The 52,675-nt window shown below is 66.2% G+C and carries 38 protein-coding genes and 1 pseudogene; 17 read left to right on the top strand and 22 right to left on the bottom strand.

The features are described from left to right. Positions 1 to 475 precede the first annotated feature (475 nt). The 15 genes from Mspo_RS14305 to Mspo_RS14235 form a co-directional block, all read right to left on the bottom strand. Positions 476 to 1,873: a M48 family metalloprotease gene (locus Mspo_RS14305; RefSeq protein WP_159730852.1), complete on the bottom strand. Its 1,398-nt coding sequence runs from the start codon at positions 1,871 to 1,873 to the stop codon at positions 476 to 478. A 196-nt stretch (positions 1,874 to 2,069) separates the two neighbouring features. Next, positions 2,070 to 9,650 (bottom strand): hypothetical protein, encoded by a 7,581-nt coding sequence (locus Mspo_RS14300; protein WP_159730850.1) that lies wholly within the window; start codon positions 9,648 to 9,650, stop codon positions 2,070 to 2,072. Between the two features lie 269 nt (positions 9,651 to 9,919). Further along, positions 9,920 to 10,516 (bottom strand): invasion associated locus B family protein, encoded by a 597-nt coding sequence (locus Mspo_RS14295; RefSeq protein ID WP_159730848.1) that lies wholly within the window; start codon positions 10,514 to 10,516, stop codon positions 9,920 to 9,922. A 99-nt stretch (positions 10,517 to 10,615) separates the two neighbouring features. Continuing rightward, positions 10,616 to 11,359 carry a cytochrome b/b6 domain-containing protein gene (locus Mspo_RS14290; protein WP_159730858.1) on the bottom strand — a complete coding sequence of 248 codons (744 nt, stop codon included), beginning with the start codon at positions 11,357 to 11,359 and terminating at the stop codon, positions 10,616 to 10,618. 33 nt (positions 11,360 to 11,392) lie between these two features. Next, complete coding sequence (locus Mspo_RS14285; protein ID WP_159730846.1) at positions 11,393 to 11,884, bottom strand: cytochrome c; 492 nt, start codon at positions 11,882 to 11,884, stop codon at positions 11,393 to 11,395. Between the two features lie 30 nt (positions 11,885 to 11,914). After that, positions 11,915 to 12,469 (bottom strand): peroxiredoxin, encoded by a 555-nt coding sequence (locus Mspo_RS14280; RefSeq protein WP_159730844.1) that lies wholly within the window; start codon positions 12,467 to 12,469, stop codon positions 11,915 to 11,917. Positions 12,470 to 12,476: 7 nt separating this feature from the next. Continuing rightward, positions 12,477 to 13,034, bottom strand: a complete 558-nt coding sequence (locus tag Mspo_RS14275) for a rhodanese-like domain-containing protein (RefSeq protein ID WP_159730842.1) — start codon at positions 13,032 to 13,034, stop codon at positions 12,477 to 12,479. Positions 13,035 to 13,053: 19 nt separating this feature from the next. Beyond that, positions 13,054 to 13,944, bottom strand: a complete 891-nt coding sequence (locus tag Mspo_RS14270; protein ID WP_159730840.1) for a dienelactone hydrolase family protein — start codon at positions 13,942 to 13,944, stop codon at positions 13,054 to 13,056. A 23-nt stretch (positions 13,945 to 13,967) separates the two neighbouring features. Further along, entirely contained in the window at positions 13,968 to 14,381 is a 414-nt protein-coding gene (locus tag Mspo_RS14265) for a hypothetical protein (protein ID WP_159730839.1), read from the bottom strand. Between the two features lie 138 nt (positions 14,382 to 14,519). Further along, entirely contained in the window at positions 14,520 to 15,974 is a 1,455-nt protein-coding gene (locus tag Mspo_RS14260) for a DUF1501 domain-containing protein (protein ID WP_159730837.1), read from the bottom strand. A gap of 40 nt (positions 15,975 to 16,014) precedes the next feature. Then, positions 16,015 to 18,345 (bottom strand): DUF1549 and DUF1553 domain-containing protein, encoded by a 2,331-nt coding sequence (locus Mspo_RS14255; RefSeq protein WP_159730835.1) that lies wholly within the window; start codon positions 18,343 to 18,345, stop codon positions 16,015 to 16,017. 263 nt (positions 18,346 to 18,608) lie between these two features. After that, complete coding sequence (locus Mspo_RS14250) at positions 18,609 to 19,052, bottom strand: Rrf2 family transcriptional regulator (protein WP_159730833.1); 444 nt, start codon at positions 19,050 to 19,052, stop codon at positions 18,609 to 18,611. A 145-nt stretch (positions 19,053 to 19,197) separates the two neighbouring features. Further along, complete coding sequence (locus tag Mspo_RS14245; protein WP_159730831.1) at positions 19,198 to 21,420, bottom strand: family 2A encapsulin nanocompartment cargo protein cysteine desulfurase; 2,223 nt, start codon at positions 21,418 to 21,420, stop codon at positions 19,198 to 19,200. A gap of 81 nt (positions 21,421 to 21,501) precedes the next feature. After that, positions 21,502 to 22,449: a family 2A encapsulin nanocompartment shell protein gene (locus Mspo_RS14240; protein ID WP_159730829.1), complete on the bottom strand. Its 948-nt coding sequence runs from the start codon at positions 22,447 to 22,449 to the stop codon at positions 21,502 to 21,504. Between the two features lie 276 nt (positions 22,450 to 22,725). Continuing rightward, complete coding sequence (locus Mspo_RS14235; protein ID WP_159730827.1) at positions 22,726 to 23,364, bottom strand: helix-turn-helix domain-containing protein; 639 nt, start codon at positions 23,362 to 23,364, stop codon at positions 22,726 to 22,728. A gap of 300 nt (positions 23,365 to 23,664) precedes the next feature. On the opposite strand from Mspo_RS14235, the gene Mspo_RS14230 reads away from it, so the two are divergent. Next, a complete protein-coding gene (locus tag Mspo_RS14230) occupies positions 23,665 to 24,159 on the top strand; it encodes a heme-binding protein (protein WP_159730825.1) in 495 nt (164 codons plus the stop codon). 33 nt (positions 24,160 to 24,192) lie between these two features. Here the strand turns inward: Mspo_RS14230 and Mspo_RS14225 are convergent, their stop codons facing one another. Then, positions 24,193 to 25,161, bottom strand: a complete 969-nt coding sequence (locus Mspo_RS14225) for an LLM class flavin-dependent oxidoreductase (RefSeq protein ID WP_159730823.1) — start codon at positions 25,159 to 25,161, stop codon at positions 24,193 to 24,195. Between the two features lie 334 nt (positions 25,162 to 25,495). On the opposite strand from Mspo_RS14225, the gene Mspo_RS14220 reads away from it, so the two are divergent. From Mspo_RS14220 to Mspo_RS14185, 8 genes are all read left to right on the top strand, one after another. Then, positions 25,496 to 26,971 (top strand): amino acid permease, encoded by a 1,476-nt coding sequence (locus Mspo_RS14220; RefSeq protein WP_159730821.1) that lies wholly within the window; start codon positions 25,496 to 25,498, stop codon positions 26,969 to 26,971. A 4-nt stretch (positions 26,972 to 26,975) separates the two neighbouring features. Next, the gene (locus Mspo_RS14215; protein ID WP_159730819.1) at positions 26,976 to 28,412 is read left to right on the top strand and encodes a deoxyribodipyrimidine photo-lyase; all 1,437 of its coding nucleotides are present in this window, start codon (positions 26,976 to 26,978) and stop codon (positions 28,410 to 28,412) included. 215 nt (positions 28,413 to 28,627) lie between these two features. Continuing rightward, entirely contained in the window at positions 28,628 to 29,734 is a 1,107-nt protein-coding gene (ccmI, locus tag Mspo_RS14210) for a c-type cytochrome biogenesis protein CcmI (protein ID WP_159730817.1), read from the top strand. A 1-nt stretch (position 29,735) separates the two neighbouring features. After that, positions 29,736 to 30,176, top strand: a complete 441-nt coding sequence (gene ccmE, locus Mspo_RS14205) for a cytochrome c maturation protein CcmE (RefSeq protein ID WP_159730815.1) — start codon at positions 29,736 to 29,738, stop codon at positions 30,174 to 30,176. A gap of 100 nt (positions 30,177 to 30,276) precedes the next feature. Further along, positions 30,277 to 32,235, top strand: a complete 1,959-nt coding sequence (locus Mspo_RS14200) for a heme lyase CcmF/NrfE family subunit (protein WP_159730813.1) — start codon at positions 30,277 to 30,279, stop codon at positions 32,233 to 32,235. Positions 32,236 to 32,399: 164 nt separating this feature from the next. Beyond that, positions 32,400 to 32,900 carry a cytochrome c-type biogenesis protein gene (locus tag Mspo_RS14195; RefSeq protein ID WP_159730856.1) on the top strand — a complete coding sequence of 167 codons (501 nt, stop codon included), beginning with the start codon at positions 32,400 to 32,402 and terminating at the stop codon, positions 32,898 to 32,900. Between the two features lie 89 nt (positions 32,901 to 32,989). Beyond that, positions 32,990 to 34,141 (top strand): DNA cytosine methyltransferase, encoded by a 1,152-nt coding sequence (locus tag Mspo_RS14190; protein WP_159730811.1) that lies wholly within the window; start codon positions 32,990 to 32,992, stop codon positions 34,139 to 34,141. A gap of 5 nt (positions 34,142 to 34,146) precedes the next feature. Further along, complete coding sequence (locus Mspo_RS14185; RefSeq protein ID WP_159730809.1) at positions 34,147 to 34,551, top strand: very short patch repair endonuclease; 405 nt, start codon at positions 34,147 to 34,149, stop codon at positions 34,549 to 34,551. Between the two features lie 39 nt (positions 34,552 to 34,590). On the opposite strand, the gene efp is transcribed toward Mspo_RS14185, so the two are convergent. After that, positions 34,591 to 35,163 carry an elongation factor P gene (gene efp / locus Mspo_RS14180; protein ID WP_201281709.1) on the bottom strand — a complete coding sequence of 191 codons (573 nt, stop codon included), beginning with the start codon at positions 35,161 to 35,163 and terminating at the stop codon, positions 34,591 to 34,593. A gap of 117 nt (positions 35,164 to 35,280) precedes the next feature. Here efp and epmA point away from each other — a divergent pair, with 117 nt between their 5' ends. Beyond that, positions 35,281 to 36,318: an EF-P lysine aminoacylase EpmA gene (epmA, locus tag Mspo_RS14175; RefSeq protein ID WP_159730805.1), complete on the top strand. Its 1,038-nt coding sequence runs from the start codon at positions 35,281 to 35,283 to the stop codon at positions 36,316 to 36,318. A gap of 89 nt (positions 36,319 to 36,407) precedes the next feature. Here epmA and Mspo_RS19945 read toward each other — a convergent pair. Continuing rightward, positions 36,408 to 37,319 (bottom strand): annotated as a pseudogene (locus tag Mspo_RS19945) (acyltransferase family protein); the annotation flags it as partial. A gap of 72 nt (positions 37,320 to 37,391) precedes the next feature. On the opposite strand from Mspo_RS19945, the gene Mspo_RS14165 reads away from it, so the two are divergent. The 3 genes from Mspo_RS14165 to Mspo_RS14155 all read left to right on the top strand — a co-directional run bounded on the left by Mspo_RS14165 (position 37,392) and on the right by Mspo_RS14155 (position 41,874). Further along, positions 37,392 to 38,540, top strand: coding sequence for a lysine-2,3-aminomutase-like protein (locus Mspo_RS14165; protein ID WP_159730801.1), 1,149 nt, complete (start codon positions 37,392 to 37,394; stop codon positions 38,538 to 38,540). Between the two features lie 146 nt (positions 38,541 to 38,686). After that, positions 38,687 to 41,308 carry a DUF3772 domain-containing protein gene (locus tag Mspo_RS14160; protein WP_244613453.1) on the top strand — a complete coding sequence of 874 codons (2,622 nt, stop codon included), beginning with the start codon at positions 38,687 to 38,689 and terminating at the stop codon, positions 41,306 to 41,308. Positions 41,309 to 41,361: 53 nt separating this feature from the next. Further along, entirely contained in the window at positions 41,362 to 41,874 is a 513-nt protein-coding gene (locus tag Mspo_RS14155; protein ID WP_159730797.1) for a CAP domain-containing protein, read from the top strand. Between the two features lie 146 nt (positions 41,875 to 42,020). Here the strand turns inward: Mspo_RS14155 and Mspo_RS14150 are convergent, their stop codons facing one another. Further along, complete coding sequence (locus tag Mspo_RS14150; protein ID WP_159730795.1) at positions 42,021 to 42,212, bottom strand: hypothetical protein; 192 nt, start codon at positions 42,210 to 42,212, stop codon at positions 42,021 to 42,023. Positions 42,213 to 42,350: 138 nt separating this feature from the next. Between Mspo_RS14150 and Mspo_RS14145 the strand changes: the two genes are divergently transcribed. The 4 genes from Mspo_RS14145 to Mspo_RS14130 all read left to right on the top strand — a co-directional run bounded on the left by Mspo_RS14145 (position 42,351) and on the right by Mspo_RS14130 (position 47,146). Continuing rightward, positions 42,351 to 43,406, top strand: a complete 1,056-nt coding sequence (locus Mspo_RS14145; protein ID WP_159730793.1) for a DUF2336 domain-containing protein — start codon at positions 42,351 to 42,353, stop codon at positions 43,404 to 43,406. A gap of 259 nt (positions 43,407 to 43,665) precedes the next feature. After that, positions 43,666 to 44,073: a bacteriohemerythrin gene (locus Mspo_RS14140; protein WP_159730791.1), complete on the top strand. Its 408-nt coding sequence runs from the start codon at positions 43,666 to 43,668 to the stop codon at positions 44,071 to 44,073. 257 nt (positions 44,074 to 44,330) lie between these two features. Then, positions 44,331 to 45,953, top strand: a complete 1,623-nt coding sequence (locus Mspo_RS14135; protein ID WP_159730789.1) for an ABC-F family ATP-binding cassette domain-containing protein — start codon at positions 44,331 to 44,333, stop codon at positions 45,951 to 45,953. A 104-nt stretch (positions 45,954 to 46,057) separates the two neighbouring features. Then, positions 46,058 to 47,146, top strand: coding sequence for a hypothetical protein (locus Mspo_RS14130; protein ID WP_159730787.1), 1,089 nt, complete (start codon positions 46,058 to 46,060; stop codon positions 47,144 to 47,146). Between the two features lie 9 nt (positions 47,147 to 47,155). Here the strand turns inward: Mspo_RS14130 and Mspo_RS14125 are convergent, their stop codons facing one another. From Mspo_RS14125 to Mspo_RS14115, 3 genes are all read right to left on the bottom strand, one after another. After that, complete coding sequence (locus Mspo_RS14125; protein ID WP_244613452.1) at positions 47,156 to 48,388, bottom strand: dicarboxylate/amino acid:cation symporter; 1,233 nt, start codon at positions 48,386 to 48,388, stop codon at positions 47,156 to 47,158. An 83-nt stretch (positions 48,389 to 48,471) separates the two neighbouring features. Continuing rightward, positions 48,472 to 51,993 carry a transcription-repair coupling factor gene (gene mfd, locus Mspo_RS14120; protein WP_159730854.1) on the bottom strand — a complete coding sequence of 1,174 codons (3,522 nt, stop codon included), beginning with the start codon at positions 51,991 to 51,993 and terminating at the stop codon, positions 48,472 to 48,474. 121 nt (positions 51,994 to 52,114) lie between these two features. After that, a complete protein-coding gene (locus Mspo_RS14115; RefSeq protein WP_159730783.1) occupies positions 52,115 to 52,405 on the bottom strand; it encodes a succinate dehydrogenase assembly factor 2 in 291 nt (96 codons plus the stop codon). Positions 52,406 to 52,675 lie beyond the last annotated feature (270 nt).

The raw sequence follows: 52,675 nt of genomic DNA, 5'->3' as shown, positions 1-52,675 counted from the left end.
TTCCTCTTCGCCCGCCGACCCATCGCGCTCCTCGACGAGCCGCCGCCCAAATACCTCGTCCCGAGCCGATGGAAATCCCCAGACCAGCTGGAACTCCACTATGCCTGATTTTCCCCGGACAGCCGTGCGCTGCGCGGGAAAGGCGGCGTCGACGTTTCGCGTATTCTCGATGAAGCGCCGAATCTGCTCCCTCTCCCGCGCAGCGGGAGAGGGCTGGGGAGGGGGCTAGAGCATCTTCACTTTCATTGACGCAAGCCACTAGCGCGCTTGCGTCGCCTGAGCGAAAAGGGCGTCGTCATTCCTGGCAGGCCGAAGGCCCTGACCGGGAATCCAGAACAACGACACGAAAACTCCGCCTGTTGCTCTGGATTCCCGATCGCTCGGCTCGCGCGAACGTCGGGAATGACAGTTGCCGTCGCGTCGTCGTTTCATTGGCGACGACGGGCGGGTCTCGTCCCGCGCTCCGCGCGGAGCCTCACTCGCTCCCCGGCGGCCGATAGGTCAGAATATCATCGGCCTTCAGCCAGCCTTGCGTGCCTTCCTTGAACTGCGCCTGGGCGCGCGTCGCTTGTGTGCGCGCCTCCACATATTTGCCGGCGACGAGCAGCCCTTCCGCCGCCGCGAGCTGCGCCTTGGCGTTCTCGCCCTTGCGAAAATAGGCCATCGACAGGAACTCCCAGGCGTCCGGACTGTCCTCGTCGCGCTGCGTGGCGTTGGCGAGCACGCTCACCGCCTCATCGAGCAGCTTGGGATCGTCGGCGGAGACGAGCGCATGGCCGAGCAGCACGCGGATCGGCGTGGCCCCCGGCCCGGCGATGGCGGCCGCCTTGCGCAGCGGCGCGATCGCCTGATTGGCGCGGCCGGCCTCCAGCAGAATTTGGCCCTTCAGCTCCCAAAAATAAGGATTCTTCGGATCGGCGGCCACGAGCGCGTCGGCGCCGCGCAGCGCCTCGTCCAGCCGGCCGAAACGATTGTCGGCGATGACGCGCGCATAGCGCGCCGGCAGAGAGAGATCGGAAACGGAATAGCGCCGCGCCACTTCGCTCGAGCTCCCCATGAAGCCGACGAGCTTGGCGCGCATCAGATCGTGGCGCGCCTGCAAGGCGGGCGAATCCGCAACGTCGAAATAGGGCGATTGCTTGGCCGCCTGATCGAGATTGGAGATGCGCTCATTGGGCAGCGGATGCGATTGCAGATAGGGGTCGATCGCCGTCGTCTTGAACAGCGACTCGCTGGCGAAGCGGTTGAACACCTCGAGCATTCCCTTGGCGGATTGGCGCGTCGTCGTGAGGAAGCGCACCGCCATGCGGTCGGCGGCCTGCTCCTCGCCGCGCTGATAGGCGAGCAGCGAGCGCTTCACCGCCTCCTGCGGCCCGAGCAATATGCCCGCCGCGCCGGCCGAATCCATGCCGACCTGCCCGTCGCGGCGGTTGAAGGCGCCGCGCGCGGCCACCATGGCGCCGGCGCTCGCCAGCATTCCGGCGACGGAGAGGATCGTCGCCTTGGCGAGCTCCTGCCGCCCGCGCGCGAGATGACCGCCGGCGATATGGCCGGTCTCATGCGCCAGAACGCCGATGATCTCATTGGGCGTCTTCGCCTCCATCAGCGCGCCCGTATTGACGAAGATCTTCTGCCCGTCGGCGACGAAAGCGTTGAAGGAACGATCATTGACCAGAATGATCTTGGCGGCGCCGGTGTGGAGTCCTGCCGCCTTGAAGACAGGCGCGGTGTAGTCGCGCAGCAATTGCTCGATCTCCGCGTCCCGGATGATCGATACGCGCGGCCCGTCATCCTCCCCGCGCGCCGGCGCGCAGAGAGCGAAGGTCAAGAGGGCGGCGAGAAGCGGCCGCCGCTTGTCGCATTTGCGATCCATGGCGTGGGAGAGTGGCGGAACCGGGAGCGGAAAGCAAACTTTCGCCGCAAGGGGTTCGACGCCCCGGCTCGGTCGGCGGCGCGCCGAAGGGTTTTCTCGGCTTTTGTTTCGACGCGCTTCCGACGCCGAACCGGCGTCCACCTCGGCTGCAAAGGCGGAAGCGCTCGCTTCCGCCTCCAAAAAACGGCGAGGCCGCTCAGAAGCGGTAGGACACGCCGCCGTTGAGCGCCGCGCCGCTCAGCTTCTCGCCGGTGCGATAATCGCCGCGCAGGAAGCCGACCCAGCCCGTATCGATGATCTGCGCCGAAACGCCGAGGCCGAATTGCGCGAAAGCGCCGGAGCGCGACACGGTGATCGGCACATAGGTGACGTTCTGCTGGAAGCTCTCCTTCAGATTGGTCTCGAATTCGTTCCAGCCGCTGACCGAGGCGAAGGGTTGGAAGGCGAATTTATTCTCGACGACGAAGGACGTGCCCGCCCGCAGGCCGATGCGGCCGAGCGTCGACCGCACCGTTTCGAGGACGAGATAGGCCGGGGTCGTCCCGGCCGCGACCTGCAGCCGGTCGAAATCGACGCTGGTGACATTGATCGCGGCGGAAGGCTCGATGAACCAGTCATTGGGCAGATCCCAATGATAGCCGAGCGAGGCGGAGCCCGCCCAGCCGCGGCCCTGGAGCGGGCTTTCGTTGAGGCCCGCGCGATAATTGGTGATGTCGGCGTTCCAGAAATCATGACGGAACTGGACGTCGGCGAAGAAGCCGAAGCCGGTCGCGACCGCATAGACGCCGACGAAGGGCACGTCGAATCGGGTCTTCGTGCCGGAGCCGAGCAGCTCGAAGGAGTTGGAGAGATATTGGCCCGCCATGACGCCGCCATGGACGTTGATCTGCGTGTTCTCGATGTTGGAGAGCGAGGCGTCGAGGCCGGCTTGGTAGCCGCTGTAGAGCGTGCGGGTCTTCTCATTGCTGACCGACGGGGCGCCCGACGGCGACGGCGCGCTGGAGGAGCTCGCGAGATCGGAGCGGCCGACGGCGGCGCGCGACCAAAGACCGAAGTCGACGGCGTTCGGCTTGCTGTCCGGCCGCGACTGCACGAAGGCCGAGGCGCTCTGGAAGAAGCCGGTGGTGGCGGAGGCGATCGCCGAAGCGATGCTGCCGCCGACCGCGGACAATGATCCGGTGTCGAGATTGGGCACCAGATACCATTGGCCGGCGTTGAGCTCCTGCAGGCTGAAGCTGACAAGGCCGGTGTTGAGCGCCTGCGCGGAGCCGACCGACGTGTTGGCGTTGCCGAGCACGAAGGTCGATGTCGAACCCGGATCGGTCCTGGCGATGAGGATCGGGCTGCCGAAGAAGCCGGTCGCATTCTGGAACGGATTGACGATCACCGTCGTCGCATTGCCGCCGCCGGCGCCGTTCACCAGCAGCTCGCCCGCCCGCTGTCCGCCGAGATCGGCGAAGCGCGCCGCCACATTCAGCACGCCGCCGCCCGTGTAACTGCCGTTGACGGTGAGCGAATTGGCGAGAGCGGCCGCGGTCGCGCCATTCGCCACGACCTGATTGGCCGCGGCGAGATCGAGCGTTCCATTATTGGTGAGATTGCCGGCGATGGTCGCATTGACCGTCGAGCTCGTCGTCCGATCGCCGAGCGCGATCGTCGCATTATTCACGACGCTCGTCGCGCCGAGCGTGCGGCCATGAGCGAGCGAGACGCCTATGCCCTGGAACTGCGCGCCGGCGGTGGGATCGCCCAGCGAGCTGTTCGTCAGCACGCCGATATTGGCGTAATTGCCGGCGTCGACGAGGAGGGCGCCATTGCCGTTATTGGCGAAATTGCCGCCGCCATTGTCGAGCGCGCCGGTCACCGTGAATGTCCCGGTGTTCGTCACCCCGCCGCCTATGGCGCCGGCGCCGTTCACCCTTCCCTGATTCACCAGGCCATTCGTCGTCTGCAGCGCGCCGCCGGAAATGGTGAGCGTCGAGCCGGCATTGTTCGTCGCGCTCGTCGCCGAGAGCGTCCGTCCGGAGGCGATCGACACGCCGACCGCCGCGGTCGAGCTATTGGTCAGAGCGCCGATAGTCGCATAATCGCCGCCGGAGACGATCAGCGTTCCCGCGCCATTATTGGCGAAATCGGCGCCGCCATTGGTCAGCGCGCCGGTCACGGTGAATGCGCCGGTGTTGGCCACGCCGCCGGCGATGGAGCCCGCCGCATTGGCCACGCCGCTGTTATTGAGACCGCCGGTGAGCGCGCCCGTCGTGATCAGCGTTCCGGCGTTCTGAACGGCGCCGCCGGTCGAGGCGAGCGTCCCGCTGTTGACGATGATCGCGCCGGCGTTGTTGGTCACGCCCGCCGCGCTGAGCGTCCGGCCCGCGGAGATGGCGACGCCGGTCGCCGCCGTGGAGCTGTTGGTCAGCGCGCCGATATTGGCGTAGTCGCCGCCGGCGACGACAAGCGTTCCCGCGCCATTATTGGCGAAATTGCCGCCATTGTTGACCAGCGCTCCGGTGACGGTGAAGGAGCCGGTGTTGGTCACGCCGCCGGCGAGCGAGCCTCTCACATTGGCCGTTCCGCTATTCGCCAAGCCCCCGGTCAGCGAGCCGCCGGTGAGCTGAGTGAAGGCGCCGAGATTATTGAGGCTGCCCGCGACCGCGCCGGAATTGTTGAAAGTTCCAAGGTTCTGAATGGCGTTGGCCGAGACCAAGGCGCCGAAATTGGCGATGGTCGCGCCGGCGACGTTCGTCACATTGGTCGCCGAGAGCGTGCGTCCCGCGGAGACGGACACGCCGGTCGCCGCCGTCGAGCTGTTCGTCAGAGTCCCGACGTTCGTGTAGTCGCCGCCCTGAACGACGAGCGTGCCGACGCCGTTATTGGCGAAATTGCCGCCGCCATTGGCGAGCGCGCCGGTCACGGTGAAGGAGCCGGCGTTGGTCACGCCGCCGGCGATCGAGCCGGCGGCTGTCACCACGCCCGCCGCGGCGTTGGTCAGCCCGCCGTTGACGGCGCCGGTCGTCGCGAAGGAGCCGCTATTGAGCACCCCTCCATTGATGGTCCCGCCATTGGTCGCCGTCGCGCTATTGATCAGGCCGTTATTGAGGATCGCGCCGGCGTTATTGTTGAAGGTCCCCTTATTATCGAGGCCGCCGTTCAGCGTTCCGCCATTGTTGTTGTTGACGAGGCCGACGTTCTGGATCGTCGTGGCCGATGTGATCGTCGCATTATTGCCGACCGTGCCGCCGGCGCCGATGGCGAGCGCATTCGTCGTCACCAGACCGCCGGCGTTGTTCGTCAGAACGCCGCCATTGACCGCGAAGGACGTCGCGTTGACGACCCCGCTGTTGGTGATGAGGCCGCCGGTCTCGTTGATCGCATTGGCCGTGATCGTGCCGCCGATGTTCTGGATCGAGCCGGCGGCCTGAGTGAGCGTTCCATTCACGGCGAGCGCGCCGCCGGCGATGGCGATCGCGCCATTATTGTTGAGCGCGCCTATATTGGTGAAATTGAACGCGTTGACGGCGAGCGTCGCGCCGGCGTTGTTGTTGACCGTCGACCCGTTGTTCGTGAGCGCGCCGTTCAGCGTGAATTGGCCGCTATTGTCGATCTGTCCATTGATCGCGCCCGAGGCGAAGACCGTTCCGGCGACTCCATTGACCAAGCCGCCATTGACGGTTCCGGTCGTCGTCAGCGTTCCGGCGTTGACGGTCGCGCCATTGTTGATCGTTCCGCTCGAATTCAGCGTTCCGCCGAGCACGAGCGCGCCGCCGTTCAGCGTGCCGGCGTTGGTCGCCGTTCCCGACGTCATCAGCAGGCCGGAGAGCGTGGAGGCGGCGGTCGAGTTCGCGAATGTTCCGCCGGCGCCATTGTTCACCGCGCCGGTCCAGCTCGCCTGATTGTCGATCCTCCCGCTCGCATTGGAGGCGTCGCCGACCCAGGAGCCCTGATTGACGACCTGCGCGCCGGTCGTGTTCGACAGCACATTGCCGGTCCACACGCCCGTCGATTTGTTGGTCACGACCGCCGCGGCGCCGGAATTGATGAGATCGCCATTATAGACGCCGAAATTGTTCACCACGCCCGTATTGGTGAGCGCGTCATTGACCGTGCCGCCCAGCTCGACGGTGATCGCGCCAGAATTGGTCACGCCGCCGAGCGCGGTGAGCGTCGCGCCATTGCGCACGAAGAGATTGCCGGCGTTGGTGACGGACAATACGCCGGCGGCGCCGGTCGTCGTGCCCGCGGTGACATCGACGGTCGCGCCCGCGGAGTTCTGCACCGCATCCGTCCTCAGATTGCCGGTGACGGTGAAAGAGCCGGCGAGATTCTGCACGACGCCGTTGATCGTGCCCTGCGCATTGGTCGTTCCGGAATTGACGAGCCCGCCATTGACCACGCCGAGAGTGGTGAACGCGCCGCCGCTGACGATATTGACGCCGCCGCTGATCGTCGCGCCTTGGGCGTTGGTCGCCGTTCCGGAGGTTTTCAGCCCGCCGGTGACATTGCCGCCGGCGTTATTGTTGAAAATCGCCGAATTGTCGACCGCGCCGGAGATCGTCGCATTATTGTCGAGCCGGCCGCCGGTGACGGCGACGGCTCCGACGATCTGATTATTATTGGTCAGCAGACCGCCAGTGACCGTCGCGCCGCCGATGAGGCTGCCGGCGTTGGTCGTCGTTCCGGCCGCCTGGGTGACGAGACCCGAGACGACGCCGCCCGCGAGATTGCCGAACGTCCCGGAATTGGTCACCGTTCCGGTGATCGTTCCGCTGTTGCCGAGCAAGCCGAGATTATTGCCGATATTGCCGGTCCAGACGCCGCGATTGTCGATCGTTCCCGTATTCGCGCCGGCGTTGACATTGCCGATCCAATTGGCGCCCGCCTCATTGACGATCGTGCCGCTGTTCACGACGACATTGCCCTGCCAGATGCCGGTCGGGCCCTGATTGGTGACGACGCCCGGCGCATTGTTCTGGAGATTGGCTGTCACGAAGCCGGCGTTATTGACCACGCCATTATTGATGAGATCGTCGGTGAGACGGCCGCCCGCCTCTATGGTGAGGACGCCCTGATTGGTGAGATTATTGGCGCCCGTATCGACGGAGCCGCCGTTCTCGATGGTCAGCGCTCCATCGACATTGATCGCGCCCGCGGGATTGACGGCGTTGCCGATCGCGCCGCCCGCCGCGACGGTGAGGCCGGAATTGGCGTCGATCTGCGTCGTGCCGGAATAGATGTTCTGCCCCGTGACCGTCAGCGTATTTCCGCCGGAGACCTCGACGGACAATTGGTTGGCGGGGAGTGAGCCATCGCGCATCACGCCGGCGAAGGTCGAGTCCGTCAGCAGGCTGAAGGTCAGCGTCGATGCGCCGCCATTGGTGGTGACGGTTCCCGTCCCGCCTATGCCGGCGACAACGGCATTGCGGCCATTGAGATCGAAAGTTCCCCCGGCGTTGACCGTCAGCGCGCTCAGGCCGCTGAGGCCGGTGTCGCTGATCAATTGCAACGTCCCGCCATTGACTATCGTGGCGCCCGAATAAGAATTGAATCCGTCGAGCTTGGTCGTGCCGGTTGTCGTCGTCAACCCGGTGTAGCCGGAGATGCTCTCGACGACGCCGCCCGTGGACGCAATTCCATTGGCGCTGGTCAGACGGCCATTGCGAATGCGGCCGCCGGCGAGATCGACCGTGTCGATATTCTGCGGTCTGCCGCCGAGATCGAGCGTTCCGCCGACCGTCGTCGCGCTGCCCCGGCTGAAGGCGTTGTCGGCGCCGGCCCGCAAGGTATTGCCGGTTCCGACAGTGGTCGCGCCGGTATAAGTGTTCGCACCGGCGAGCGTCAGCACGCCGCCCGCGCTCTGGACGTCGAGCGCGACCTTGCCGGCGCCGTCCTTGATCGCGCCGGAATAAGTGGTGCCGGCGGTGTTGCGGGCCGTGACGGTCACGGGGCCGGCGCCGTTATTGGTGATGACGCCGCCTGCCGAGCCGCTCAGATTATTGGCCGTGAAACCGAAGCCATTGGCGTCGAGCGTGGCGGTTGTCGCGTCCTTGCCGACGGTGAGCCCGCCCTGAATCGCGGTGACCACGCCGGCGCCAGCCGCATTGCCGAGGCGCAGCGTCCCTCCGTCCACCGAGGCCGCGCCCGGATTGGAGCCGACGGGGGAGGAACTCGGCGCCAGAACCACGGTTCCCGTGGCGACCGCGGACCCGAAATGAAGCGTCGTTCCCGCCCCGCCATTGAAGTTCAGCGACTTGCCGGCTCCGGGCGCGAGCGTCAGGGTCGAGCCGGCGCCGGCGCCGATCGTTCCCGAGACGCCGGCGGCAATGGTGAAATTCTGAGTGAGAGTTTGCGCGCCGGCGCCCGCCGCGAGCTGGAAAACGGGTTGCGTCGCGCCGCCTGCGGCGAGCGTGACGTCGCCGCCGCCGAGAGCGCCCGCATTGGTGATGGAGAGCGCGCCGCTCCTCACCTGGGTCTGGAACTGATTATTGGCGGCGTTGCTCAGCGTCACCGCATTCGCGCCGGCGTCGACGACGACATTGAGACTGCCGCCCGTGTCGACGATCCTGTTCGCATAAGTCGCCCCGGCGCCGGCGGTCGTCTGGTCGAGCGTCAGCGTTCCGCCATTGGCGCGAATGTCGCCGCTGAGGCTTCCGGCTCCGAGCGTCGTCAATCGATTGGCGCCCGAGAGATCGAGCGCGGGGCCGGCCGAGCCGCCCGCTCCGCCCGCGGCGCCGCCGATGATCGAGCCGGAATTGACGATCGTCAGGCCGGAGCCGAAGACGGCGGCTCCGCCATTGCCCGCGGCCGCGCCGCTGCCTCCGGCGCCGCCCGCGCCGCCGGTTATCGTCGTGGAATTGACGATCGTTCCGCCGGCGTTCGCCGAGACGCCGACCCCGCCGGCTCCGCCAGCGCCGCCGACGCCGGTCGCGGTGGTCCCGCCGACGCCGCCCGCGCCGCCCGTGATCGCGCCGGCGTTGGTCAAGGTCCCCAGCGCGCCTACGGCGAAAATAGCCGCGCCGCCCGCGCCGCCCGCGCCGCCATTGCCGAAGAGAGAGCCGCTGTTTCCGCCGGCGCCGCCCGCGCCGCCGACGGCCGCGCCATTGATGTTCACATCGGCTCCAGAGCCAGTGAACAGGAAGACCGAGCCGCCGCCGCCGCCCGCGCCGCCATTGCCGGAGGTTCCGGTCGCCGAGCCGCCCGCTCCGCCGGCCCCGCCCGTCGCTGTCACGCCAGCGTTGACGCCGCTGGGGAAGGCCGCGCCGGTCACATTGACGATATTGCCGCCCGCGCCGCCGCCGCCGCCCGAGCCCGTTCCCGAACCACCGGCGCCGCCGGCGCCCCCGGCGGCGCCGGTCGTGTTCGCAATCACGGTCGCATTGGAGAGAGTGAAGAGCGGCGCCGCGCCCGCGCCGCCGCCGCCGCCCTGATTGGCCGCGCCATTGGTTCCGGCGCCGCCCGGAGCCGTTCCGCCCGCCGCGCCGCCGCCGCCCGCGCCGCCGGCCGCATTGACGCCGCCGCCGCCGCCGCCGACGGCGTTGGTCGCATCGCCGCCCGCCGAGCCGACGCCGGCGCTATTGGTCGTTCCCGCCGCGCCGCCGCCCGGATTGCCGCCTGCGCCGCCGGCCTGCTGCGCGATAGCAGGTCCCGAAAGACCGAAGGAAAGGGCGATGCTGATCGCTGAAGCGCCGAGCAGAAGGCCTCGCCGATGCGCGGAGTCCGCCGAACGAGGAGAGGAGACGGTATGAGGGGCCCAATTATTCGGGCGGCCGGACGGACGGATCATTCATAGTCTCCAGAACACAGCAATCAACGACAAAATCCCGCCGGAAGCCGGCCGACTGGAGCCGACTCGCGTATTTCTGCACGGCTTTCGGTTGTATTTTCGATCGGGAATGCCGGCAAGGCCACAGCTGTGGCGAGCGCGGACGCAGGCATGGCGACAGCAAAGCGGAAAATCCCGCTAAGTGAACCGCTTAAGTATTTCGCTACGCTTCCGCCCGATGTCTGGCGCGCGGCAAATTTCTATTTGTGTGTCAATATTGCCACATTTCGTCAACGCTCGCGCGCGAGAGCGTCCAGCGCCTGCGCGAGGCCGTGAAAAGACACCGGCAGCGCCGCGTCCTGTCCGGAGGCGGCCTTGAAGGCGATGCTGCCCATGCCGTCATAGGCGCGCCAGCGAGCGAGCGTCTGATCGGCGAGAGCGGCGCTCGCGAAACATCCGGCCGGCGCGCAACGCCGCCAGGCGAGCTCGAACGGCTGGCGATCCGCGTCGCTCGTCGTCACGCGCGGAACCGCGTGAAAAGCGACATTGACCGGCACAACGATCGTCATGGATAGGGAATCGGTCGCGTCGGGCTTGCCGAAGGCGATCTCGGCGATCGTCGCGCTCTTGTCCTTCGCGAGGACGGATTGCAGGATCTCGCAGCTGCGATGCGCCGGCTGCTGCTCGCTCGCGGCGACGCAGCGCAATTGCCAGTCGCCGAACACGCGGGGCGCCGGCGCCGTCGTCGAGCCGGCCGCGGGCTTGGCGGCGCCGGGTTTGGCGACCGCCGCCCCATGGGCCGCGGGCCGCTCCACCGCGTGGGCGACCGAAAATTGCGGCAAAAGCGGCAAAAGGAGAAAAACGGCGAGTGCGGTAAGGCGAGCCATGAGGAGCCTCGGCGAGCGGCGACGATCGAATGCCCGTTACGGCTCCTTACGTAGCCCAGCCGTCGCGGCGCCTCAAGCGCGGCGAAGGACCCAGTCCTTTCAGAAGGCGTCGCCGCCGGCGGCGTCCACCGGGACGAGGGAGGTCAGCACGGCGAGCGCGACCACGACGAGGACGAACAGAGTCGCGGCCAGCGGCAGGCGAGACGAGGCGATTTCGTCCTTCGGATGGACGGCCGCGGCGCTCTTGCGCCCGGTGACCATCGCGCGAAGAAGATCCTCACGCTTCACCGTGACATAGGCGATCACCGCGACGATATGGACGAAGACGGCGGCCGCCAGCACATAGAAGCCCCTCTTGTGCAGCGAGGTGAGCAGGAGGCTCGCCTCCTTGCTCACCGCGCCGGCGAAAGGACCGGCGTTGAAAATCTCGTCATTGGCGAAGAGTCCCATGATCGCCTGCGACGAGAGGCCGAGGAGCAGAGCGACGACCATGATCGCGCCGAGCGGATTGTGCCCGGCGTAGCGCGGAGCCTCTCCGCGCAGGAGACGCCGCGCATAGAGCCACGCCTCGCGCGGATGTCGCAGAAAGCTCGAGAACCGCGCATGCTCGGCGCCGAAGACGCCCCACAGAATGCGGAAGAGGACGAGGGCGAGCACGGCGTAACCGAATCGGACGTGCCAGTCGAACCAGGCGACGCCGAGCCTGTTGGTCACATAGGCGCCGACGAAGGAGACGACGAGCGACCAATGGAACAGCCGCACCGGCAAGTCCCAGACCAGACGCTTTTCTTTCGATTGCGTGGTCGCCGCCTCGGTTACGGGCGGCCTGTCGATCACCGTCATCATTCGTCTCGCGCTATTTCGCCTCGCCCCTATTTACTTCGCCTTGTAGGAGTCGTGGCAGCCCTTGCAATCCTGGCCGAGATTCGCGACGGCGGTCTTGAAGCCCTCCGTCGCGCCCTTCTCCTTGGCGATAGTGTCGGCGAAGACGCGGGCGTCCTCCTTGAATTTGGCGAGCTTCTTGTCGAATTCCGCCTTCTCTTTCCAGATTTCCGGCTTCGCTTTGCTGTCCGGCTCGCCGACATTGGAGATATCCGGGAAGGATTCGTCGAGCAGATCGGCGAGGAAAGCGATGCGCGCCGCGCGCTTCTTCGCCTCGGCCTCGTCATAAGGCGCATTGCCTCTGGCGACGCCGCCGAACCAACGGAAGAAATTGCCGATGAGCGTGAATTCCGCCCGCCGGCTCTCGACCGCGATTTTCGCCGGCGAGGGACCGGGCGCCTGCGCCGAGGCGGAGGTCAGAGCAACGCAACTTGCCACGAGCGCGCCGCTCAGAAGCGCGCGCGCGCGCATCGAATACAGACTCATGATCGTTCCTTCATGTCGAGTTTTGAAATCTCAGCGCTTGCGGCTTTCACGCCATTGCCGCACGAAACGAAGCGTTTCTGCGACATGCTGGATCGGATCGGCGCTCACATAGGTCAAGCCGATCTTTCCGTCCGGCGTCACGACATAGGAGATGCGATCCGACACGGTGTCGCCATCTCGAGTCGGACGGTCGCGCTTGGCGTCATAGGCGTCGATGACGGAGAGATCGGGGTCCGCCGCGACGGGGAATTTGTCGCGGCATTCCTTGGTCGAGAATTCGCGCTGCGTCGCGATCGTGTCGGCGGAGACGCCGATCAGCGAAGCGCCGGCCGCCGAGAAATTGTCGAAGTTCTCGGCGAATTCATGCGCCTCTATGGTGCAGCCGCGCGTGAAGGATTTGGGGTAGAAATAGAGGACGACAGGTCCTTTCTTCAGCGCCTCGGCCAGCGAGAAGACGAAGTCCTTCCCGCCGATGGCGGCCGGAGCGGTGAAATCCGGCGCGTCGGAGCCCGTCTTCAACGCCGCGAAGGCTGGGCCGGCTACGAGAGTGGCCGCGAGAGCGGAGAGGATCGCAACTTTACGCATCGTCGCCTCACTTCGCGCCATTTGTCGTCGCCGCCGACGTAGCGGCGGCCGGAGCGCCAGACGCGGGAGCGCCGGCCGCAGCGGCGGGCGCCGGCGGCGCGATCTTCGTCAGAGTCCCGCCCTCGTCCTGATAATCGAGCACGCCGATCGCGCCGACGACGCGATAGCCGAGCCCGGCGAGAATATCGCCGACCGCGCCGGCGCGATGCGCGCGATTGGAGACGGTGACGATGAGCCGGTCGCGCGGGATATAGGAGAGATGTTTCTGAACGTCTTTCGTCTGAATGCTCAGATAGGCGGGGAAGCCGCCATTCTTGATCAGCTCGTCGGGCCGGCGAATGTCGAGGACGAGCAGATCTTCGGGCTTGGCGAGCAGAGCGTCGAAGGCGGCGCGGTTGAGCCGCAGCGTCTTGTAGGTGTAGGCCGGATCATTCTGCGGCGTGACGGGCGCCGGCGCCGCCGGGGCGGCGGGAGCCGGCGCCTGCTGGGCGGCGCCATCGGCGGCGAAAAGCGCCGACGAAAGCGCGCCGAGCGCGAGGCCGAAAAGGAGCGTCGTGGCTCTCATGGCTTTTCCTCATCCGTTCTCAGGCGCGCAGACGCGCATTGAAGAAATCGACGGTGCGCTTCCAGGCGAGCTCGGCCGCCGCGGCGTCGAAACGCGGCGTCGTGTCATTGTTGAAGCCGTGCTGCACGCCCGGATAGACGAAGGCCTGATAATCGACATGCGCGGCTTTCAGCGCGGTCTCATAGGCGGGCCAGCCGGCGTTGATGCGATCGTCGACGCCGGCGTATTGAATGAGCAGCGACGCTTTGATCTTCACGACCTCCTCGGCCGGCGGCTGCGCGCCATAGAAGGGCACGCCGGCGGCGAGATCGGGCAGCTTGGTGGCGAGGAAATTCACCACGCCGCCGCCGTAGCAGAAGCCGACCGCGCCGACCTTGCCATTGCCGATCGGGCAGCTCTTCAGCGCGCCAAAGGCGGCGATGAAATCGTTGCGCGTCTTCGCCTGATCGAGCTTGGGGAAAAGCTCGCGCGCCTTGTCCTCGTCGCCGGGATAGCCGCCGAGCGGCGCCAGCGCGTCCGGCGCGAAGACGACGAAATCGGCGAGCGCGAGGCGGCGGGCGATGTCCTCTATGTGCGGATTGAGGCCGCGATTCTCGTGGATGACGAGGACGGTCGGCAATTTGCCTTGCGTCTTGGCGGGCTGCACGAAATAGCCCTTCACCGTTCCATTGCCCTCGGGCGAGGGAACCTCGAGCGTCTTGCCGATGATGCGCGGATCGTCCTTCTTGACGACCTCGGCCTCGGCGAAGCGCGGCAGCAGCTCCTCGAGGAAGGCCGTCGCCGCGGCGGCGCCGATGGCGAATTTCTTGGCGCCATCGACGAAGCCGCGCCGGTCGATATCGCCATGCACGAAGAGATCGAAGAGCTTCAATATTCCGGGCGGGAACTCGTTTGCGGTCTTACGCGTCATGGGGGCGTTTCCTCGAGGGGTTGTCAGCGCGCGAGGCGGGGTTTGTAGATTTCATGGCAGGATTTGCAGACTTGCGTCGCCTCGCGCGCCGAGGCGGCGGCGGCGTCGAAATCGCCTTTTTCGACATTTTGAACGACATCGGCGACGAGCCGCGATCCGTCGCGGGAGATCGCCACGGCGTCGTCCTTGCCTTTCTTGGCGAAATAATCCTCGGTGTAGCGGAATCCGTCGAGCAGAACTTCGGCGTCCTCCTTGGCGGCCTGCGCATTTCTCGCGGTGATGTCCGGCTCGAAATATTTGATCGTCTTTTCGAGATCGCGCATCAGATCGTCGTCGTAGTCGCGCAGGTCCAGCGCGGCCAGCGCCGGAGTGGCGACGAGGACGGCGCATAGGGCGGAACGCGAGACGAAATTTCGATATGTAGGCGTGCGGCTCATGACGCTTTTTTGCAATCCTGCCTCGAGGTTTCGAATAGGGACCGGCGGGCGCGGCCGGTCGTTCTCGCGGCGCGTTCGTCCGCGCCGCGAGCCGAATTTCTGGCAAGCGCCGGAGCCATGCGGCTCCGGCGTCACTCGTCAGGCGAGAATGTCGTTCACGACCTTGCCGTAGACCACCGTCGGACGCTCGGCGCGGCCGGCGCGCAGATAGATCGTCTTGAGGTGATCCAGTCCGAGGAGCTGGAGCACCGTCGCATGAAGGTCATAGGTGTCGACCGGATTCTCGATTGTCTTGAGGCCGAGATCGTCGGTGCGGCCATAGGTGACGCCATGCTTCAGGCCGCCGCCGGCCAGCCATTGCGTATAGCCCCAGGGATTATGGTCGCGACCGTCGCCGCTCTGGCCGTAGGGCGTGCGGCCGAACTCCGACGTCCACACGATCAGCGTGTCGTCGAGGAGGCCGCGCGACTGGAGATCGGCGAGCAGGCCGGCGACCGGCTTGTCGATCGCGCGCGCATGGGCGCTGTGATTGCGCTCGAGCTGGCGATGCGCGTCCCAGCTAGCGTCGTCGGCCTGGCCGAGTCCCGAGATCGGGCCGGACACCACATGCACGAAGCGCACATTGCGCTCGACGAGGCGGCGGGCGCGCAACAGCACCGTGCCCATGTCGCGCGTCGCCTCGTCGTCGAGGCCGTAGAGCGCCTTGGTGGCCTCGGTTTCTTTCGAGAGATCGACCGCCTCGGGCGCCGTCGCCTCCATGCGATAGGCGAGATCGTAGGAATTGGTGCGCGCGGCGAGCTCGCTGTCGTCGGGCCGCGTGGCGGAGCGGATCTCGTTGAGCTGATGCAGCAGATCGAGGCTCTCGCGCTGCTGCTTCAGGCCGATCAGCTCCGGCGGCGCCTGATGCAGGATCGGCTGCGGACCGGGGCGGAAGGCCGTGCCCTGATAGACCGCCGGCAGGAAGCCGGAGCTCCAATTCACCGAGCCCGCGCGCGGCTCGCGCTGGCCGCCATAGAGCACGACATAGGGCGGCAGATCGGGATTGGCCGAGCCGAGCGCATAGGCGACCCAGGCGCCGAGCGACGGGCGGCCGGGGCTGAGATCGCCGGTGTTGAGCTTCAGGATCGAGATATCATGCGTCGCGCCGACGGTGACGCTGGACTTGACGAAGGTCAGTCTGTCGGCCTGCTGCGCGAGATTGGGCAGCAGGTCGGAGAACCAAGCGCCGCTCTGGCCATATTGCTTCCATGTGCGCTTCGTCGCGAAAAGCTTGCCGACGCCGCCCTGCGTCGAGGTCTTGACGCCCTCGAGGAAAGAGGCCGGAATATCCTGCCCGGCCAGACGCTCGAGCTCGGGCTTGTAGTCGTAGAGATCGAGCGTGCTCGGCGCGCCGTCCAAATGCAGCCAGATGACCGATTTCACCTTTGCCGGGAAATGCGGCTGCTTGGGCGCCAGCGGATCGACGAAAGCCGCCGCATTGGCGTCCGGCGCGCCGAACCAGCCGCCGCCCGGCATCATTCCACTCACGGCGAAACCGCCGACTCCATAGGCCGCGCTGCGCAGCCACTCACGACGCGATGTCTTGATGAGCATATGCCTGCTCCCCTCGGTTCGGATTGTCCGTTGTCTCTTTTTAGAAGCGATAGACGAAGTCGTTGCTGTTCACGACGGTGTGCACGAGATCGACGAAGGCCGATGCGCGCAGCGGATCGGTGAAATGCGCTTTGGTCGTCACCGGCACGGCGATCGAGAACTTGCCGTTCTCCGCCTTGGCGACGATCGTCTTCTGATGCTGCTCGAGGAAGGCGTGCAGGGCGCTGACCTCGGGTTCGGTCGGCTTGCGGCCGAACAGCACGAGATAGAGCCTCTCGAGCTGCGCCGCCTCATTCTCGCCCGCCTCCTCGATCACGCGGCCCGCGAGCGCCTGCGACCATTGGAAGACGAGATCGCTGTTGTAGAGCGTGAGCGCCTGCAACGGCGTCGTCGTCACATCGCGCTTGCTGTGAATCTGCTGCGGATTGGCCATGTCGAAGGTCTCCAGCAGCGGATAGGGCAGGCTGCGCCGCGTGAAGATGTAGAGGCTGCGCCGCGTATGATCCTGCGGGTCCTTCGAGGTGATCCACGCCGGATCCTGATTGAAATTGCCGCCGCCGGTGAGATTGGCCGGGATGGGCGGGAACACGCTCGGGCCGCCGACACGCTCGTTCAGCCTGCCGGAGGCGACGAGGATCGAGTCGCGAATCTCCTCGGCCTCGAGGCGCTTGCGCGGGAAGACGGCGAGCAGCTTGTTCTCGGGATCGGCCTTGGCGACGGCCTCACGATAGTCGGAGGACTGGCGATAGGTCGCCGAGAGCAGAATGGAGCGATGCAGCTTCTTCACGCTCCATCCGTCCTTCACGAAAGTGAAAGCGAGATGGTCGAGCAGCTCCTGATTGGTCGGCTTGTCGCCCGCTTTGCCGAAGTCGCTGACGGTGCCGACGATTCCCTTGCCGAAATATTGGTTCCACGCCCGGTTCACGAAAACGCGGGCGGTGAGCGGATTCTTCTCGCCGACCAGCCAGTCGGCGAGCGCGGTGCGACGTCCGGAGGAGGTCGCCGTCGGCTTGATGTCGGGCAGCTCGCTCGTAATTCCCTCCGGGAAGGCCGGCTGCACCTCGTCGAGCGGCTTCTCGTGATTGCCGACGAAGAGAATATGCGTGGGCGGCGAATCGCTGTGGCCGAGCTCGGTGGCGGCGGTGAAGTTCAATGAGCCCTTGGTCGGACGCAGATTGACGAACTTGCGCAGCTCCTGCGTCAGCTTTTGATATTCCTCGGCCTTTTTGACGATTTCCGCGCTGTGCTCCGGCGCGCTCTTGTCGTCGGCGGCGTAGCGCAGGAAGCCGGCGAGCGCATTATCGTCGGTCACCGCCACGAGACGATGATTGACCCAGCGGTCGAGCGCGTTCCACTGCTCCTTCGGTTTGAAGATCGCTTCGCGGCTGTCGGTCAGATAGCGCTCTTTGTGATATTTCAGCGCAGCCTCGCGAACGGAGTCGATGATCTCCTTCTGGCGCGCGCGAATGGCTTTGGTCGCCTCGTTGTAGACGGCCTGGTCCTTCTGGAAATCGGCCTCCGCCTCGCCCTTCTTGGCCGGAGCCTTCTCGTCGAAAGCGGTGTTGGCGAAGAATGCCTGCAGCGAATAATAATCCTTCTGCGTGAACTTGTCGGTCTTGTGATTGTGGCAGCGCGCGCAGCCGACCGTCGCGCCGAGGATCGCCTGGCCGACCGTGTCGACGATGTCCGTCGTGATCTGATATTTGCGCTGCACCAGATCGCGCGAGTTGCTGTTGTCCGGATAGCCGGCGAGGAAACCAGTCGCGACCAGCACCTCCTGATCGCCGGGCGCGATCTCGTCGCCGGCGATCTGCTCGCGGATGAATTGCGAATAGGGCTTGTCGTCGTTGAACGATTTGATCACATAGTCGCGGTAGCGAAACATGTTCGGCCGCGCATTGTCGTTCTGGAAGCCGGCGCTGTCCGCGTAGCGCGCGAGATCGAGCCAGAAGCGGGCCTGACGCTCGCCATAGCGCGGCGAAGCGAGCAGACGGTCGACGAGCTTCTCATAAGCGTCCGGGCTCACGTCGCTCTCGAAGGCCGCGACCTCCTCCGGCGTCGGGATCAGGCCCCAGGCGTCGAGCGTCGCACGGCGGATGAAGGTCGCGCGATCGGACTCCGGCGCGGGGGCGAGGCCGCGCGCCTCGATCTTCGACAGCACGAAGGGGTCGAAGGAGGAATGCGCCCAATTCTTGTTCTGCACATTGGGAGCGAAGGGCTGATAGACCGGCTGCCAGGCCCAATGCGGCTTGCTGGCCCGCGGCGATTCGGGAGCGGCCGCCGGCGCCTTCTGTTCTTCGGCGATCGCGAGGGCCGCCGCGGAGGCGCTCAACATCATCGCGATCACGGATCGTTTCAAGGTCTTCGTCATGTGCCCGCAACCTCGTTGTTTTTTTGTATGCCCATCGGCGTCATATGCTTATGAGAAGCGATCGCCTCGGGAGATGCGCAAAAAGCGCTACATCCGGGCGGCTGGAGGTGAACTTTAAGCGACTATATCGATTAAGTCTACAAAGAAGATCGATTTATGATCGAAAAATGTCGCCTTGTCGTGGAGGCGATGCGCGTTCTCGCTGGCGATTGTGCGGCTGCGCGTCGCTGCGCTTCACGCAAAACTCCGCGGCGCGAAACGCGTCAAATTTCGTAGCAGAGCGGGACTTTCTCCGCGAGGTCGCGCACATGGGCGAGCGAGCGATTGTCGAGCACGCCCGACAGCGCGCGTTGCGCGTCCTGCATCACGAGGCGCACGGCGCAACGCTCCACATCCACGCAATCGTCGCAGGGCTGGTAACGCGTCTTGCTCGCGCAAGGGAGCGGCGCGAGCGGTCCGTCGAGCGCGCGGATGATATTGCCGACGGTGATCGTCTCCGCCGGCCGGGCCAGCATGTAGCCGCCGCCCTTGCCCATTTTCGAGCTGACATAGCCGAGATTGCGCAATTCGCCGAGAATAGCGTCGAGAAACTTCTTCGGGATGCGCTGCGTGGTGGCGATTTCTTGAACCGGGACGGTGCGGCCCGGCTCGAAACGGGCGAGATACGTCATCGCCTTGATGCCGTATTTGCCCTTTTTCGTCAGCACCGCGCCACTCCGTCTATAAAAACGATAGACTATTTTCGGCGAAGCGGGAAGTCAACAAAGGCAGTGGAGTTTGTGCAGCTTTCTCCTATTCGCCCGTATCGAAGCGCTCGACGAGCAGCCGGTCGAATAGGCCGAGACGGCGCGGTCAGGGGAAGCCGACGCGCCCGCTCTGCAGGCGCAGAAGCGCGGCGACCAGCGCGTCGACGTCGGCGCAGGTGTTGTAGAAGGCGAGCGACGGACGCACCGTGGCCTCGAGGCCGAACCGGCGCAGGATCGGCTGCGCGCAATGATGGCCGGCGCGCACGGCTATGCCCTCCCGGTCCAGCGCCTTGCCGACATCCTCGGCGCGGTGGCCGTCGAGCACAAAGGAGAGCACGCTCGCCTTCTCCGCCGCCGTGCCGATGAATGTCAGCCCGGGCACCATGCGCATCTTCTCGGTGGCGTAGAGGAGAAGATCGTGCTCGTAGCGGGCGATGACCTCCATGCCGATCGATTCGACATAGTCGAGCGCGGCGCCGAGGCCGACGGCGTCGGCGATATTGCCCGTGCCCGCCTCGAAGCGCTCCGGCGGGCCCTGATAGATCGTCTTCTCGAAGGTGACGTCGGCGATCATATTGCCGCCGCCCTGCCAGGGCGCCATGTCGGCGAGGACCTCGTCCTTGCCATAGACGACGCCAATGCCGGTCGGGCCGAAGACCTTATGGCCCGAGAAGACGAAGAAGTCGCAGTCGAGCGACCGCACGTCGACCGGCATATGGGAGACCGATTGCGCGCCGTCGACGAGCACGCGCGCGCCATGGCGATGCGCCATGGCCGTGATCTCGCGCGCCGGCGTCACCGTGCCGAGCGCATTGGAGACCTGCGTCACCGAGACGATGCGCGTCCTCGGGTTCAGCAGCTTCTCATATTCCTCGAGGATGATCTGGCCGCGATCGTCCACCGGCGCGACGCGCAGCCGCGCGCCCTTTTCGGCGCAGAGCTGCTGCCAGGGCACGATATTGGCGTGATGCTCGAGAAAGGAGACGACGATCTCGTCCCCTGCCCGCACATTGCGGCGGCCCCAGGCCTGAGCGACGAGATTGATCGCCTCCGTCGCGCCGCGCACGAAGATGATGTCCTCGACCGAAGGCGCTTTCAGAAAGCGCCGAACCTTCTCGCGCGCCGCCTCATAGGCGTCGGTCGAGCGCGCCGCCAGCGCATGGGCGGCGCGATGGATGTTGGAGTTCTCATATTCGTAGAAATGCGCGAGTCGGTCGATGACCGACTGCGGCTTCTGCGTCGTCGCCGCATTGTCGAGCCAAACGAGCGGCTTGCCATGCACCTGCTGCTGCAGGATCGGGAAATCGCGCTTCACCGCGTGAGGATCGAAGGCGGCGCGGCTCGCCGGCGCGCTCGCGGCGAGCTCCGGCGCATAGCCTCGAGGTTCTTGCGCGGCCGCCGTCGGGGCGGCGGGGACGGCGTTGGCGCGGTCGAGGAAATAGAGCGAATCGGTCGCCGCCGGGCCGGCGGCGCCAGGCGCGAAGCTACGTTCCTGGCCGGAGATCTCGGGCAAAGCGACATTGGGGGTCCCGAGCGAGAAAGCGTCGGAGAGACGATGCGGATCGGCCTGCGAAGGGCCGGAATAGGCGAATCCCTCCGACGCTGCTCGGGGCGCGGCGACGGCGGGCGCCGACGCGACGTCGTCATAACGTTCGACGCGCGAGAGCGGCGCATCCGCCGAAACGGATTCCGGCGCGACCGCGCGCTCACGGAGGAAATAGAGATTATTGGCCGGCGCGGCCTTCACGCCGCCGGGGGCGGAGTCGGGATCATAGGAGCCATAAGGCGCCGGCGCCTGGACGGGAGAGGCGCCGCCATATTGCGCGAGCGAATTCGAAATGGCGGAATAATCGATCGCCGCCGCGGCCGGATTCCCCGGCTCGAAAGCGCCGGCCGAAGCACCCGGCTGCGGAACGTCGGAAAGCCCAAAGGGCGGAACCGCCGGCTGCAAGCCGACCGGGGCCGAGGGAGCGGAGAGATTGGGCGTCGGCGCGATAGAGGGAATGGTCGTCGGTGGGACGTCCGGCGGCCCCATGGGCGGGCGCGCGGGCGCGAGCGGCGCGACGGAGGTGGCGACGGAAGGCGCCGGCGCCTCGGGCAAGGCCGGCGGCGCCTCGGGCAAGGCCGGCGGCGCCTCGGGCAAGGCCGGCGGCGCGACGGGCGCGTCGGGAGAGAGCGTCGCCGGCGATCGATTGGGCGATGCCTGGAAAAATGCGTTGGCGAGGCGGGCGATCATGGCCGGATCGGGAAAAGCCGGCGCTCCATGACGCGTCAGCGTCTCCTCGGAAGGCGCGCCGAAGACGGCGGAATTGGAGGGCGCAGAAGACATGATCGATCTCTCTCGGACATTTCGGAAAATGCGCGCCGGCGGCGGAGCTCCGCCGGCGCGAGCGGTTCTCAGGCCGAAAGATCAGACATATTTGTCGCCGTAGTCGTGATATTTGCCGACCTCGACGCCCTCGAGCACGCCGAGCGCGTCATGCGTCAGCACGGCGGCCGAGCAATAGAGCGAAATGAGGTAGGAGGCGATCGCCTTGCGGTTGATGCCCATGAAGCGAACCGAGAGGCTCGGCGCCACCTCGCCCGGAATGCCCGGCTGAAACAGGCCGATCACGCCCTGTTTCTTCTCGCCTGTGCGCAGCAGTAGAATATTGGTCTTGCCCGCCTCGTCGATGAACAGCTTGTCGCTCGGCACCAGCGGCAGGCCGCGCCAGGTGATGAAAGGCGAGCCGAACAGGGTGACGGTCGGCGGCGGCACGCCCCGACGCGTGCATTCGCGGCCGAAGGACGCGATCGCGCGCGGATGGGCGAGGAAGAAGGCCGGCTCCTTCCAGACCTTGGCGATGAGCTCGTCGAGATCGTCCGGCGTGGGCGCGCCCGTGCGCGTCCTGATCTTCATCGAGGGATGAGCGTTGGCGAGAAAACCGTATTCCGGATTATTGATGAGCTCGCTCTCCTGCTTCTCCTTGACCTTCTCCGTGAGCAGGCGGACCTGCTCCTGAATCTGATCGTAAGGATGGCTGTAGAGATCGGAGACGCGGGTCTGCACGTCGAGCACGGTGGTGACCGCATTCATCGAATATTCGCGCGGATGATCCTCGTAATCGACGAAGGTCTCCGGCAGGTCCGCGTCGCGGTCGCGGGCCGGGCTGCAGGTCACGTCGGCGTCGGTCAAGGCCTTGTCTTCCTTGACGCGGTTCAGCCGATAGATGCCGGCTTCGACGGGGGTCCAGGGCAGAAAAGACACGAGCCAGCGCGGCGTGACGCCCGACCACTGCGCTCTCGTCTTGGTCGCATTGGCGAGCTGGCGGGCCGCAGATTCGCTCAGCGTCCGCCGGACTTCGGGTTCGGTGGTCATGGGGTCATTCCTCGGGCGGTTGAACGATGCGCCCGGCGCCTGCGTGGCTTGCGCCATGCGACGCCGAAGAACGTCGGCCGTCATCGAAAAAAACGCGGCGGACGAATCCGAGCCGCGATCGAGAACTACAGTCGAAACACGCGCAAATCAATAGTATTGAAAGTAGAAAATTTTACTACTTTCAAATATTTGGGTATCTTTATTCATTTAATATACGTCTATAAGAAAGATATACGTCTATAAGAACGGTACATTATGTGCGTCGAGGCCCCTGGCTCAGCCGTCCGCGCTTGCCTCGGCGCTGGCGTAGGACATGACGAGAAAGAAGCTCGCCGGCGTGTCGCCGAGATTGCGATAGCTGTGCGGCACATCAGCGAGGAAATCGACGGCGTCGCCCGCCTCGAGCCGGACGGCCGGCTCGCGGCTCACGACGATCTCGACCTCTCCCTTTGCGACGACGAGCGTCTCCTTCGCGCCCGGCGCATGAGCTTCGGCGCGCTCCAGATGCAGCGGCGCTATCGTGACCTCGTAGAATTCGACGGGCCGCGCGCTGTCATAGGGGAACAAGGGACGCGACAGAAAATTCCCGTCCCGCGAGCCGATCACTCGCGGGCTGGTCTTGCGCATGACGAGCACGCCGCTGCGCTCCCGCGCGGCGACGAGACTGCCGAAGGGAACGCCAATCGCATTGGCGACGCGCCACAAATGCGCGATCGTCGGCGCTTTCGATCCCTCGGCGATCGCACGCAATTCATCCATCTCGACGCCGCTGAGCTCGGCGACGCGCTCCAGCGTGCGGCCCTTGCGGGTGATCAATCGCTCGAGCCGTCGCGCCACCGTCTCGGCGAGGCGCTCGGAATTGTCGGCGTCGTTGCGGGGCGGCGCCGCGCCGGGGGATCGTGGGGTCCTATTCATCGATTATTCCTATTTTCTAAATATTTTGTAATCCGCGACATCGGCCAGGGTCAAGAATTCCGACATCCTCGCAGCGCTTCTCTCGCAGAGCGCGACCTATTCGCCACACTCGATATTTTTCATTTATTTGGCTGGCGTATCGGAGAAGGATCGATGCGCTCCGTCGCGTCCCGGCGACGAAGTTCATCCGCCCTTCACACTCGAGCGCGCTGCTTGACTTCTTATTAAATCTATAACAATGATAGATTTATCATCCCGTCCGGGATGTTTCGAGAGAATTGCGTCTTCCTTGGAGAGACTATGCCGTCGAAAATCCTCGCTTCCTTCGCCGCCGTCGGCGCGCTCGCCGCGACGCTCGCTCCCGCCCGCGCCGAGCTCGCCACGCAGAAGGTCTTGTCCACGCCGATCGCGCTCGCCATCGCGCAGACCGCCTATGACGTCTGCCATCAGCAGGGCTATCGCATTTCGGTGACCGTCGTCGGCGAGGAGGGTCAGGTCCTCGTCGCGATCCGCGGCGAAGGCTCCTCGCCGCATACTTTCGAGAACAGCCACCGCAAGGCCTACACCTCGCGCACATTCCGCACGCCGTCGGGCGAATTCGCACAGCGGGTGAAGGACAATCCGACGCTGAGCGCGGTGCATCTCGCCAATGTGATCGCGGCGCAGGGCGCTCTGCCGATCAAGGTCGGCGATGCGGTCGTCGGCGGGGTCGGCGTCTCCGGCGCGCCGGGCGGCGAGAAGGACGAAGCCTGCGCCAAGGCGGCGATCGAGAAAGTCGCCGACCAGCTCAAATGAGAAAACGAGAGCCGCCCGCGCGAGCGGCTCTGCTCAATCGACCGGCAGACGCAGCCGGATCTCGTCGACGAAAGCCGCGAGACAGCGTTTCACCGTATCGAATTGCGCGCTCGTCGGAATGATCGCGAGACCATGCACGCCGAATTCCTCGTTCAAGCGATTCACATGATCGGCGACCTCATTATAGCCGCCGACGAGCGACATGGACAAAAGCGCCTGCGGATCGAGCGCTTCGCCGCCGGCTCGGCGCGCATTGACATGCGCGCAATAGTCTTCGAGATAGGGCGTCGCGATCGACACGGCCTCGTCGCGTCCCTGCGTCGCAAAGCCGAAACGCGCGAGCACCAGACGCGGATCGCCCTCCGGCGCCTCGTCCTTGTAGACGCCGAGAATGCGATGCAGCTCCTCATTCGTGCAGGTGGCGGAGGCCATGAGCCCATAGCCTTTGCGCGCGGCGAGGCGGATCGCGCTCTCCTGCGTCGTCGCGATCCAGGTCGGCACTTTTTGTTCCGGCCGCGGCGAGAGGCTCAGCTTCTCGACGTTGAAATATTTGCCCTGATGCGTGACCTCGCTCTCCTCGAGCAGGCGCTCGACGAGCGCCAGAGCCTCGAGCCCGCGCTCGGCAGCCTCTTCCGGAGCGACGCCGAATTTGACTGTCTGCAGCGGATATTCGGCGCCGCTGGCGACGCCGAAATTGAAGCGGCCCTTGGTCAGAAGATCGATGCTGGCGACATCTTCCGCGAGCTGCGCCGGATCGCGCAGCCCCGGCAGAAAGGACGCCGAGCCGATGCGCGCGCGCATGGTGACGCCGGCGGCGTAACCGAGCATCACCGAGCAGGCCCCGCTCGGAAAATGATCGTCGAAATGATGCTCGGCGAACCAAATGTCGTCGAAGCGCATGCGTTCGGCTTCACGCACCAATATGAGCTGGCGCGTCAGGGCGCGGCCCGATTCCAAGGTCGGATTGTCGAACAGGCACAGGTAACCAAACCGCGGATTCATCGCGCCGCTCCAGCTGGCCCGGCGAGGCGCCGGGCGAGATCGAAGCAAGACCTGCAACAACCGAGCCGAACGGCGGCGACGCCCGATTTTCCCGCGCCGCGCCGCGGGATTCCGCGATTTGCGCTTTTTTGACCGGCGCGCGCGCGAGATCGCGCGACGTCGGAAATGCGACAATGCCCACGGCGGCTCGGCGCGCCGCGCGACTTGCCCTCGCGTCATCGCTCCGGTCGAGGCTGCGCCTCTTGTATCCTCTTCACAGCGCAACCATAATCGCTCCCCGGTCACGGGCCGCGCGCATTCGCGCACACGCCGATTGCCGAAAAGGGGTCTCCTCGTGGTGCAAGACACGACGACCGGCGCAACCGCGCCGACGCGCAATTTTTTCGCCCGCAAGAGCGTCGATGAAATTCTGAAGGAGAATCATCTCGACGAGGGAGGGTGTTTCGCGCGCGCGCTCGGGCCCGTCTCGCTCACCGCGCTCGGCATAGGCGGCATCATCGGCGCCGGCATTTTCGTGCTCACCGGCACCGTGGCGGCGAAATTCGCAGGGCCCGGCGTCGTCATCTCCTTCGCGCTCGCCGGCCTCGCCTGCGCCTTCGTCGCGCTCTGCTATTCGGAGCTCGCCGCGCTCATCCCCGTCTCCGGCAGCGCCTATACATACACCTACGCCACATTGGGCGAGATTTTCGCCTGGATCATCGGCTGGGATCTCGTGCTGGAATATGGCCTCGGCGCCGCCACTGTGGCGGTCGGATGGGCGGGCTATTTCAACCGCGTTCTGCACGGAATAGGAATAGATCTGCCGCCGCAATGGACGACGGCCTATTTCTCCGAAGCCGGCCATGTGGGCGCGGCGGCCGGCCACGGCGTCTTCAATCTGCCGGCGGCGCTGGTGGTGCTGGCGCTCTCATTGCTGCTCGCGCGCGGCACGCGCGAATCCTCGCGCTTCAATAATTTCATCGTCTTCGTGAAGCTCGCGGTCGTGCTCATCGTGATCGTCTTCGGCGTCTCCTATATCGACACGGCGCATTGGACGCCTTTCGTGCCGGAGAACACCGGGGAATTCGGCCATTACGGCTGGAGCGGCGTGCTGCGCGGCGCCTCCGTCGTCTTCTTCTCCTATATCGGCTTCGACGCGGTCTCGACGGCCGCGCAGGAGGCCAAGCTCCCGCAGCGCGATGTGCCGATCGGCATCATCGGCTCGCTCGCCATCTGCACCGTGCTGTTCATCGGCGTCGCCGGCGTCGCGACGGGCGTCGTCTCCTATACGGCGCTCAACGTGCCGGATCCGATCGCCGTTGCGATGGACGCGACCGGCGCGAGCTGGATGGCCTGGATCGTCAAGATCGGCGCGCTCGCCGGCCTCACCACGGTCATTCTGGCGCTGCTCTTCGGCCAGACGCGCGTCTTCTACTCGATGGCCCATGACGGAATGCTGCCGCCGGTTTTCGCCAGGCTGCATCCCATCTGGAAGACTCCGGCGATCAGCCAGATGGTCGTCGGCGTGCTGGTGGCGATCGCCGCTGGGCTGTTTCCGATCGAAATCCTCGACGAGATGGTGTCGATCGGCACTCTGTCGGCCTTTGCGCTGGTCTGCGGCGCGGTGATCTATCTGCGCCGCCATCGTCCCGAGCTGCACAGGCCGTTCCGCGCGCCGGGCATTCCCTGGGTGCCGATCCTCGGCATTTTCTCCTGTCTCGCCTTGATGGCGGCGCTGCCGATCGAGACCTGGATCCGCCTCTTCGTCTGGATGGCGGCCGGGCTCGCGCTCTATTACTTCTACGGCAGCCTCCGAACCCGCCGCAGGTGACACGATGAGCGCGCCGGCCATTCTCTGGTTTCGGCGCGATCTGAGGCTTGCCGATCATCCCGCCCTGAGCGCCGCCGTCGCCTCCGGCGCGCCCCTCGTCCCAGCCTTCATTCTAGACGAGGCCGAGGGCGGCGATTGGCGGCTGGGCGCCGCCGCGCGCTGGTGGCTGCACGAGAGCCTCGCCGCGCTCTCGCGCGATCTCGCGAAGCTCGGCGCGCCGCTGACGCTGCGGCGCGGCGACGCCGAGGCCGAGCTCCTGCGCCTCGTCGAAGAAACCGGCGCCGCCTCCGTCTATTGGAGCCGCCTCTACGAGCCCTGGGCGAGCGCGCGCGACGCTCGGATCGAGGCGCGACTGAGCGAGCGCGGCGTGGCGACGAAGAGCTTCGCCGGCGCGCTGCTCGCCGAGCCTGGGTCGATCCGCAACGCCGAGGGGCGGCCCTTCCGCGTGTTCACGCCGTTCTGGCGCAAGCTCGCCGAGACGCCGCAGCCCGCTTCGCCTCTGGCCGCGCCAAAGCGCATTCGCGCCGCGCCTGCTCCGGCCAGCGAGCGGCTCGAAGCTTGGCGGCTCCGGCCAAAAAAGCCCGATTGGGCCGCGGGCCTGCGCGAGGCTTGGCGGCCGGGCGAGGCGACGGCGCGGAGGCGGCTCGCGCATTTCCTACGCAATGGCGCGGGCGCCTACGCCCGGCTGCGCGATTTCCCGGCCGAGGACGGCGCCTCGCGCCTGTCGCCGCATCTCCATTGGGGCGAGATCTCGCCGCTGCAAATCTGGAGCGCGGCGCATTCGGCGGCGGTCGGCGCCGAAGGGCGCGCGGCCTTTCTGCGCGAGCTCGGCTGGCGGGAGTTCTGCCATCATCTCATCGCCGCCCATCCCGAAATGCCCGACGCGCCGCTCGACAAGGCCTTCGCGCGCTTCCCCTGGGCGAGCGACGCGCGGGCGCTCGAAGCCTGGAAAAAGGGCGAGACCGGCTATCCGCTCGTCGACGCCGCCATGCGCCAGCTCTGGCGGACGGGATACATGCATAATCGACTGCGCATGGTCGCCGCCTCCTTTCTGGTGAAGCATCTGCTGCTTCCCTGGCGGGAGGGCGAACTCTGGTTCTGGGACACGCTGGTCGACGCCGATCTCGCGAATAATTCCGCCAACTGGCAGTGGGTCGCCGGCTGCGGCGCCGACGCCGCGCCTTACTTCCGCATCTTCAATCCCGTGCTGCAGGGCCAGAAATTCGATCCCGAAGGCGCCTTCGTGCGCCGCTTCGTCCCCGAGCTCGCGCGCCTGGACGCCAAATACATCCACAAGCCCTGGGCCGCGCCGGAGCGCGCGCTGCGCGAGGCCGGCGTTCGGCTGGGCGAGACCTATCCACGCCCGATCGTCGATCACGCCGCCGCGCGGCAAAGGGCGCTCGCGGCTTTCGCGACGATCCGCGCCCAGCTCCCTCATTAGAGCGTTTCCAGCCGAAGTGGATACCGGTTCGGCGTCGGAAACGCGTGAAAAACAAAAGCCTGATGTCTTTTCATGTTTCAATCAAACATGAAAAGACATCAGAGCGTTTCCAGCCGAAGTGGACGCCGGTTCGGCGTCGGAAACACGTCAAAACGGATGGCGGGAAATTCTATCTCCCTTCCCTCTTTGTCGGATTCCCTCTAAACAGCCGGGCGATGATCTGGCTCGTTTTCGCTCTTCTGACCGGCGCCGCAGTCATGAGCGTGCTGTGGCCGCTCGCTCGCAAGAGCGACGCCGTCGACGCTTGCGCCGCCGACATCGCCTTTTTCGAGGAGCAGATCGCCGAGATCGAGCGCGAGAGCGCGGAAGGCCGCCTCGCATCCGCGGACGCCGAGGCGGCGCGCACGGAAGCCGCCCGCCGCCTGCTGCGCGCCCGCGGGACAAGCGCGAGCGACGCCTCCTTCTCCCGCCGTAACGCCATTATCGCCGCCGCCGGCGCGATCCTTCTGATCCCCGCTTTCGCTTTGCTGCTCTACGGGAAGCTCGGCCGTCCGGAGCTGCCGGACGCCTCGCTGGAGGCGAGGCTCGAGGCAAAGCCCGGCCATACCGACATTGCGAGCGCCGTCGCCCGCATCGAGGCGCATCTCGCCGAGCATCCGGAGGATGGACGCGGCTATGAGGTGGTCGCCCCATTCTATCTGCGCAACGGCCGCCCGGCCGAGGCGGTCGCCGCTTTCGAAAAGGCGCTGCGCCTTTTGGGGCCGACGGCGCATCGCCACAATGCGCTGGGCGAAGCCCGCGTCATGGCCTCCGAAGGCCGCGTGACGGCGGAGGCGAAGCAGGACTTCGAGGCCGCGCTGGCGCTCGACGCGCAATCGTCCATGGCGCGCTTCTATGTCGGCCTCGAGGCGGCGCAGAACGGCGATCACGAAAAAGCCGGCGATCTCTGGTCCAAGCTGCTGGCCGATGGGCCGGCGGACGCCCCCTGGCGCGCGCGCGTCGAGGCGCTGCTGGCGCAATTGCGGGGCGCCTCGCCGACCGAGCCCGCGCCGTCGAGCGACGAAGGCGCGAAGATCGCCGCAATGCCCGAGGGACAGAGGATGGACGCCGTCCGCTCCATGGTCGAGCGGCTGCGCGGCAAGCTCGAGCAGAATGGCGCGGATGTCGAAGGCTGGCTCAGGCTCATCCGCGCCTATAGCGTGCTGGCCGAGGCCGAAAAGGCGAAGACCGCGCTCGACGGCGCCCGCAAGGCGCTGGCGCAGGATCAGGACGGGCTCGCCCGCGTCGACGCTTTGGCGCGCGAATTGGGCGTTGGAGGTTGACATGACTCGCAAGGGCAAGAGGCTCGCGCTCATCTCCGCCGCGCTCGCGGTTCTCGCGATGGCGGTCGGCCTCGTGCTGTTCGCGCTGCGCGACAATATCGTTTTCTTCTATTCGCCCGCCGAGCTCGCGCAAAAGCATGTCGCGCCGGGAACGAGGCTGCGCATCGGCGGGCTGGTGAAGGAAGGCACGGTCGTTCGCGGCGAGGATCGCAATGTCTCCTTCACCGTCACCGACAGGACCGCCGATCTCGACGTGACCTATAAGGGCCTGCTGCCGGACCTCTTCCGCGAGGGTCAGGGCGTCGTCGTCGACGGCGCGCTCGCGGCGAACGGCGCCTTTCGCGCCGACAGCGTGCTCGCCAAGCACGACGAACGCTATATGCCGCGCGACGTCGCCGACGCGCTGAAGAAGCAGGGCGTCTGGCAGGGAGAGAAGCAGTGAGCTTGCGCGACGAAGCGATTCACAGAACGCCCTGCGGCTCTGGATTGCTTCGCTACGCTCGCAATGACGAAGCCGTCATTGCGAGGAGAGGGGTGAAGACATGATCGTCGAGACCGGCCATTTCGCGCTCGTCCTGGCGCTGGCCCTGGCGCTCGCGCAGGCGATCCTTCCCTTCGCCGGCGCGCGTCTGCGCGACGTCGCCCTGATGCGTGTCGCGCAGCCTGTCGCCGTCGCGCAATTTCTCCTCGTCGCCCTGGCCTATGGCGCGCTCACTCATGCGCATGTCGTCTCGGATTTCTCGCTCGTAAACGTGATCGAGAACTCCCATTCCTTGAAGCCGATGATCTATAAGATCTCCGGCGTGTGGGGCAATCACGAAGGCTCCATGCTTCTCTGGGTGCTGGTGCTCTCGGCCTGTGGCGCGGCCATCGCCTTGCTCTCGCGCGCCATGCCCGATCTGTTGCGCGCCGACACGCTCGCCGTGCAGGGATTGATCGGCGCGGCCTTTCTCGCCTTCATTCTGCTGACGTCGAATCCTTTCGCGCGCGTCGCCGATCCGCCCTGGCAGGGCCGCGACCTCAATCCGATCCTGCAGGACCCCGGTCTCGCCATTCATCCGCCGCTGCTCTATCTCGGCTATGTCGGCTTCTCGACCGTGTTCTCCTTCGCCGCCGCGGCGCTGATCGGCGGTCGCATCGACGCCGCCTGGGCGCGCTTCGTGCGGCCCTGGACGCTCGCCGCCTGGATCTTCCTCACGCTCGGCATCGCAATGGGCTCGTATTGGGCCTATTACACGCTCGGCTGGGGCGGCTTCTGGTTCTGGGACCCGGTCGAGAACGCCTCGCTCATGCCCTGGCTCGCCGGCACGGCGCTCTTGCATTGCGCCGCGGTGATGGAGAAGCGCGAGGCGCTCAAAGTCTGGACGATCTTCCTCTCGATCCTCGCCTTCTCTTTGTCGCTGCTCGGCACATTCCTCGTGCGCTCCGGCGTGCTCACCTCCGTGCACGCCTTCGCCAGCGATCCCGAGCGCGGCGTGTTCATCCTCGCCATTCTCGTCGTCTTCATCGGCGGCGCGCTGGCGCTCTTCGCCTTGCGCGCCGGCGCTCTGCCGACGGGCAGCCTGTTCGCGCCGATCTCGCGCGAGGGCGCGCTCGTCGTCAATAATCTGCTGCTGACCACCGCCTGCGCGACCGTTGTCATCGGCACGCTCTATCCGCTCGCGCTCGAGGCGCTGACCGGCGACAAAATCTCCGTCGGCGCGCCCTTCTTCAATACGGTGCTGATCCCGATCGCGCTGCCGCTCGTCCTGCTGATGCCGATCGGCCAGATGCTCGCCTGGAAGCGCGGCGAACTCATCGGCGCCTTGCAGCGGCTGCGCACGGCTTTCGCGGCGGGCGTCGTCGCGCTGGCGGCTTTCGGCGCGCTCTATGGCGCGCCCGTGCTCTCCATCGTCTCCGCCGGCCTCGCCATTTATCTCGTCGTCGGCGCGTTTTCGGACATCGCCCAGCGCGCCGCGCTCGGCAATGTGCTCGCGCGTTTGAGAGGCCTGCCGCTCTCGGCCTGGGGAACCTCCGTCGCGCACGCCGGAATGGGGCTCTCTCTGCTCGGCCTCGCCGCGGCAGGCTGGGGAGTCGAGCAGATCGTCGCGATGAAGCCGGGCGTCGCCCAAGACGTCGGGCCTTACCAGATCGCGATCGAGGACGTCGCCTCCCGCGCCGGCCCCAATTATGCGGAGACCTACGCCGTGATGGCGGTGCGCGAGGGCGGCGAGACGATCGCCCGCATCGAGCCGGCGAAGCGCTTCTATCAGGCGCGGCGCATGGCGCGCACGGAAGCGGGCATCGTCACGCTCGGCCTCGGCCAGGTCTATGCGGCGCTCGGCGAGCAGCACGCGGACGGAACGCTGGACGCGCGGCTCTATTACAAGCCGCTGGTGCTGCTGATCTGGCTCGGCGCGATGGTGATGGCGCTCGGCGGCGGCCTGTCGCTCGCCGATCGGCGCCTGCGCATCGGCGTCGCCGCCCGCGCCCGCGCCGCGCAGCCACAGCCGGCGGAGTAATGCGGATGTCGCGGAATCTCGGGGAGCGCTCCTTCTCCCACTCGTGGGAGAAGGTGTCGCGCGAATGCGCGACGGATGAGGGTCCCGCAGGCCCTCACCCGACCCTGCTTCGCAGGGCCACCCTCTCCCGCAGGCGGGAGAGGGGAGCGCCCTTCCTTTTTTCAATCGCGCTCGGCTTCGCGCTTCTGTCTCCGGCGCTCGCTGTCGAGCCTTCCGAAATGCTCGCCGACCCGAAGCTCGAAGCGCGCGCGCGCGCCATCGCCAGCGAATTGCGCTGCCTCGTCTGCCAGAATCAATCGATCGACGATTCCGACGCGCCGCTCGCCAAGGATCTGCGCGTCGTCGTGCGCGAAAAGCTGAAAGAAGGCGCGAGCGACGGGCAAGTGCGCGACTATGTCGTCGCGCGCTACGGCGATTTCGTGCTGCTGCGCCCGCCGCTGAAGCCGCAGACGCTGCTGCTCTGGGCCGCGCCGGCGATCGCGCTCCTCGGCGGCGCCTGGGCCATCTTCGCCGCCGTGCGGCGCGGACGCCGCCGAACAGACGCCGCCGGTCTGACGGCGGAAGAACGCGCGCGATTGCAGGCGCTCGGGGTCGAGCCCCCTCCCTCACCCTCCCCCGCTGGCGCGGGAGAGGGAAGCGACCAGCGCAACGCGAACCCTCGATGAAGCGCGGAGTATGCTCCCTCTCCCGCGGAGCGGGGGAGGGCCGGGGAGGGGGCATGTCGCAGCCCCTCGAATCGCGGTAAACTCGCGGCATGGACAGACCGAGCTACTACGAGTTCTTCGCTGGCGGCGGCATGGCCCGCGCCGGGCTCGGGGCCGGCTGGCGATGCCTCTTCGCCAATGATTTCGACTTGAAGAAATGCGAGACCTATCGCGCCAATTGGGGCGGCGCGGAGCTCTTCCCCGGCGATGTGCGCAAGGTGACGACCGCCGATCTGCCCGGCCGCGCCGATCTCGTCTGGGCCTCCTTCCCCTGTCAGGACCTCTCCCTCGCCGGCGCCGGCGCGGGGTTGAAAGGCGAGCGCTCCGGAACCTTCTGGCCTTTTTTCGAGATCGTCAGAGCGCTGCACAAGGAGGGGCGCCATCCGCCGCTATTGGTTCTCGAAAACGTCTGCGGCGCGCTGACCTCGCATGGCGGCAAGGATTTCGAGGCCTTATGCGGCGCGCTCGCCGGCGAAGGCTACAGATTCGGCGCGCTGGTCATAGACGCCGCGCTCTTCGTGCCGCAATCGCGTCCGCGCTTGTTCATCGTCGCGCTGCATGGCGAAGCCCCGCCGCCCGCCGAATTGGCGACGTCGGAGCCCTCGCCGCTCTGGCATACGCGCGCGCTGCTCACCGCGCATGATCGACTTGCGCCTGCGGCGCGGGAGCAATGGATATGGTGGCGCCTCGCGGCGCCCGCCGCGCGCAACACGCGCCTCGCGGATGTCATCGAGGATGCGCCGCATAGCGTCGCCTGGCACAATCTCGAGGAAACGCAATCGCTGCTCGACAAGATGAGCGAGATCAATCGCGCCAAAGTGGAGTCGGCGAAAGCCGCCGGGCGGCGCATGGTCGGCACGCTCTATCGGCGCACCCGCTACGGCGCCGATGGCGAAAAAATCCAGCGCGCCGAAGCGCGTTTCGACGATCTCGCCGGCTGCTTGCGCACGCCGGCCGGCGGCTCCAGCCGGCAATTCGTGCTGATCGTCGAAAAGGGACGCGTGCGCTCGCGGCTCATCTCGGCGCGGGAGACGGCGCGGCTGATGGGTCTGCCCGAGGATTACATTCTGCCGCGCAACTACAATGAGGCCTATCATCTGACAGGCGACGGCGTCGTCGCGCCCGTGGCGCGTCATCTCGCGGCGCAGATTCTCGAGCCGCTGCTCGCCGCGTCGCGCGATCTCGCCCGAGCCGCCGCCTGACGGCGATGGCGGAAGACCCCGCCAGACGCTCCGCCGTCATGCGCGCGGTGAAGTCGCGCGACACGTCGCCCGAAATAGCCGTGCGTCAAATACTGCGCGGCTTCGCGCCGCATTATCGGCTGCATCGCGCGGATGTGCCCGGCAATCCCGACATCGCCTATGTGGGGAGGAAGCGCGCCATATTCGTGCATGGCTGTTTCTGGCACGGGCATGATTGCGCGCGCGGCGCGCGAATGCCGAAAACCAACGCCGATTATTGGCGCGCCAAAATCGCCCGCAATCGCGCGCGCGACATCGCGCATCAGGAGAGGCTCGCGAGCCTCGGCTGGCGCGCGCTCGTCGTTTGGGAATGCGAATTGAAGGATCGCGCGACGCTGGAAGCGAAGCTGCGGGCGTTTTTGAGTGAATAGTGAGTAGTGAGTAGAACCACTCACCACTCACTCTCGACATCAATCCTTGGCGCGCTCGACGTAAGAACCGTCTTCCGTCTGGATGACGACGCGCGTGCCGGTCTGAATATGCGGCGGCACCATCACGCGGGCGCCATTGGAGGCGATGGCGGGCTTATAGGAAGAGGAAGCCGTCTGGCCCTTCATCGCCGGCTCGGTCTCGGTGATCTCGAGCGTCACGCGGGCCGGGAGCTGGATCGCCACCGCGGTTCCGTTGAACAGCGACAGAATGCAGACCATGCCCTCCTGCAACCATTGCGCCTGGTCGCCGATCACATCCTTGGGCACGATGACCTGGTCATAGGTCGCGGTGTTCATGAAGGTGAAGCCGTCGTCGTCGCCGAAGAGATAGCTGAAATCCTGATCCTCGACGAAGGCGCGCTCGACCTGCTCGGTCGTCTTGTAGCGGTCGGCGACCTTCACCCCGTCGGAGAGGCGGCGCATATCGATCTGCGTCGTCGGCGTGCCCTTGCCGGGGAAGAAGCTCTCCGCCTTCAGAACGACGTAGAGATGGCCGTCCTCCTTCTCGATGATATTGCCCTTTCGGATCGAACTGGCGATGACTTTCACGATTTTTCATCCTCGATTGCTGGCCGCGCGCGGCGGGTCTATGAAACGCCTTATCGGCTCGATCCGCGCGTCTCGCGCGGGACCCGGCCGCCGCCCTCGAACCTTTGAACGGCTCGACGAATGACGCGAGTGTCGCCCTGGTGGGCACGGGATGTTTACGCCGATCGCAAGCCATTTCTCAAGGCTCGCGCGAAAATCGCCGCCGCCCTGCGGCAGTTTTTCTCTCGCCAAGGCTTTGTCGAGGTCGAGACGGCGGCGCTCCAGCTCTCGCCCGGCAATGAGACGCATCTTTGCGCCTTCGGCGTCGATCTGATCTCGGGCGCGGGGGAGTCGAGCCGCCTCTATCTCCATACCTCGCCGGAGTTTTCCTGCAAAAAGCTGCTGGCGGCGGGCGAGGAGCGCATCTTCACCTTCGCCCGCGTGTTCCGCAATCGCGAGCGCAGCGCCCTCCACCATCCGGAATTCACCATGCTGGAATGGTATCGGGCGAATGAGCCGCCCGAGCGGCTGATGGAGGATTGCGCCGGCATTCTCGCCGCCGCGGCCGAGGCGCTGGGCGTCGAGCGATTCGCCTTTCGCGGCGCGAGCGTCGATCCTTATGAGGAGCCGGAGGCGATCTCCTGCCGCGAGGCCTTCGACCGCTATGCCGGCATGGACCTCGCCGCGCTGCTCGGCGATCGCGACGGCCTCGCCCGCGCCGCCGCGCGGGATGGGATAAGGGTCGCGGCGGACGATGATTGGTCCGACCTCTTCAGCAAGATTCTGTCCGAGAAAGTGGAGCCGGAGCTCGGCCGCGCGCGCGCGGCCTTGCTGTGCGACTATCCGGCGAGCGAGGCCGCGCTGGCGCGGCCCAAAGCGGACGACCCGCGCTTCGCCGAGCGTTTCGAGCTCTTCGCCTGCGGCGTCGAGCTCGCCAATGGCTTCGGCGAGCTGACCGATCCCACTGAGCAGCGCCGGCGCTTTACGGAGCAGATGGAGAAGCGCCAGCGCATCTATGGCGACCGCTATCCGGTAGACGAGGATTTTCTCGCCGCGCTCGCCCATATGCCGCCGGCGAGCGGGATCGCGCTCGGCTTCGATCGGCTCGTCATGCTGGCGAGCGGCGCGGAACGCATCGAGCAGGTGCTGTGGACGCCCGTGGCGGAAAAGGGGACGTAAGCCCTCTCGCCGCTCCCTCCGAGCAGCAACGGAACGAGGCGTCGGCGCATCAGACCGCGGTCGATGGCGTGGAGCGAGAGCAGAGCCGTAGCCAGCGCGACCGCGAGCAGCGCCTCCGGCGATTCGAGCCCGATCAGCGCATAGCCCATGATCATCGCCGGAAAATGAAAAACATAGAGCGGATAGGAAAATTCCCCGAGATAGGTCGCGACGCCGCTCAGCCGACGCGGAAAGGCGATTCGATCGCCGAAAAGCAGCGCGGCCAATGTGGCGAGAAAAGTGACGATGGCGAAAGGCTCCGGCGTATAGGGCCCGAAGCGCACCGCCGCCGCGCCGAGCAGGGCAAAAATGATCGTCGACAGCGAGCGCTCCCGCCACAGACGGAAGCCGAGCAGCCAGCACCAGAGATAATCCAGTGCATTGGATTTGATGACGGCGCCATAGAAGAGAACCCAATCGGCGTGCCTCGGCAGCAAATAGCATAGAAGAGACAAGGACATGAGCGCGAGCAGGCGCCCGGGTTCCGCCCTCCGGAAGAAGGGCGCGAGAAGATAGTAGAAGACCTCGATCGCCAGCGACCAGAGCGGCCCGTCGAATTGTAGCGGCTTCACAAAAAAGGCCTGAAGGAAAAAGAGATTTCCGAGCGCCGCGGAAGATTTCTCGCCATCGACGGAGAATGCGCCGATCTGGACGTGCCCGTGGGTGGCGGCCTCGACCAGCAGGGACAGGAGCACGGCGCTGAAATAGAGCGGATAGATACGTAAGAAACGCCGGATATAAAATCCCTTTTCCGCACGCTCCAGCGAGGCGGACATGGAAAATCCGGAAATCAGCAGAAAGCCGATGACCGCGGCTTTTCCGCCGAAATCGTCGAATGTCTCGACCCAGCCGCCGGAGGCGTCCGGATACCAGGTCAAATGGCCGGACAGGACCACAAAGGCCAGGAAGAATCGCAGCAGCGCAAGAATCTCCCAAGGCGTGCGGTCGGTGGATAGGGGCATTCTTCCGGTCCATGGCGGCGAGCCGCGGCGAAATCCATTGCCGCATGCGGTTATGCCACTATAAGCGGCCCAATGACCGAGGACAGCGCCCGTCATCGCGAGGAGCGGAGCGAGGAAGCGACCCAGGGGCCGCCCCATGGCCCCGGATTGCTTCGCTCCGCTCGCAATGACGCAACCTCGACCTCCGTCGCCGAGCTCGCCGCCGTCGGGCTGCTGGACGCCTCGCGAGCCGAAACACTGCGCGCCGTCGAGGCGCGCTATAGCGTCGCCGTCACGCCCGAGATCGCCGCGCTGATCGACAGGGCCGATCCCGCGGACCCGATCGCGCGGCAATTTCTGCCGGACCTGCGCGAGCTGGAGACGCGCCCGGAAGAGCTCGCCGATCCGATCGGCGACGACGCCTTCAGCCCGACTGAAGGGCTCGTGCATCGCTATCCCGATCGCGTGCTGTTGAAGCTCCTCTCCGTCTGCCCGGTGTACTGCCGCTTCTGCTTTCGCCGCGAGACCGTGGGGCTCGGCAAGGGCGCCTCGCTCTCCGAGACGGCGCTCGACGAGGCGTTCGCCTATATCGCGGAGCGGCCGCAGATTTTCGAGGTCATTCTCACCGGCGGCGATCCGCTGGCGCTCTCGGCGCGGCGGCTGCGCGCCGTCGCCGAGCGGCTCGCCGCGATCCCACATGTCGCCGTGCTGCGCCTCCATACGCGCGCGCCGACCGCAGCGCCCCGCCTCGTCACGGCGGACCGGCTGGAGGCGCTGACGGCGAGCGGCAAGGCTCTCTATATGGTCCTGCACGTCAATCACGCGCGCGAGCTCTCCGCTCCGGCGCGGCAGGCCGTCGCCCGCATCCAGCGGGCCGGGATTTCGACGCTGGCGCAGACCGTGCTGCTCGCCGGCGTCAATGACGATGCGGCGACGCTCGAGCAGCTGATGCGCGCGCTTCTGGCGGCGCAGATCAAGCCCTATTATCTGCACCATCCAGACCTCGCGCCCGGCACCGGCCATTTCCGCCTCTCGCTCGAGCGCGGGCGGGAGCTTCACGCCGAGCTGTCGCGGCGGATCTCGGGCGTCGGGCTTCCGTCTTACGTTCTCGACATTCCGGGCGGCTTCGGCAAGGTTCCGCTCCAGCCATCCCATCTCGAGCGCGACGAGGACGGCGGCTGGCGCGTCCGCGACCGCGCCGGGCGATGGCGCGCCTATCCGGCGAAAGACCGCGACGACTAGAGTCGCAATTCCCGGCGGGCCGCTGGCCAGACCGAAACGCCTCTCGGACCGGCTGACGTCGTCACCCGGCGTCGGCGTCGCCGCAAGATTGGCAAATTGTTCGTCTCATTGCGTATATGGCTCGACTCAGCAACGAAAGCTTCGCCTTGCGCCGATTTCTCGCTCTCTGCCTCGTCCTTCTGTTCGTCGGCGCGTTCTTCGCGAGCGCGGCTTGCGCCGCCGAGCCCGGCTCCTCGCTCGAGCAGCTCAACGCCCGGCTCGACGCCGCGCGGGCGACGCTCGAAGATGTGGAGAAGGCGCTCGCCGATCCCTCGCTCAATGACGCGACGCTCAAGAGCCTGCGCGAGCGGGTCGACGCGCTGCCGGCCGAGTTGCAGGACGTGATCGATCGGCTGACGCCCCGCCTCGCGGCGCTGCAGGCCCGGCTCGACGAGCTCTCCGGCCCCGCCAAGCCCGCCGGCGAGACGAAAGAAGCTCCAGCGGCGCCGGCCCTCGCCCCGGCTCCGGCCGAAGCGCCGCCAAAGAAGGAGGACGCCGTCCCCGGCAAAGGCGCGCGCGCGCCGACGAACGGAAGGGCGCTGATCGCCAAGGCTTCGGCCGAGACGCGTCCCCCGCCCATCCCCGCGCCGGCTCCGGCGATCGACAGCGGCTCGCTGGCGACGGCGAGCGTCAACGCCGAATGGGCGGAGCAGAAGAAGCTCTATGACGAGGTGGACGCCACGCTGAAACGGGCGCGGGCGCTGTCGATCGAGGCGAAGCAGACGGGCCTCGTCATCCGGGCGCGGCAGCGGGCGCTCTTCGCCAAGACTTTGTTCCTGCGCACCAGCGGGCTGTTCTCTCCCTCGCTGTGGATCGGCGCCCTGCAAGAGCTGCCCTATGACGCCAAGGTCTTCGGCCTGCTGCTCGAGCAGCGCGGCGCGGCGGTCTCGGCGCGGCTGCGCGACGGACAGTTCGAGACCTTCCTCGCGACCCTCTTCGCGCTGCTGCTGCTCGCCGCGCCGGCGACGCTGCTCGCCCGCCGCTTCTCGCGGCGCGGGGCCGCGATCGAGGCGCCCGACCGGTTCCGCAAGGCGACGGCGGCGGTGACGACCACAATGGTGACGGCGGCGCTGCCGATCGCGATCGTCGCGGCTCTCGCCCTCGCCCTCGACGCTTTCCAGCTCGATGACGCGATCCTCGCGCCGCTCGGCCGGCGCCTCTCGGAGGCGGTGACCTTCGTCGCCGTTTCATATGGTTTGGCGCGCGGGCTGCTGGCGCCGGGCCTGCCGCAATGGCGGCTCGTCGGCCTCGGCGACCGCCTCTCGCGGCGGCTGCTCCATCTCGCGGTTCTCGTCGGCTTCGTCGCAGCGGCGACGCGCGTGCTGGAGCAGATCGCCGAATTCGTGCAGGCGGGCCTGCCGGTCGTCGTGCTGACGCGTGGCGTCGGAGCCTTGTTCATCGCCATCGTCTTTCTCGTCGCCGTGGTCGCCACGCGGCGTGAGACGCGCGAGGACGACGCCGGCGCCGATCGCGAGGGGCGCGATTGGCTCTATGCGCTGCGCCTGCTCGCCTGGGCGGAGATCGCCGTCATCACCGGCGCGCTGGCGGCGGGCTATGTGGCCTTCGCCAATTTCGTGGTGTTGCAGATCGCCTGGCTCGCGGCCGTCGGCGCGGCGCTCTATCTGCTGCTCGCTTTCGTCGAGACCGGCTTTGCGCGCGCCTTCGAGCCGCAGACGCCGCTCGGGCGGGCGCTCGTCTCGGGATTCGGCGCGCAGCGCGATTCGCTCGGCCAATTCGCCGTGCTGCTGAGCGGCGTCGCGACTCTCGCCCTCTACGCCTTCGCGCTCTTCGTCGCGCTCGTCCCCTATGGATTCCAATCCGGCGACTTCTTCGGCAATCTCCAGACCGCCTACGCCGGATTCAAGATCGGCGAGGTCTCCATCTCGCCCGCCGGCATGGCGACGGCGGCGGCGCTCTTCGCGCTCACCTATGGGGCGACCAAGGCGCTGAGGCGCTGGCTCGATCAGCGCCTGCTGCCGCTGACGCGCCTCGACATGGGGCTGCGCCATTCGATCGGCGCGAGCCTCGGCTACGCCGGATTCATCCTCGCCGTCTCCGTGGCCCTGGCCGAGCTCGGCCTCGGCCTCGAGCGGCTCGCCATCGTCGCCGGCGCGCTCTCGGTCGGCATCGGCTTCGGCCTGCAATCCATCGTCAATAATTTCGTCTCCGGCCTCATCCTGCTGTGGGAGCGGGCGATCCGCGTCGGCGATTGGGTCGTCGTCGGCGACGAGCAGGGCTATGTGAAGCGCATCAATGTGCGCTCCACCGAGATCGAGACCTTCGACCGCGCGACGATGATCGTGCCCAACTCCAATCTCGTCTCCGGCGTGGTGAAGAATTGGTTGCGCAACGACCGCGTCGGCCGCATCAAGATCGCCATAGCGCCACATGCCGGCGTCGATCCGGAGCAGATCCGCGAGCTTCTGCTCGCCGCCGCCAAGGCGCAGGACGCCCTGCTGCGCATTCCGGCGCCGCAGGTGATATTCCTCGCCATGGAGCAGACGGCCTTTCGTTTCGAGCTGTGGTGCTTCGTCGAGGATGTCGAGCAGGCGACGCGGGTGAAGAGCGATCTGCTCTTCGACATCCACCGTCGCTTCGCCGAGGCGGGCGTGAAGATTTCGCCGCCGGCGCCGGCGCCGGCGGTGGTGCAGGTGATGGGGCTCGAGCCGTTCGCCCCGCGCGCCGTCGAAGCGGCGCGCGAGCGGGACTATGCGGTCGCCGGCGAATGAGTGTAGAAGGCGCGCCGATATTGTTTCTTCCTGCTCATCGGCGACGACGGCGCATGTATCCTTTCCTTCGCATCTTCGCGCCGGCGGCGGCGCTCCTCTCGCTCGTTTCCTGCTCCGACGGGAGCCGGCTGCCGAAGGAGCCCGAGCAGCCGAGCTTCTATCGCTCGCTCGCCGCGCCGGGCGCGCGCGTCGACGCCGAGGCCGCGCGCGAGATGATCTCGCTCTATCGCAGCAACAACGGGCTATCGGCGCTCGCGGTGGACGCTTCGCTGCAGGAGGCCGCGCAGGCGCAAGCCGATGTCATGGCGAGCGCCAATTCGCTGAGCCACGAGGTGCGCGGGACGCTGGACATGCGCTTGACCGCGCGCGGAATGCGCAGCGTCAGCGCGGCAGAGAATGTGTCGGCCGGCTATCACACGCTCGCCGAGGCGTTTTCGGGCTGGCGGCAGTCGCCGCCGCACAACAAAAATCTGCTGATGAAAAAAGCGACGCGCATGGGCATAGCGACGGCCTATGCGCCGAATGCGAAATACAAGGTCTATTGGGCGCTGATTCTCGCCGATTGATACGGCTTCCGGATGACCGGTTCGCCGTCATCGCGAGCGGAGCGAAGCGATCCTTCAGCCGTGGGGCGGCCCCTAGATTGCTTCGTCGCTTCGCTCCCGCGATGACGGCCATGCGGAATGCGAAGCATTCACGCGGAAACGACGAATCACGCCCGGCGCTTGCGCTTGCGGCCGCCGCTCGTCGCCGCCCCGCCCGTTCCGCTCGGAGCGTTCGTCGCGGTCCCGTCCAGCCTCACATAGCGCACGCCCAGAAAGAAAAGTATCTGCGCCTCGCCGACGATGGGCGGCGCTGCGGCCGCCGGCCTCGCCTTAAAGGAGAAGGCTATGATCTCGCCCATCTCATCGCCCCCGCAATGAAGCGCGCAAATCGCGCGACAGGTCGATGCGGCGATTAGGGTCCGCCGAGGGTTAATGTTGCGTCAATGTCCGCGCGCTAAAGTCGCCGATCGAGCATTAATGTTGCGATTGGTGCGTAAATGCCACGAGGCGAAAGCGACAAGCGAAATGCCGAGGCGGCCCTGTTCCGCGAGATCGTCGATCAGTTCGTCGCGCGTCCGCTGCATCCGGCGGCCGACATAGAGCAATTCGAGACGCTCGCGGGCGGCTTCATCGACGTGCTCGACACCGATGTGGTGGCCGAGCGGGCGGTCGAATTGTGCCGCCATCCGGATACGCCGCGGGGCGTCATCGCCCGGCTCCTGGACAAGGGCGGGCGCGTCTCGCGAATCGCCATCGAATATGCGCCGGCGATCCACGCGGGCCTCGCCCGCGCGCTGGCCGAGCATGGCTCGGCCGAGCTCGCCGTCGCCATCGCCCGCCGCTCCTCGCTCGAGCGCAAGATCGTCGCCTGCCTCGCCTCGCGCGGCGAGAGCGAGGTGCTCTGCGCGCTCGCCGCCAATCGCCGCCTCCATCTCGATCAGGCGTCGCGACGCGCTTTGTTGCAGGCCGCGCGCGACGATCCGCGGCTCGCCCGCATATTGCTGGATCGCTCCGATCTGGGGCTGGACCCGGAGGCGCTCTTCCTCGCCGCCGATCCCGGCGAGCGCTCGCGCATTCTGCTCGAGGCGACGACGCGGGCGCTCATCGCCAATGGGCCGGAGCATGTCGCGCGGCCCTCTCCCGCGCTCGCGGAGGAGATCGACGCCTGCGCGATCGCCCGCGACCTCGAAGGGCTGGCCGAGGCGCTCGCCGAAGCGCTCGACTGCCGCAAATCGCGCGCCCGCGCCATTCTCATGGATCGCGGCGGCGAGGCGCTGGCGCTGGCGCTGGTCGCCCTCTGCGTGTCCGAGGATACGGCGATCCGCATTTTCCTCGGCGCGGATCGCGACGCGCCGGATGTGGAGCGCATACGCTCGCTCGTCGCCTTGACGCGCTCGACGCCGCCGCGCGCCGCGCAACGGCTCGTCGCCGCCATGACCGGCTCTCTGCGCCAGGAGAAGGAGCGCGCCGCCGCCGCCTCGGCGCGTCCGGGCGCAGTGGAGACGAAACGCAGGCGCAAGCCGAAGAGCCAGGCCGCCAAGGCCAAGGCTTGAACAGTCGGCGGCGAATGCGAGCCTGAAGGCTCGCGGTCCAAACCGCTCCCTGGACCGCGAGCCTTCAGGCTCGCTCTCGTTCGGCGGCCCCCTGAGGCCGCATCATGCCGCAGCGGCAATTCGTCCGTTCTTGACGCCGATCAAAGACGCGCCTTGCCGCGACCTTTACGCGATTCTCGTTCGATCGCGGCGGCGCGCGCCTCTCGCTTTCTCCCGCGCGTCCTCGCCTCGGACCAATATCATTCGATGGAGGAAAGGCATGTCGCTCATCACCTGGACGCCGGAGCAATTCGCCACCAATGTCTCCAAGCATGACATAGAGCATCAGGAAATTTTCAGACTGCTGAATGTTCTGGGCGATTCGGTCGCGAGCGGCGACCGCGACGCCGTCGGCCGCGATCTCGACGCGCTCATCGCCTATGTGGCCGAGCATTTCGCGTCGGAAGAAGCGAATTTCGAAGCCTATGGCTATCCGGCCTTTCCCGGCCACAAGGCGGAGCACGACAAGCTCGTCGCCGCCGCGCTCGATCTGCAGAAGAAGTTCCACGCCGGCGAGGCGGAAGTGACGGCCGATACGGCGGCCTTTCTCGTCGGCTGGCTGACGGACCATATTCCCAAGGTCGACAAGCTCTACGGCTCCTTCCTCAACGAGAAGGGCGTGGCGTAAGCCGGCTCCTTCCGTCTCGCTTTTCATGCTATCGTCGCCTCCCCTCGTGGGAGGCGATGAGATGTCCTATCGCGCCAAGCTCTGGGCTCTGACGGCGGCGATTTTCGTCTGCTTCTTGCTCGCCCTCGTGAATATCCTGTCCAAGATCGAGGTTCTCTGGTCTCTCGAGGCGCAATAAGGCTCGCCTCCCGGGGGGCTTCGAGAATTGCTCCGCCCATGCCATAAGACTCGCGCAATTCACCGATAAGCGCGCGGACATGATACGCCTCGAGACCATCAGCAAGCAGAACGGCCAGCAGCTCCTCTTCATCGAAGCCTCCGCGGCGCTCCTTTCCGGCGAGAAGGTCGGCCTCGTCGGCCCCAATGGCGCCGGCAAGACGACGCTGTTCCGCATGATCGCGGGCCAGGAGCGGCCCGACGAGGGGCAGGTGTCGATCGATCGCGGCGTCACCATCGGCTATTTCAACCAGGATGTCGGCGAGATGGCCGGCCGCAGCGCCGTCGCCGAGGTGATGGACGGCGCCGGTCCCGTGAGCGCCGTCGCCGCCGAGCTCGCCGAGCTCGAGGCGGCGATGGCCGATCCCGATCAGGCGGAGAATTTCGACGACATCCTCGAGCGCTATGGCGAGGCGCAGGCGCGTTTCGAGGAGCTCGATGGCTATGCGCTGGATGGCCGCGCGCGCGAGGTGCTCGCCGGCCTCGGCTTCTCCCAGGATATGATGGACGGCGACGTGGGCGCGCTCTCCGGCGGCTGGAAGATGCGCGTCGCGCTGGCGCGCATTCTTCTGATGCGCCCGGACGCCATGCTGCTCGACGAGCCGAGCAACCATCTCGACATCGAAAGCCTCATCTGGCTCGAGGAGTTCTTGAAGGGCTATCCCGGCGCGCTGCTGATGACCTCGCATGATCGCGAATTCATGAATCGCATCGTCGGCAAGATCATCGAGATCGACGGCGGCGCGCTCAATTCCTATTCCGGCGATTATGAATTCTACGAGCGCCAGCGCGCGCAGAACGAATTGCAGCAGCAGGCGCAATTCGAGCGCCAGCAGGCGATGCTCGCCAAGGAGATCAAATTCATCGAGCGCTTCAAGGCGCGCGCCTCCCACGCCGCGCAGGTGCAGAGCCGCGTGAAGAAGCTCGACAAGATCGAGCGCGTCGAGCCGCCGCGCCGGCGCCAATCGGTCGCTTTCGAATTCGCGCCGGCGCCGCGCTCCGGCGAGGAGGTGGCGACGCTGTCGCGCGTCTCCAAGCGCTATGGCTCGCGCAGCATCTATGAGGGGCTGGATTTTCAGGTGCGGCGCAAGGAGCGCTGGTGCGTGATGGGCGTCAATGGCGCCGGCAAATCGACGCTGTTGAAGCTCATCGCCGGCGCCGCGCAGCCGGACGAAGGCGCGGCGGCGCTCGGCGCCAATGTGAAGATGGGCTATTTCGCGCAGCACGCAATGGAGCTGCTGAACGGCGAGCACAGCGTCTTCGAAGCTCTGGAGGACGCTTTTCCGCAGGCCGGGCAGGGCTCGCTGCGCACGCTCGCCGGCTGCTTCGGCTTTTCCGGCGACGATGTGGAGAAAAAATGCCGCGTGCTCTCCGGCGGCGAGAAGGCGCGGCTGGTGATGGCGAAAATGCTCTACGACCCGCCGAACTTTTTGGTGCTGGACGAGCCGACCAACCATCTCGATCTCGGCACCAAGGAGATGCTGGTCGAAGCGCTCGCGTCCTACGAGGGCGCGATGCTGTTCGTCTCCCACGACCGGCGTTTTCTGGCGGCGCTCTCCAATCGCGTGCTGGAGGTGACGCCGGAGGGCGTGCATCAGTTCGGCGGGGGGTATACGGAATATGTCGCGCGCACTGGGCGGGAGGCGCCGGGGGTGCATGGGTGAGAAGGGAGTTGGAGCGACGCACCGCGTGCCGATCACCTTCGGCGTGGTAAGGTGCCTGCATTTGCTTGAGTATCCAGAAATCGGGCCGGGCAAGAGCAGGATTCATGAGCTACGAGACGACGAACTATTTGTCAAAGGGCGTTAGCAAGCGCCACGCAGCGGAATTTGCCAAATTGCTCGGGTATAAGCGCGCAGGCAACTACGCCCATCTTGGCATCTCCGAAGTTCTCTCAATGATCTATTTCGACGAGAAAGACTATAGATCGTGGAGGACTATCGAACTGTCTATAGGCACAAGCGAAGAGAAGGGCGTCGTCTACGTCCACACACGGACGCAGATCGGTCGTAGCTATTATGATTTCGAGATGCAAAACCGCACAGTTCGCGAGTTTAGGCGCCGTTTTGGGGGTGCCGCCGTGAGAGACGGCGGCAATGGCGAGGGATATGCCCCAGGACCACCTATTCCCCCGGCGGCCTCGGGCTGTCACCTAGCCATGGAGCGGCTTGACTGGAATCTCACACGGGTAAATTGCTACCTTCACTCAGACTTAGTCCCGCGAGACAGCAATCCTCTCGGCTCGGTAGAGAAGATTTGGCCTCAATTGCGCGAACTCAATCCCGACGTATTCGTCAGCAACGTCCTGATGACCTACCTCATCAGCGCGATGGAGGATTACTTTAAAAGCAGCTACGTCGCACTTCTTACCTATGCCGAGCACAAGCAAAAAATTTTAAAAGGCGTTCGTTTATCCGGCGAACAACTCGTCCAAATCTCAACCGGCACGCTGACTGTCGAGCAGGCGGCAGCGGAGCTTCTTTCTTTCCAGCGGCTGGCCGCGGTCGGCCGCCATTTTGCCGAGATTGATCAGAAACTCGACGTCCTGGCACCGCTCAAGAGGCCATATCGCCGACGCAAGGTTAATCTGCTCGATCGGCTGGAAGACCTTGTCACTCGCCGGCACGAGCTCATTCACGGGATGCATGTAGACAGCGGTCTCGATCGCAAAAAGCTTGAAGACCACATTCACGATCTGACGGTCGGAATCAGTTATGTCTATAAGGAAATCACTCGTCATTATGGTTGGCCCTTCAAACTGCCGCTATCGAGCAACTTCTTTCTCACCCGGCGCCGACGAGCGCAACGAGAGAGACCGGAGGCCATTCCTGTTAAAGAAGGAAATGTCGCTCGATGACGGAGATGATCACCCCTCCCTCACCTTCCCATCCAACAGACAGCTCACCGTCACATCGCCCATCACATTGATCGCCGTGCGGCAGCGGTCCAAGAGCCAGTCGATCGTCAGCAGCAGCGCGATGTAATCGGTCGGCAGCGCGACGGCGCGGAACACCATGGTCATGGTCACGAGGCCGGCCTCCGGAATGCCGGCCGCGCCGACCGAGGCGACGACCGAGGTCAGCGTCACCAGGAATTGCTGCCCCAGTGTCAATTGCAGCCCCAGCAATTGCGCGACGAACAATGCCGCCATCGCCTCATAGAGCGCCGTGCCGTCATTGTTGAAATTGGAGCCGACCAGCGCGCCCATGCTCGCCGATTGCTCGCGCAGCCGAACCTTGTCGCGCAGAAGCTCATAGGTCAAAGGCATGGTCGCCGTGGAGCTGCCGGTCGAAAAGGCCATGAGCAGCGCGTCGCGCACGCCGCCGACCACATGCAGCGGACGCGCCCATGAGCCGAGCCTTATGCGCAGCGCGTAATAGAGAAATTGCAGCGCCAGCGCCGTCAGCACGGCGACGAAGAAACCGCCGAGCGCCAGAAAATCGTGAAAGCCCTTCACGCCGACGATGCTGGCGATGAGGCCGAAGACGGCGAAGGGCACGACGTCGATGATCCAATGCAGAATGGTGATGAGGCTCGTCAGCGCCACATGCACGAGATCCTCCACCGTGCGCACCTCATGCGTCCGAAGCCCGCGCAGCGCGACGCCGAAGGCGACCGCGATGAAGATGACGCCCATCACCGCGCCATTGTCGCCGAAAGGCCCGAGAATGCTCTTCGGCACGCTGTCGAGGAATTGCGTCAACGGATCGGCGCCGCCCACGGGCTTCGCCGCCGGGGCGCCGGGCGCGGCCGTCGTCCAGGCGCCGGGTTGCAGCAGATTGGCGACGGCGAGGCCGATGACGATCGCGACGAGCGTATTGGTGATGAGCAGAGTGAAGAGACGCAACGCCTGCCCGCCGCCGAGATGCGCGCGCATGAGCGCCTGCACGATGGCGAGCAGGATCAGCGGCGGCGCCAGCGCGCCGAGCAGACGCAGGACGAGCTTGGCCGGCGTCTCCAGGATATGCGCCGCATCGCCCAGCGCGAGGCCGGCGCCGACGCCCAAAGCCACGGCGACGGCGATGCGCATATAGAGCGGCGCCGCGCGCCAGGCGCCGAGGAGGCCGGAGGGCTTGTCGATCTCATTCGTCGAATGCAATGGACTTGTCCTTCCTGACATCTTCGATTGCGCAGTGCGCGCGCGGTCCAGAGTCTCCGCGCGCGGCGCGCAAAGACGCCCCCTCACGCCGCCTTTTTCTTCTCCGCGATCGACGCCAGCGTGCGCAATATTCGCCGCGCGCCGTCGAGGCGGCTCTTCATATCGGCGAAATCGCGAATGAAGACGATTCGCATGTCCGGCCGCACCTTGGCCTGCGAGCCCTGCTCCATGACGAAGCGCGCGAGCCCGGCCGGATCGGCGAAACTGCCGTCGCGGAAGGCGACGATGACGCCCTTGGGCCCCGCCTCCACCTTTTCCACATGCGCCTTGCGGCAGAGCGCCTTGATCGCCACGATCTTCAAGAGCAGCTCCACCTCCGGCGGCGTCGGGCCGAAGCGGTCGATCAATTCCGCCGCGAAGGATTCGATGTCCTGATCCGTCTCCAGCGTCGAGAGGCGGCGATAGAGCTGCAAGCGCAGCGTGAGATCCTGCACATAGTCTTCCGGTATCGTCACCGGCGCGCCAATGGCGATGGTCGGCGACCAGGCCTCCTCCTCCGGCTCCTCTATGCCGGCCTTCAGCAGAGTGATCGCATCGCCCAGCATCTGCTGATAGAGCTCGTAGCCGACCTCCTTGATATGGCCGGACTGCTCCTCGCCCAAGAGATTGCCGGCGCCGCGAATGTCGAGATCGTGACTCGCGAGCTGGAATCCGGCGCCGAGCGTGTCGAGGCTCTGCAGCACTTCGAGGCGCTTTTGCGCCTGCGGCGTGATGGTCTTATTGGCCGGCGTGGTGAAGAGCGCATAGGCGCGCGTCTTGGAGCGGCCGACGCGCCCGCGCAGCTGATAGAGCTGCGCGAGGCCGAACATGTCGGCGCGCCAGACGATGAGCGTGTTGGCCGTCGGAATGTCGAGGCCGGATTCGACGATCGTCGTCGAGAGCAGAATGTCGAATTTCCCCTCGTAGAAAGCGGTCATGCGCTCTTCGAGATCGCCGGCGGCCATCTGCCCATGCGCCATGACGAATTTCGCCTCCGGCACGGCCTCGCGCAGAAAGGCGGCGGCGTCCTCGAGGTCTTCTATGCGCGGGCAGACGAAGAAGGCCTGGCCGCCGCGATAGCGCTCGCGCAGCAGCGCCTCGCGCACGATGAGCGGATCGAAGGGAGAAACGAAGCTGCGCACGGCGAGGCGATCGACCGGCGCGGTGGCGATGAGCGACAATTCGCGCACGCCGGTCATGGCGAGCTGCAAGGTGCGCGGAATGGGCGTCGCCGAGAGCGTCAGCACATGCACTTCGGCGCGCAGCTCCTTCAAGCGCTCCTTATGGCCGACGCCGAAATGCTGCTCCTCGTCGATGATGACGAGGCCGAGATCCTTGAAGGAGATCGCCTTGCCGAGCACGGCGTGCGTGCCGACGGCGATGTCGACCGTTCCGTCCGCAATGCCGGCCTTGGCGAGGCGCATGTCGGACGCGTGAGTCATGCGCGACAATTGCGCGATGCGAATCGGCAGGCCGGCGAAGCGCGTGGAAAAAGTCTTGTAGTGCTGGCGCGCGAGCAGGGTCGTCGGCACGACGACGGCCACTTGGCGGCCGTTGATGGCCGTGCAAAAGGCGGCGCGCAGCGCCACTTCCGTCTTGCCGAAGCCGACATCGCCGCAGACGAGCCGATCCATCGGACGCCCCGAGGCGAGATCGTCGAGCACGGCCTCGATCGCCACGGCCTGATCCTCCGTCTCGTCGTAAGGAAAACGCGCGCAGAATTCGTCGTAGAGCCCTTCCGGCGGGACGAGCTTGGTCGCCTGACGAAGGCTGCGCTGCGCCGCGATCGCGATGAGGCCCTTGGCCATTTCGCGAATGCGGTTCTTCATCCGCGCCTTGCGCGCCTGCCAGCCGACGCCGCCGAGCTTGTCGAGAACCGCCTCCGTATCCTCGGAGCCGTAGCGGGTCAGAAGCTCGATATTCTCGACCGGCAGATAGAGCTTGTCGCCGCCGGCATAGTGAATCTCGAGGCAGTCGTGCGGCGCGCCGGCGGCGGTGATCGTCTCGAGGCCGATGAAGCGGCCGATGCCGTGATCGACATGCACGACGAGATCGCCGGCCGAAAGCGCCGCCACCTCGCCGAGCAGATTTTCCGTATGCTTGGTTTTACGCCGGCGACGCACCATGCGGTCGCCGAGAATGTCCTGCTCGCCGATGATGGCGAGCCCGTCCGTCTCGAAGCCATGCTCCACGCCGAGCACGGCGAGCGCCGCCGCGCCTTTGCCGAGCGCCAGCGCGGCCGGCAGAGAGGGGACCGTCTTCAAATCGCGCAGGCCGTGCTCGGCGAGCACGCTGCCGAGACGCTCGCAGGAGCCGTCCGACCAGCCGGCGACGACGACATTTCTGCCGGCGGCGCGCAGCGCCTTCACATGGGCGACGGCGGCCTCGAAGACATTGGCCTCTTCATTGTTGCGCTCGGGCGCGAAATCGCGGCCGGCGCGGGCGGCGCAATCGATCGTCTCCTTGCCGGCGTTCTCCGGCGCGGCGAAGGGCGAGAAGGTCGCCAGGCTGCGCGCCGCGAGCTTGCCGCGCCATTCGTCGAGCGTGAGATAGAGCTCTTCGGGCGGCAGCGGCTTGTAGTTGGATTCGGCCGGGTTCGCGTCATAGGCGAATTTGCGCGCGTCGTAATAATCGGCGATCTGCGCCAGCCGCTCGCCGGCGGCCTCTTCCACCAGCGGATCGAGCAGCAGCGGCGCCTCGCCGACATAATCGAAGACGCTGCCCATGCGGAGGTAGAAGAGCGGCAGCCAATGTTCCGCGCCCTGATGGCGGCGGCCCTCGCTGATCGCCTCATAGAGCGCGTCGCCGCGCGTCTGCCCGCCGAAGCGTGTGGTGTAGGCCTGGCGGAAGCGCCGCATCGTGTCGCTGGTGAGGCGCAGCTCGCTCATCGGCACGAGATCGAGCGAGCGCAGCTGTCCGGTGGTGCGCTGGCTCTCCGGATCGAAGCTGCGGATCGATTCGAGCGTGTCGCCGAAGAAGTCGAGGCGGATCGGCCCCGGCATTCCCGGCGCATAGAGATCGACGATGCCGCCGCGCTGGGCGTATTCGCCGGTCTCGCGCACGGTGGAGGAGCGCAGAAAGCCGTTCGTCTCCAGCCAGAGGGCGAGCTCGTCGAGATGCACGACATTGCCCGGCGCGGCGGAAAAAGTGTCGGCGGCGACGCTCTCCAGCGGCGGAACGCGCTGCAGCAGGCAATCCACCGTGGCGACGACGACGCGCGGCCGCTCGGCCGAGGATTTGGAGCGGGCGAGCCGCGCCAGCGCCGTCATGCGGCGGGCGGAAATGGCGGCGTTGGGCGAGACGCGATCATAGGGCTGGCAGTCCCAGCCGGGGAAATCCAGCGCCTCCACTTCCGGAGCGGCGAATCGCAGCGCCTCGCGAAAGGCGGCCGAGCGCTGGGCGTCCCGCGCCACATGGACGAAGACCGCCGGCCGCCCTTCCGCGGCGCGCGCCAGCGCGCGCGTGAGATCGGCGGCGACGAAGGCGTCGAAACCGTCCGGGACGTTGACGAAGCGGAGCTTGTCGCCCTTTTCGAGGCGGGCGACGGCGGATCGAAGATCGGTCATGATCCTGTCGGGCTGTTTAGAGCGCATTCGGACGAATCATGTCCGAATGCGCTCGATAGCTATTTGAACTCGCATGTTCTTTTTTCGAAAACCGCTTCGCGCTCCTCGAAGAACATGCTCTTTAAAGATCGAGCGGCTTCTCATGCGTGTGGAAAGCCGCGATCCGGCGGAAAAGGGGCGTGTCATAGGCTTCGGGGACCGGCTCGGCGCGCGACAGCCAGCGAAAGACCTCGTCGTCCGGGGCGTCCAACAGCGTTTCGAGATCGTCGAGCTCGGCCTCGGGCAAAGCGTCGATCTCGGCGTCGACGAATCGGCCCATCAGAATGTCCATCTCACGCATGCCGCGGCGCCAGGCGCGAATTTTGATGCGCCGGCGGCGGATATCGGGATCATCGGGGGTCGTGACGCTCAAGGGCGGAAATCCGCGGGCCGGCGGAGCCGGAGTACATGAATTCGCGCGCCGGGCCGCCTATTCGTGACGCCGTCGCACATGGGCCGAGGGATTAGCGCAGCCGGCGGCGAAAAGATAGATCGTCCACGCCCTGTGCCAGGGCGATCGGGTGAAGAAATAGGTGACAAGACGCGTCTGAGCTGAATCTCTCGGCATCCTCTGATTCGATCTTTGGGGGATTGCGATGGACGCGAGCGGACGCGACTTCGAGGCTCTGGCCGAGACGACGGC

Origin of the sequence: Methylosinus sp. Ce-a6 (assembly GCF_009811655.1) — a bacterium.
Classification (GTDB): domain Bacteria; phylum Pseudomonadota; class Alphaproteobacteria; order Rhizobiales; family Beijerinckiaceae; genus Methylosinus.
This window is presented reverse-complemented; position numbering and strand designations above follow the sequence as displayed.

What these genes read in the sequence shown, in the direction of transcription:
- Mspo_RS14305 (WP_159730852.1), bottom strand. Translation starts at nt 1,873, where the DNA reads ATGGATCGCAAATGCGACAAGCGGCGGCCGCTTCTCGCCGCCCTCTTG.
- Mspo_RS14300 (WP_159730850.1), bottom strand. Translation starts at nt 9,650, where the DNA reads ATGATCCGTCCGTCCGGCCGCCCGAATAATTGGGCCCCTCATACCGTC.
- Mspo_RS14295 (WP_159730848.1), bottom strand. Translation starts at nt 10,516, where the DNA reads ATGGCTCGCCTTACCGCACTCGCCGTTTTTCTCCTTTTGCCGCTTTTG.
- Mspo_RS14290 (WP_159730858.1), bottom strand. Translation starts at nt 11,359, where the DNA reads ATGACGGTGATCGACAGGCCGCCCGTAACCGAGGCGGCGACCACGCAA.
- Mspo_RS14285 (WP_159730846.1), bottom strand. Translation starts at nt 11,884, where the DNA reads ATGAGTCTGTATTCGATGCGCGCGCGCGCGCTTCTGAGCGGCGCGCTC.
- Mspo_RS14280 (WP_159730844.1), bottom strand. Translation starts at nt 12,469, where the DNA reads ATGCGTAAAGTTGCGATCCTCTCCGCTCTCGCGGCCACTCTCGTAGCC.
- Mspo_RS14275 (WP_159730842.1), bottom strand. Translation starts at nt 13,034, where the DNA reads ATGAGAGCCACGACGCTCCTTTTCGGCCTCGCGCTCGGCGCGCTTTCG.
- Mspo_RS14270 (WP_159730840.1), bottom strand. Translation starts at nt 13,944, where the DNA reads ATGACGCGTAAGACCGCAAACGAGTTCCCGCCCGGAATATTGAAGCTC.
- Mspo_RS14265 (WP_159730839.1), bottom strand. Translation starts at nt 14,381, where the DNA reads ATGAGCCGCACGCCTACATATCGAAATTTCGTCTCGCGTTCCGCCCTA.
- Mspo_RS14260 (WP_159730837.1), bottom strand. Translation starts at nt 15,974, where the DNA reads ATGCTCATCAAGACATCGCGTCGTGAGTGGCTGCGCAGCGCGGCCTAT.
- Mspo_RS14255 (WP_159730835.1), bottom strand. Translation starts at nt 18,345, where the DNA reads ATGACGAAGACCTTGAAACGATCCGTGATCGCGATGATGTTGAGCGCC.
- Mspo_RS14245 (WP_159730831.1), bottom strand. Translation starts at nt 21,420, where the DNA reads ATGTCTTCTGCGCCCTCCAATTCCGCCGTCTTCGGCGCGCCTTCCGAG.
- Mspo_RS14240 (WP_159730829.1), bottom strand. Translation starts at nt 22,449, where the DNA reads ATGACCACCGAACCCGAAGTCCGGCGGACGCTGAGCGAATCTGCGGCC.
- Mspo_RS14235 (WP_159730827.1), bottom strand. Translation starts at nt 23,364, where the DNA reads ATGAATAGGACCCCACGATCCCCCGGCGCGGCGCCGCCCCGCAACGAC.
- Mspo_RS14230 (WP_159730825.1), top strand. Translation starts at nt 23,665, where the DNA reads ATGCCGTCGAAAATCCTCGCTTCCTTCGCCGCCGTCGGCGCGCTCGCC.
- Mspo_RS14225 (WP_159730823.1), bottom strand. Translation starts at nt 25,161, where the DNA reads ATGAATCCGCGGTTTGGTTACCTGTGCCTGTTCGACAATCCGACCTTG.
- Mspo_RS14215 (WP_159730819.1), top strand. Translation starts at nt 26,976, where the DNA reads ATGAGCGCGCCGGCCATTCTCTGGTTTCGGCGCGATCTGAGGCTTGCC.
- ccmI (WP_159730817.1), top strand. Translation starts at nt 28,628, where the DNA reads ATGATCTGGCTCGTTTTCGCTCTTCTGACCGGCGCCGCAGTCATGAGC.
- ccmE (WP_159730815.1), top strand. Translation starts at nt 29,736, where the DNA reads ATGACTCGCAAGGGCAAGAGGCTCGCGCTCATCTCCGCCGCGCTCGCG.
- Mspo_RS14200 (WP_159730813.1), top strand. Translation starts at nt 30,277, where the DNA reads ATGATCGTCGAGACCGGCCATTTCGCGCTCGTCCTGGCGCTGGCCCTG.
- Mspo_RS14190 (WP_159730811.1), top strand. Translation starts at nt 32,990, where the DNA reads ATGGACAGACCGAGCTACTACGAGTTCTTCGCTGGCGGCGGCATGGCC.
- Mspo_RS14185 (WP_159730809.1), top strand. Translation starts at nt 34,147, where the DNA reads ATGGCGGAAGACCCCGCCAGACGCTCCGCCGTCATGCGCGCGGTGAAG.
- epmA (WP_159730805.1), top strand. Translation starts at nt 35,281, where the DNA reads ATGACGCGAGTGTCGCCCTGGTGGGCACGGGATGTTTACGCCGATCGC.
- Mspo_RS14165 (WP_159730801.1), top strand. Translation starts at nt 37,392, where the DNA reads ATGACCGAGGACAGCGCCCGTCATCGCGAGGAGCGGAGCGAGGAAGCG.
- Mspo_RS14155 (WP_159730797.1), top strand. Translation starts at nt 41,362, where the DNA reads ATGTATCCTTTCCTTCGCATCTTCGCGCCGGCGGCGGCGCTCCTCTCG.
- Mspo_RS14150 (WP_159730795.1), bottom strand. Translation starts at nt 42,212, where the DNA reads ATGGGCGAGATCATAGCCTTCTCCTTTAAGGCGAGGCCGGCGGCCGCA.
- Mspo_RS14145 (WP_159730793.1), top strand. Translation starts at nt 42,351, where the DNA reads ATGCCACGAGGCGAAAGCGACAAGCGAAATGCCGAGGCGGCCCTGTTC.
- Mspo_RS14140 (WP_159730791.1), top strand. Translation starts at nt 43,666, where the DNA reads ATGTCGCTCATCACCTGGACGCCGGAGCAATTCGCCACCAATGTCTCC.
- Mspo_RS14135 (WP_159730789.1), top strand. Translation starts at nt 44,331, where the DNA reads ATGATACGCCTCGAGACCATCAGCAAGCAGAACGGCCAGCAGCTCCTC.
- Mspo_RS14130 (WP_159730787.1), top strand. Translation starts at nt 46,058, where the DNA reads ATGAGCTACGAGACGACGAACTATTTGTCAAAGGGCGTTAGCAAGCGC.
- mfd (WP_159730854.1), bottom strand. Translation starts at nt 51,993, where the DNA reads ATGACCGATCTTCGATCCGCCGTCGCCCGCCTCGAAAAGGGCGACAAG.